General features: G+C 70.2%; 59 protein-coding genes and 1 riboswitch (2 of these 60 cut by a window edge). Of the genes, 41 read left to right on the top strand and 18 right to left on the bottom strand.

Translation table 11 applies throughout. The features are described 5' to 3' along the window. The 4 genes in view from RN607_RS12745 to RN607_RS12730 are tightly spaced (at most 50 nt apart) and all read left to right on the top strand, a layout consistent with a single transcriptional unit that may run on beyond the window. Window positions 1–690: the 3' portion of an ABC transporter permease gene (locus RN607_RS12745; RefSeq protein WP_313543001.1), read on the top strand. The gene continues 180 nt to the left of window position 1, outside the view; 690 of the gene's 870 nt are visible here — the last part of the coding sequence; its start codon lies beyond the left edge, outside the window; it ends in the stop codon at window positions 688–690. Beyond that, the gene (locus RN607_RS12740; RefSeq protein WP_313542999.1) at window positions 687–1,493 is read left to right on the top strand and encodes an ABC transporter ATP-binding protein; all 807 of its coding nucleotides are present in this window, start codon (window positions 687–689) and stop codon (window positions 1,491–1,493) included. The genes RN607_RS12745 and RN607_RS12740 overlap by 4 nt, the downstream gene beginning before the upstream one ends. Continuing rightward, a complete protein-coding gene (locus RN607_RS12735) occupies window positions 1,490–2,257 on the top strand; it encodes an ABC transporter permease (RefSeq protein WP_313497750.1) in 768 nt (255 codons plus the stop codon). The genes RN607_RS12740 and RN607_RS12735 overlap by 4 nt, the downstream gene beginning before the upstream one ends. Before the next feature lie 50 nt (window positions 2,258–2,307). Next, complete coding sequence (locus RN607_RS12730; protein ID WP_313542997.1) at window positions 2,308–3,492, top strand: ABC transporter substrate-binding protein; 1,185 nt, start codon at window positions 2,308–2,310, stop codon at window positions 3,490–3,492. Window positions 3,493–3,740: 248 nt separating this feature from the next. Here the strand turns inward: RN607_RS12730 and RN607_RS12725 are convergent, their stop codons facing one another. From RN607_RS12725 to RN607_RS12705, 5 genes are all read right to left on the bottom strand, one after another. Next, entirely contained in the window at window positions 3,741–4,421 is a 681-nt protein-coding gene (locus tag RN607_RS12725) for a GNAT family N-acetyltransferase (protein ID WP_313542994.1), read from the bottom strand. Window positions 4,422–4,485: 64 nt separating this feature from the next. Next, on the bottom strand, window positions 4,486–5,172 hold the full coding sequence (locus RN607_RS12720) for an ABC transporter ATP-binding protein (RefSeq protein WP_313542992.1): 687 nt from the start codon (window positions 5,170–5,172) through the stop codon (window positions 4,486–4,488). 16 nt (window positions 5,173–5,188) lie between these two features. Next, window positions 5,189–6,823 (bottom strand): ABC transporter permease, encoded by a 1,635-nt coding sequence (locus RN607_RS12715; RefSeq protein WP_313542990.1) that lies wholly within the window; start codon window positions 6,821–6,823, stop codon window positions 5,189–5,191. A gap of 27 nt (window positions 6,824–6,850) precedes the next feature. After that, window positions 6,851–7,942, bottom strand: coding sequence for a thiamine ABC transporter substrate-binding protein (locus tag RN607_RS12710; protein ID WP_313542988.1), 1,092 nt, complete (start codon window positions 7,940–7,942; stop codon window positions 6,851–6,853). A 27-nt stretch (window positions 7,943–7,969) separates the two neighbouring features. Continuing rightward, a riboswitch (TPP riboswitch) is annotated at window positions 7,970–8,093 on the bottom strand. A gap of 70 nt (window positions 8,094–8,163) precedes the next feature. Further along, a complete protein-coding gene (locus tag RN607_RS12705; protein ID WP_313497741.1) occupies window positions 8,164–8,481 on the bottom strand; it encodes a DUF2510 domain-containing protein in 318 nt (105 codons plus the stop codon). A 261-nt stretch (window positions 8,482–8,742) separates the two neighbouring features. Between RN607_RS12705 and RN607_RS12700 the strand changes: the two genes are divergently transcribed. Beyond that, entirely contained in the window at window positions 8,743–9,039 is a 297-nt protein-coding gene (locus RN607_RS12700) for a hypothetical protein (protein ID WP_313497739.1), read from the top strand. A 38-nt stretch (window positions 9,040–9,077) separates the two neighbouring features. Here the strand turns inward: RN607_RS12700 and dcd are convergent, their stop codons facing one another. Beyond that, the gene (dcd, locus tag RN607_RS12695; RefSeq protein ID WP_313497737.1) at window positions 9,078–9,653 is read right to left on the bottom strand and encodes a dCTP deaminase; all 576 of its coding nucleotides are present in this window, start codon (window positions 9,651–9,653) and stop codon (window positions 9,078–9,080) included. Between the two features lie 253 nt (window positions 9,654–9,906). Between dcd and RN607_RS12690 the strand changes: the two genes are divergently transcribed. Further along, window positions 9,907–12,330 carry a glycoside hydrolase family 94 protein gene (locus tag RN607_RS12690; RefSeq protein ID WP_313542986.1) on the top strand — a complete coding sequence of 808 codons (2,424 nt, stop codon included), beginning with the start codon at window positions 9,907–9,909 and terminating at the stop codon, window positions 12,328–12,330. Here RN607_RS12690 and RN607_RS12685 read toward each other — a convergent pair. Beyond that, window positions 12,327–13,319: an IS481 family transposase gene (locus tag RN607_RS12685; protein WP_313542984.1), complete on the bottom strand. Its 993-nt coding sequence runs from the start codon at window positions 13,317–13,319 to the stop codon at window positions 12,327–12,329. The genes RN607_RS12690 and RN607_RS12685 overlap by 4 nt on opposite strands. Window positions 13,320–13,526: 207 nt before the next feature. Then, entirely contained in the window at window positions 13,527–14,183 is a 657-nt protein-coding gene (locus RN607_RS12680; RefSeq protein WP_313542982.1) for a hypothetical protein, read from the bottom strand. A gap of 93 nt (window positions 14,184–14,276) precedes the next feature. Between RN607_RS12680 and RN607_RS12675 the strand changes: the two genes are divergently transcribed. Beyond that, complete coding sequence (locus RN607_RS12675) at window positions 14,277–14,915, top strand: phosphoribosyltransferase (RefSeq protein ID WP_313542979.1); 639 nt, start codon at window positions 14,277–14,279, stop codon at window positions 14,913–14,915. On the opposite strand, the gene RN607_RS12670 is transcribed toward RN607_RS12675, so the two are convergent. From RN607_RS12670 to RN607_RS12655, 4 genes are all read right to left on the bottom strand, one after another. Then, window positions 14,867–15,820, bottom strand: coding sequence for a DUF4349 domain-containing protein (locus RN607_RS12670; RefSeq protein WP_313542977.1), 954 nt, complete (start codon window positions 15,818–15,820; stop codon window positions 14,867–14,869). The two genes, RN607_RS12675 and RN607_RS12670, sit on opposite strands and share 49 nt — an antisense overlap. 75 nt (window positions 15,821–15,895) lie before the next feature. Further along, a complete protein-coding gene (locus RN607_RS12665) occupies window positions 15,896–16,477 on the bottom strand; it encodes a hypothetical protein (protein ID WP_313542975.1) in 582 nt (193 codons plus the stop codon). A gap of 35 nt (window positions 16,478–16,512) precedes the next feature. Next, window positions 16,513–17,178, bottom strand: coding sequence for a potassium channel family protein (locus RN607_RS12660; protein ID WP_313497728.1), 666 nt, complete (start codon window positions 17,176–17,178; stop codon window positions 16,513–16,515). Beyond that, window positions 17,171–18,562 carry a TrkH family potassium uptake protein gene (locus RN607_RS12655; RefSeq protein WP_313542973.1) on the bottom strand — a complete coding sequence of 464 codons (1,392 nt, stop codon included), beginning with the start codon at window positions 18,560–18,562 and terminating at the stop codon, window positions 17,171–17,173. The genes RN607_RS12660 and RN607_RS12655 overlap by 8 nt, the downstream gene beginning before the upstream one ends. Window positions 18,563–18,762: 200 nt before the next feature. On the opposite strand from RN607_RS12655, the gene RN607_RS12650 reads away from it, so the two are divergent. Both RN607_RS12650 and RN607_RS12645 read left to right on the top strand, forming a co-directional pair. After that, window positions 18,763–19,002, top strand: a complete 240-nt coding sequence (locus RN607_RS12650; RefSeq protein WP_313497724.1) for a helix-turn-helix domain-containing protein — start codon at window positions 18,763–18,765, stop codon at window positions 19,000–19,002. 65 nt (window positions 19,003–19,067) lie between these two features. Further along, the gene (locus RN607_RS12645) at window positions 19,068–19,166 is read left to right on the top strand and encodes a 30S ribosomal protein bS22 (protein WP_005504750.1); all 99 of its coding nucleotides are present in this window, start codon (window positions 19,068–19,070) and stop codon (window positions 19,164–19,166) included. A 122-nt stretch (window positions 19,167–19,288) separates the two neighbouring features. Here RN607_RS12645 and RN607_RS12640 read toward each other — a convergent pair whose 3' ends face one another. After that, window positions 19,289–20,149, bottom strand: a complete 861-nt coding sequence (locus tag RN607_RS12640; RefSeq protein WP_313542971.1) for an HAD family hydrolase — start codon at window positions 20,147–20,149, stop codon at window positions 19,289–19,291. 166 nt (window positions 20,150–20,315) lie between these two features. Here RN607_RS12640 and RN607_RS12635 point away from each other — a divergent pair, with 166 nt between their 5' ends. From RN607_RS12635 to RN607_RS12575, 13 genes are all read left to right on the top strand, one after another. Further along, window positions 20,316–20,567 carry a glutaredoxin family protein gene (locus RN607_RS12635; RefSeq protein ID WP_313497721.1) on the top strand — a complete coding sequence of 84 codons (252 nt, stop codon included), beginning with the start codon at window positions 20,316–20,318 and terminating at the stop codon, window positions 20,565–20,567. A gap of 90 nt (window positions 20,568–20,657) precedes the next feature. Beyond that, on the top strand, window positions 20,658–21,278 hold the full coding sequence (locus RN607_RS12630) for a histidine phosphatase family protein (RefSeq protein WP_313497719.1): 621 nt from the start codon (window positions 20,658–20,660) through the stop codon (window positions 21,276–21,278). Continuing rightward, window positions 21,275–21,946 carry a TlpA family protein disulfide reductase gene (locus tag RN607_RS12625; protein ID WP_313542969.1) on the top strand — a complete coding sequence of 224 codons (672 nt, stop codon included), beginning with the start codon at window positions 21,275–21,277 and terminating at the stop codon, window positions 21,944–21,946. Before RN607_RS12630 ends, RN607_RS12625 begins: the two co-directional genes overlap by 4 nt. Beyond that, window positions 21,943–22,722 carry a cytochrome c biogenesis CcdA family protein gene (locus tag RN607_RS12620; protein WP_313542967.1) on the top strand — a complete coding sequence of 260 codons (780 nt, stop codon included), beginning with the start codon at window positions 21,943–21,945 and terminating at the stop codon, window positions 22,720–22,722. Before RN607_RS12625 ends, RN607_RS12620 begins: the two co-directional genes overlap by 4 nt. After that, window positions 22,722–24,398, top strand: a complete 1,677-nt coding sequence (gene resB, locus RN607_RS12615) for a cytochrome c biogenesis protein ResB (RefSeq protein ID WP_313542964.1) — start codon at window positions 22,722–22,724, stop codon at window positions 24,396–24,398. Before RN607_RS12620 ends, resB begins: the two co-directional genes overlap by 1 nt. A gap of 1 nt (window position 24,399) precedes the next feature. Further along, window positions 24,400–25,500, top strand: coding sequence for a c-type cytochrome biogenesis protein CcsB (gene ccsB / locus RN607_RS12610; protein ID WP_313542962.1), 1,101 nt, complete (start codon window positions 24,400–24,402; stop codon window positions 25,498–25,500). Window positions 25,501–25,576: 76 nt separating this feature from the next. After that, window positions 25,577–26,701, top strand: a complete 1,125-nt coding sequence (locus RN607_RS12605) for a glycosyltransferase family 4 protein (protein WP_313542961.1) — start codon at window positions 25,577–25,579, stop codon at window positions 26,699–26,701. 401 nt (window positions 26,702–27,102) lie between these two features. Then, window positions 27,103–27,738 (top strand): hypothetical protein, encoded by a 636-nt coding sequence (locus tag RN607_RS12600; protein WP_313542959.1) that lies wholly within the window; start codon window positions 27,103–27,105, stop codon window positions 27,736–27,738. Beyond that, on the top strand, window positions 27,739–28,821 hold the full coding sequence (locus RN607_RS12595) for a peptidoglycan-binding domain-containing protein (protein ID WP_313542958.1): 1,083 nt from the start codon (window positions 27,739–27,741) through the stop codon (window positions 28,819–28,821). Continuing rightward, complete coding sequence (locus tag RN607_RS12590) at window positions 28,812–29,435, top strand: ATP-binding cassette domain-containing protein (protein ID WP_313542957.1); 624 nt, start codon at window positions 28,812–28,814, stop codon at window positions 29,433–29,435. The genes RN607_RS12595 and RN607_RS12590 overlap by 10 nt, the downstream gene beginning before the upstream one ends. Beyond that, a complete protein-coding gene (locus tag RN607_RS12585) occupies window positions 29,432–30,532 on the top strand; it encodes a hypothetical protein (RefSeq protein ID WP_313542955.1) in 1,101 nt (366 codons plus the stop codon). Before RN607_RS12590 ends, RN607_RS12585 begins: the two co-directional genes overlap by 4 nt. Window positions 30,533–30,573: 41 nt before the next feature. Beyond that, window positions 30,574–31,263 (top strand): ABC transporter ATP-binding protein, encoded by a 690-nt coding sequence (locus tag RN607_RS12580; RefSeq protein WP_313497701.1) that lies wholly within the window; start codon window positions 30,574–30,576, stop codon window positions 31,261–31,263. Continuing rightward, on the top strand, window positions 31,253–32,770 hold the full coding sequence (locus RN607_RS12575; protein WP_313542953.1) for a hypothetical protein: 1,518 nt from the start codon (window positions 31,253–31,255) through the stop codon (window positions 32,768–32,770). The genes RN607_RS12580 and RN607_RS12575 overlap by 11 nt, the downstream gene beginning before the upstream one ends. Here the strand turns inward: RN607_RS12575 and RN607_RS12570 are convergent. Then, the gene (locus RN607_RS12570) at window positions 32,767–33,090 is read right to left on the bottom strand and encodes a PLD nuclease N-terminal domain-containing protein (RefSeq protein WP_313497698.1); all 324 of its coding nucleotides are present in this window, start codon (window positions 33,088–33,090) and stop codon (window positions 32,767–32,769) included. The genes RN607_RS12575 and RN607_RS12570 overlap by 4 nt on opposite strands. Window positions 33,091–33,126: 36 nt before the next feature. On the opposite strand from RN607_RS12570, the gene RN607_RS12565 reads away from it, so the two are divergent. From RN607_RS12565 to RN607_RS12535, 7 genes are all read left to right on the top strand, one after another. Beyond that, complete coding sequence (locus RN607_RS12565) at window positions 33,127–33,411, top strand: DUF4229 domain-containing protein (RefSeq protein WP_313497696.1); 285 nt, start codon at window positions 33,127–33,129, stop codon at window positions 33,409–33,411. A gap of 55 nt (window positions 33,412–33,466) precedes the next feature. After that, window positions 33,467–34,036 carry a TetR-like C-terminal domain-containing protein gene (locus tag RN607_RS12560; RefSeq protein ID WP_313542950.1) on the top strand — a complete coding sequence of 190 codons (570 nt, stop codon included), beginning with the start codon at window positions 33,467–33,469 and terminating at the stop codon, window positions 34,034–34,036. A 32-nt stretch (window positions 34,037–34,068) separates the two neighbouring features. Then, window positions 34,069–35,238, top strand: coding sequence for an SGNH/GDSL hydrolase family protein (locus RN607_RS12555; RefSeq protein WP_313542948.1), 1,170 nt, complete (start codon window positions 34,069–34,071; stop codon window positions 35,236–35,238). Between the two features lie 153 nt (window positions 35,239–35,391). After that, entirely contained in the window at window positions 35,392–36,111 is a 720-nt protein-coding gene (locus tag RN607_RS12550; RefSeq protein WP_313542946.1) for a DUF2202 domain-containing protein, read from the top strand. 219 nt (window positions 36,112–36,330) lie between these two features. Beyond that, entirely contained in the window at window positions 36,331–36,732 is a 402-nt protein-coding gene (locus RN607_RS12545; protein ID WP_313497689.1) for a hypothetical protein, read from the top strand. Between the two features lie 14 nt (window positions 36,733–36,746). Beyond that, complete coding sequence (locus RN607_RS12540; protein WP_313542944.1) at window positions 36,747–37,430, top strand: ABC transporter ATP-binding protein; 684 nt, start codon at window positions 36,747–36,749, stop codon at window positions 37,428–37,430. A 230-nt stretch (window positions 37,431–37,660) separates the two neighbouring features. Continuing rightward, complete coding sequence (locus RN607_RS12535; protein ID WP_313542942.1) at window positions 37,661–39,727, top strand: ABC transporter permease family protein; 2,067 nt, start codon at window positions 37,661–37,663, stop codon at window positions 39,725–39,727. On the opposite strand, the gene RN607_RS12530 is transcribed toward RN607_RS12535, so the two are convergent. Beyond that, window positions 39,724–40,593 (bottom strand): 1,4-dihydroxy-2-naphthoate polyprenyltransferase, encoded by an 870-nt coding sequence (locus RN607_RS12530; protein ID WP_313497683.1) that lies wholly within the window; start codon window positions 40,591–40,593, stop codon window positions 39,724–39,726. The genes RN607_RS12535 and RN607_RS12530 overlap by 4 nt on opposite strands. Then, window positions 40,590–41,672: an AMP-binding enzyme gene (locus tag RN607_RS12525; protein WP_313497681.1), complete on the bottom strand. Its 1,083-nt coding sequence runs from the start codon at window positions 41,670–41,672 to the stop codon at window positions 40,590–40,592. The genes RN607_RS12530 and RN607_RS12525 overlap by 4 nt, the downstream gene beginning before the upstream one ends. 79 nt (window positions 41,673–41,751) lie before the next feature. Between RN607_RS12525 and RN607_RS12520 the strand changes: the two genes are divergently transcribed. After that, window positions 41,752–42,777, top strand: a complete 1,026-nt coding sequence (locus RN607_RS12520; protein ID WP_313542940.1) for a DUF3048 domain-containing protein — start codon at window positions 41,752–41,754, stop codon at window positions 42,775–42,777. Between the two features lie 35 nt (window positions 42,778–42,812). Here RN607_RS12520 and RN607_RS12515 read toward each other — a convergent pair whose 3' ends face one another. Then, a complete protein-coding gene (locus tag RN607_RS12515) occupies window positions 42,813–43,742 on the bottom strand; it encodes a 1,4-dihydroxy-2-naphthoyl-CoA synthase (RefSeq protein WP_313542938.1) in 930 nt (309 codons plus the stop codon). Between the two features lie 80 nt (window positions 43,743–43,822). Here RN607_RS12515 and RN607_RS12510 point away from each other — a divergent pair, with 80 nt between their 5' ends. From RN607_RS12510 to RN607_RS12500, 3 genes are read left to right on the top strand one after another with little or no spacing between them, the layout of a single operon-like run. Further along, the gene (locus RN607_RS12510; RefSeq protein ID WP_313542935.1) at window positions 43,823–44,710 is read left to right on the top strand and encodes an o-succinylbenzoate synthase; all 888 of its coding nucleotides are present in this window, start codon (window positions 43,823–43,825) and stop codon (window positions 44,708–44,710) included. Further along, entirely contained in the window at window positions 44,707–46,422 is a 1,716-nt protein-coding gene (menD, locus tag RN607_RS12505; protein WP_313542933.1) for a 2-succinyl-5-enolpyruvyl-6-hydroxy-3-cyclohexene-1-carboxylic-acid synthase, read from the top strand. Before RN607_RS12510 ends, menD begins: the two co-directional genes overlap by 4 nt. Beyond that, complete coding sequence (locus RN607_RS12500; protein ID WP_313542932.1) at window positions 46,422–47,540, top strand: hypothetical protein; 1,119 nt, start codon at window positions 46,422–46,424, stop codon at window positions 47,538–47,540. The genes menD and RN607_RS12500 overlap by 1 nt, the downstream gene beginning before the upstream one ends. Window positions 47,541–47,546: 6 nt before the next feature. On the opposite strand, the gene RN607_RS12495 is transcribed toward RN607_RS12500, so the two are convergent. Then, entirely contained in the window at window positions 47,547–48,812 is a 1,266-nt protein-coding gene (locus RN607_RS12495; RefSeq protein WP_313542929.1) for an isochorismate synthase, read from the bottom strand. Window positions 48,813–48,931: 119 nt separating this feature from the next. Between RN607_RS12495 and RN607_RS12490 the strand changes: the two genes are divergently transcribed. From RN607_RS12490 to RN607_RS12455, 8 genes are all read left to right on the top strand, one after another. Beyond that, window positions 48,932–50,275: a geranylgeranyl reductase family protein gene (locus RN607_RS12490; RefSeq protein WP_313542927.1), complete on the top strand. Its 1,344-nt coding sequence runs from the start codon at window positions 48,932–48,934 to the stop codon at window positions 50,273–50,275. 67 nt (window positions 50,276–50,342) lie between these two features. Continuing rightward, on the top strand, window positions 50,343–50,675 hold the full coding sequence (gene ndhC, locus RN607_RS12485) for an NADH-quinone oxidoreductase subunit A (protein WP_313501754.1): 333 nt from the start codon (window positions 50,343–50,345) through the stop codon (window positions 50,673–50,675). A gap of 3 nt (window positions 50,676–50,678) precedes the next feature. Further along, window positions 50,679–51,230, top strand: a complete 552-nt coding sequence (locus tag RN607_RS12480) for an NADH-quinone oxidoreductase subunit B (RefSeq protein WP_313497667.1) — start codon at window positions 50,679–50,681, stop codon at window positions 51,228–51,230. Then, a complete protein-coding gene (locus tag RN607_RS12475) occupies window positions 51,227–51,928 on the top strand; it encodes an NADH-quinone oxidoreductase subunit C (RefSeq protein ID WP_376784172.1) in 702 nt (233 codons plus the stop codon). Before RN607_RS12480 ends, RN607_RS12475 begins: the two co-directional genes overlap by 4 nt. Continuing rightward, window positions 51,925–53,274 carry an NADH-quinone oxidoreductase subunit D gene (locus tag RN607_RS12470; RefSeq protein WP_313497665.1) on the top strand — a complete coding sequence of 450 codons (1,350 nt, stop codon included), beginning with the start codon at window positions 51,925–51,927 and terminating at the stop codon, window positions 53,272–53,274. Before RN607_RS12475 ends, RN607_RS12470 begins: the two co-directional genes overlap by 4 nt. Beyond that, entirely contained in the window at window positions 53,271–53,936 is a 666-nt protein-coding gene (nuoE, locus tag RN607_RS12465) for an NADH-quinone oxidoreductase subunit NuoE (protein WP_313542925.1), read from the top strand. The genes RN607_RS12470 and nuoE overlap by 4 nt, the downstream gene beginning before the upstream one ends. Beyond that, entirely contained in the window at window positions 53,933–55,261 is a 1,329-nt protein-coding gene (nuoF, locus tag RN607_RS12460; RefSeq protein WP_313542922.1) for an NADH-quinone oxidoreductase subunit NuoF, read from the top strand. The genes nuoE and nuoF overlap by 4 nt, the downstream gene beginning before the upstream one ends. Further along, window positions 55,258–55,449 carry the 5' end (the start) of an NADH-quinone oxidoreductase subunit G gene (locus RN607_RS12455; RefSeq protein WP_313497659.1) on the top strand. The gene runs 2,268 nt beyond the window's last position, so 192 of the gene's 2,460 nt are visible here — the first part of the coding sequence; the start codon lies at window positions 55,258–55,260; its stop codon lies off the right edge, out of view. Before nuoF ends, RN607_RS12455 begins: the two co-directional genes overlap by 4 nt.

Raw genomic sequence — 55,449 nt, 5'->3', positions numbered from 1 at the left:
GGTGAGCCCGTCACCCGGGCCGCCGACGCCGACGTGCTGTGGTGGGCCGTCCTCCAGGCCGCCACGTTCTCGCTCGACATCGCGGCGCTCGGGTGGCTGCTCGGCGTGGTGTCGGGCCTGCTGCTGGCGCTGCTCATGCAGAGGTGGATCACCGCCGAGTCCGCCGTCCTGCCCTGGGTGGTGCTCAGCCAGACCGTGCCGCTCATCGCCATCGCGCCCCTCGTGAAGCGCTGGGGATCCGAGATCGTCATCGGCTCCTTCCACTGGGAGAACTGGATGTCGGTGGCGGTCATCGCGTCCTACCTCGCGTTCTTCCCCGTCGCGATCAGCGCCCTGCGAGGCCTCAAGTCGCCCGAGTCCGCTGACGTCGACCTCTTCCGCGCCTACGCCGCGCCCTGGTGGACCACCATGCGCAAGCTGCGGCTCCCGTCGTGTGTGCCGTACCTGATCCCCGCCCTGCGCCTGGCCGCCGCCAACGCCGTGGTCGGCACCGTGGTCGCCGAGGTCTCCATCGGCCTGGGCGGAGGCATCGGCCGCATGATCATCGAGTTCGCCGCCACCGCCAGCGGCGACCCCGCCAAGACCTATGCGCCCATCCTGGGCGCCGTCCTGATCGGGCTCGTCTCCGCGGGCCTCGTCGCGCTCATCGGCCTCGGCTTGAGGCGCTTCACGAGAGGAGCCCCGGCATGACCGGCACCCCCGTCGCAGTCAGCATCGCCCACGTCGACAAGACGTTCCGCAGCCGCAAGGGCGGCGAGGTGCACGCGCTGTCCGACGTCAGCCTCGACATCGCCGCCGGAGAGTTCGTCTCCCTGATCGGCCCGTCCGGGTGCGGCAAGTCCACGCTGATGCGCCTGGTCGCCGACCTGGACGGCATGACCTCCGGGCAGATCAGCGTGTTCGGCAAGACCCCCGAGCAGGCCCGCAAGGACCAGGACTACGGCATCGCCTTCCAGCAGGCAGGGCTCCTGCCATGGCGCACGGTGCGCGCCAACATCGAGCTGCCGCTCGAGATCCACGGCTGGGAGCCCCGCGACCGCACCGAGCGGTCCGACGAGCTGCTCGCCCTGATCGGCCTCGAGGAGTTCGCCGACCACCGCCCGGACCAGCTCTCCGGCGGCATGAAGCAGCGCGTGGCCATCGCCCGGTCCCTGGCAGAGCGGCCCCGGCTGCTGCTCATGGACGAGCCGTTCGGCGCACTCGACGAGATCACGCGCGAGCACATGCAGAACGAGCTCGTCGCCCTGTGCGAGGAGACCGGCGCCGCCGTCATCTTCGTCACCCACTCGATCCCCGAGGCCGTCTTCCTGTCGGACCGCGTGGTCGTCATGTCCCCCCGACCAGGGCGCATCACCGAGATCATCGACCTGCACTTCACCGAACGCGACGAGGAGCTCCGCGAGGACAGCGCGTTCTACGACGGGGTCACCGCAGTGCGGGGCGCCCTCCACGGCGGTGCACCCTCCGGCGTCCGAGGGGTGGAGAACCGATGAAGGCAGGCGCGACCGCCCGCACGATCCTGGCCCCCGTGGCCCTGGGGGCTGCCGCGATCGTGCTCTGGCAGGTGCTCGTCGTCGCGTTCGACGTCAAGCCGTTCCTGGTGCCCAGCCCGCTCGGCATCGCCGGCGCATTCGGCGACACCGCCTCCGGCATCGTCAGCGCCAGCCTCGCCACCGGCCTCAACGCGCTCATCGGCCTCCTGATCGGCGCCGTCACGGGCATCCTCGTGGCGATCATCGCGAACGCGCTCGTGGTCCTCGACCAGATGCTCGTGCCGCTCGTCGCAGCGCTCGCGGTCATCCCCATCGTCGCGCTCGCCCCGATCTTCTACTCCATGTTCGGCGCGAACGTCGAGACCGGCCGGCAGCTCGTCGCCGCCGTCGCCGTCTTCGTCCCCATGTACCTCAACACGCTGCACGGCCTGCGCCAGGTGGAGCCCGTGCACCGTGACCTCATGCGCGCCTACGCCGCCACCCCCGAGCAGACCAACCGGATGCTGCTCGTCCCCGGAGCAGTGCCCTACGTGCTCACCGGACTCAAGATCGGATCGTCGCTCGCCGTCATCTCCGCACTCATCGCCGAGTACTTCGGAGGCCCCGCCAAGGGGCTCGGCCGCGCCATCACGTCCTCCGCCGCCGGCAGCAACTACACCGTCGCCTGGGCCTACGTGCTCGGCGCCGTGCTGCTCGGCACGGTCTTCTACGGCGTCACCGCCGCACTTGAGAACTTCTCGCTCCGGCATCGGAGCGGAAGCTAGCCCCTCGGCGCACGACGAGGGACATCACAGGGGAGAACAGGGAGAGAACCATGGTTCACACGGCACGACGCGCACGACGCGTCACCGGTGCGGCGGCGTTCGCGGTCGTCGGCACCCTCGCACTCGCGGCCTGCTCGGGCAGCTCCGAGGCGGGCACCACCAGCTCGGCATCCGGGTCCACGGAGGCCGCTGCGGAGCTCACGCCCGTCTCGGTCCAGCTTCAGTGGCTTACGCAGGCGCAGTTCGCCTGCTACTACTCGGCGCTCGACCAGGGCTACTACGAGGACGAGGGCCTCGACGTCACGATCATCCCGGGCGCCGTCGACATCGTCCCCATCGACGTGCTCACCTCCGGCGGCGCCGACTACGCCGTCTCGTGGGTGCCGAAGGTGCTCGGCTCGATCGAGCAGGGCGCGGCGGTCACCGACGTCGCGCAGATCTTCGAGCGTTCCGGCACGCTGCAGATCGCGTTCAAGGACTCGGGCATCAGCTCGGTCGCGGACTTCGCGGGCAAGAACATCGGCTCGTGGGGCTACGGCAACGAGTGGGAGCTGATCGCCGGGATGCAGAAGAACGGCGTCACGCTCGCGGACCTCGCGGGTGGCTCGACCGTGCAGCAGGCGTTCGACATGAATGCGTTCATCGCGGGCGACATCGACGCCGCACAGGCCATGACGTACAACGAGTACGCACAGGTGCTCGAGACGGTCAACCCCGCCACCGGCGAGCTCTACACGCCCGACGACCTGACGGTCATCAACTGGAACGATGAGGGCACCGCGATGCTCCAGGACGCCATCTGGGCCGATGCCGACCGCCTCGCGTCGGACGCCGACTACCAGGCGACCACCACCAAGTTCATCAAGGGCACCATCGAGGGCTGCATCTACGCGAAGGACGACCCCCAGTCGGCCGCCGACATCGTCACCGCGGCGGGCTCGACCCTCGGCACGTCGCACCAGCTGTGGATGACCAACGAGGTCAACAAGCTGATCTTCCCGTCGACGTCGGGCGTGGGCCACATCAACGAGGACCAGTGGGCGCAGACCGTGGACCTCGCGATGAACACCGTCAACCCCGAGGGCGCGACGATCATCACCACGGAGCCGCCGGCGACTGCGTACACGAACGAGTACGTGGACGCTGCGCTCGCCGAGCTCACGGACGAGGGGGTCGACGTCTACGGCGCCGACTTCACCCCGATCGACGTCACCCTCAACGAGGGCGGCGAGTGATCCTCAGCCGCTGACGGGTGGGTGTCGCGGAGGCGCGGCACCCACCCTTTCGCGTCGGTGGTGCGCTGGCAGGACATGAGGGTCGGAGCTGAGCGATTCTTGACCCCCATGTCCTGCCAGCACGCAGTGGGACGGGCGGGACGATGCGACGGCGTCGTCCCGCCCGTCCGCGCGTCTGCTGCGGATGGCACGTGAGTGCACGGATGCGGCGAGATCTGTGCACTCACGTGCCACCACGGCGTTGGAGGTCAGCGGGCGACGCGGACGCGCTGGACCGCGTTGGCGGTGGTGCGGCGCTCGAACCCCAGGTGCGCGTACAGCCGCTGCGCCGTCACGTTGCCGATCCCGGTGTGCAGGAACGGCCTCCGGCCCGCCTCCCGGATGCCGTCCGCCACGGTCTCGATGAGGCGCGTGGCGAGGCCCCGTCCCCGATGGTCGTGACGGGTGCAGACCGCGCTGATCTCCGTCCACGCGTCGGTGGTGAGCCGCTCGCCGGCCATCGCGACCAGGCGTCCCCCGTCCCTGACACCGTAGTAGGCGCCGAACAGGTGGCTCTCCGCGAAGAACGGACCCGGTCGGGTCGCGGTGGCGAGCTCCAGCATCTCCGCTGAGTCGTCGGCGGTGAGGCGGACCACGTCGTCGTGCGGCCGACCGAACCCGTGCGGCGCGATCATCTGCACCGTCTCGAATCGCGCGAGCTCGTCCCAGCCGTCGGGGACCTCGTGGGGAAGTCCCAGGAAGACGACCTCGTCGGCGCCCGCGATGGTCGCCAGATCGGCCCAGTCCCGCGAGCCAGCGCCGGGGGGAAGCGCGGCGAAGGCGCCGATCGAAGGGCGGTAGCGGGCCGCCGCGCCGTGCCGGATCGCCAGCGGTCGGTGCGCACCGGACAGCGCGTGCCACGCGGGGTGGTCGAGCTCGGAGAGGGACATGTGCGGAATCCTCTCACGCGTCCTGGCATGGCCCGGGTGCCAGGTCGAGGACGCGCGCGGGCCGCTACAGCAGCCGGCCGTCCTTCATGCGCAGCACGCGGTGCGCCATCGTCTCGGCCTCCGCGGGGTCGTGCGTCACCAGCAGCGCGGACACGCCCTGCGAGCGGAGGATGTCCCTGACGTCGACGGCGAGCCGGCGTCGCAGATCGGCATCCAGTGACGACAGCGGCTCGTCGAGCGCGAGCAGCCGCGGGCGTGCGGCGAGAGACCTGGCCAACGCGACCCTCTGCCGCTGACCGCCGGACAGCTCGGTGACCGCGCGCTCGCCTAGGCCCTCCAGGCCCACGACCGCCAGCAGCTCCGCCACGCGGTCGCGTCGGGCGTCGGCAGCCATGCCTGCCATGAGCGGACCGAAGCCGATGTTGCCTGCGACGTCGAGGTGCGGGAACAGCTGCCCGTCCTGGAACACCATCCCGAACCGGCGCCTGTGCACCCGCGTGGTCGTGAGGTCCTCGTCGTTCCAGGAGACAGAGCCGGATGCGGGCTCGACGATGCCCACCACGGCCCCGAGCAGGGACGACTTGCCGCAGCCGGACGGTCCCAGCAGGGCGACGGTCTCGCCGGGGCCGACGTGCAGCGACGCCCCGCGCACTGCCTCCACCGGCGGGCGCCCCGGGTAGGTCACGACGAGGTCGGTGACGGTCAGCCCGCCTGGCATCCCGCGCCCTCCTGTGGGTGCTCCGTACGTCACAGCTCTCCTCCCGTGCTCACAGCCCGCTCCCGGCTCGCGCACGCCAGCGCTCGGACAGCATCATGACCGCCCCCACCATGATGGCCAGCATCACGGCCGACGCGTATGCCAGGCCCACGTTGTCCGCACCCGGGCGGCTGAGCAGCCGGGCGATGGCGGTGGTCAGCGTGGGTCGGTCCGGTCGGGCCACGAACGCCGTCGCGCCGAACTCGCCCATCGCGATCGCGAAGGCGAAGGCCAGTCCCGCCGCGACCGCGGGGCGCAGCAGCACCGCGTCCACGCGGGTGAGCACGCGCCACGGGCTGGCGCCCAGGCTGGCAGCGGCCGCCCGCAGGCGCGGGTCGATCGCGCGCGCCGCGGGCACGAGCGCTCGCACCAGAAGCGGCAGCGCCACCACGGCCTGTGCGATCGGCACCAGCCACCACGACGCCCGCAGGTCCACGCCGAGCACGTTCCTGTTGAGCGTGAGGAGCAGGCCGAGGCCCACGACGACGGCGCTCACGCCCAGCGCGAGCATCGTGACGGCCTCGAGCGCACCGCCGCGCCGCGTCCGTGCAGCCACGAGCATCGCGATCGTCACGCCGACCAGGCCTGCGAGCGTCATCGCGATCACGGCCGTGACCAGGGAGTTCGCGGCGGCCCGCCAGATCGGCACCGGCAGGGCGGCGTGCGCGGGGACGCGGAGGATCGCGGCATAGTGGTCCAGCCCGTAGCCGTCGCCCACGCGAAGCGACCGCTCCACGAGCGCCGCCAGCGGCACGATCAGCAGGATCACGGCGGGTGCCAGCGCCCCGGCGACCGCCAGACGTTCGGATCGGCGAGGGCCGCGTCGTCCCGCGACGGTGTGCGTGAAGCCGCGCGCGCGGCCCGCCCTGGAGCTGAGCCACAGTGCCAGCGCCACGATCGCCACCTGCACGAGCGCGAGCATCGACGCTGCGCGCAGGTCCAGGAACTGGTTCACCTGCAGGTAGATCTCGGTCTCCACGGTCCGCACCCGCGCTCCGCCCAGGATCAGCACCAATGCGAAGGAGGTGGAGCAGAAGAGGAACACGACCGCGGCGGCTGACGCGATGGAGGGTGCGAGCGCGGGCAGCGTCACCCGCAGATATGCCTGGCTGCGGGTGGCGCCCAACGTGCGGGCGGCGTCGGCCAGGCCCGAGGGCAGCGCCTCCCACGCGCCGCTCACGAAGCGCACCACCACGGACACGTTGAAGAAGACGAGTGCGATCACGATCGACGCAGGCGTCTGGTCGAGGCCCAGGCCGGCAAGCAGTCCGTGCCCGGAGAACAGTGCCGAGAACGCTGCCGCGACGACGATCGTCGGGAGCACGAAGGGCGTGGTCAGCAGGGCGCGGACCGTGTGCCGCCCGCGCCACTCGAAGCGGCCCAGCGCCCATGCGGCGGGCAGCCCCACCGCGAGCGACCCGACCGTGCCCGCGAGGGCCAGGCCGATCGTCGTGACGATCGCGTGCACCGTCCGCGACCGGGTCAGCACGTCCCAGGCAGCCGCGAGGTCCCAGTCCTCGAGAAGGCCTCGCGCCAGCACCGACCCGACGGGCCAGAGGAAGAACAGCGTCAGGAACGCCACGGGCACGGCCGCGACCGCCCACCACGCCAGGTGGCGGCGGACGGTCGCGGAGCGTGCGCTCATGGTGCTCAGTGTGGGCCGGTCAGGGGATCAGTCGAGGACGATCGACGTCCAGTCCTGGATCCACTGGTCGCGGTTCGCGTCGACCTCGGCCGGGTCCATCGTCACAGCGGTGTCGGACAGTGGGGCGTACTGCGCCCAGTCGGAGGGCACCGACACGGACGTCGACACGGGGTAGACGTACATGTTCTCCGGCAGCGAGGCCTGGAAGTCGTCCGACAGCATCCAGTCGACCACCAGCTGGGCGCCCGCCACGTTCTGGGCGCCCTCGAGCACGCCCGCGTACTCGACCTGGCGGAAGCAGCCGTCCGTCATCGACGCGGTGGTCGGCTGACCGTCGATCACCTCGTACGGAGGGGACGATGCGTAGCTGAGCACGATCGGGTAGTCGCCGCCGTAGTTGGGCGCCGAGAAGTCGGTGTAGTACGAGTCCGACCATGAGGCGGTGACCCGCACGTCGTTCGCGCGCATGTCGGCCCACCACTGCTGCCAGCCGTCGCCCTCCTCGGAGATCGTCGCCAGCAGGAAAGCGAGCCCGGGGGAGGAGGTCGCGGGGTTCGTCACCGAGACCAGTCCCTTGTACTCGGGCTTCGTCAGGTCGTCGAGTGTCTGCGGCACCGGCACGTCGTGGTCGGCGAAGTAGGCGAGGTCGTAGTTGAGGCAGACATCCGAGTAGTCGATCGGCGTGAGGAGATCCTCTGCGCCCGGCACCTGGTAGTCGGTGCCGTCCGCGGCGGCCGGTGCGGACGACGTGTAGGGCGCGAGCACTCCGCCTGCGACCGCGCGGGAGGCGAACGTGTTGTCGATGCCGTAGACCACGTCTCCCAGCGGGGCGTCCTTGGTGAGCACGAGCTGGTTGACAAGCGTGCCCGCGTCTCCCGGCTGCACGAAGTCGACCGTCATGCCCGTCTGCTCCTCGAAGGCCTGGAGCACGTCGTCGGGAACGGCGAACGAGTCGTGGGTGACGACCGTGACCGTCGTGCCGGCCACGTCGGCCGTGGACGCCGATTCCGAGGCGGACGACGAGGTGGATGGCGACGTCCCTGCGTCGGTGCCGCCGCTGCAGGCCGCGAGGGCCAGCACGGAGATGGTGACCGCGCTCGCGGCCAGGGTGCGCGTCATGCGCATGGGTTTCCTCCCATGGATAGGAGGGGACGAGACTCGACTCCCTACGCCGGTGCTAGCCGGATCAGGTTCGAGGGTCTGCGGCTCTTCCGCACTCTCAGCGCCCTCATCCCGGCATCTGCCGGGAGGCGCTCCCCTGTCGTGGAACCCAGCGTAGCGTGCGCCGGGGACCGCGAGGAATCGTGTAGCGCGGCCCGCAGCACCGGCGGCGGGTCGGGTCAGAGGGCTATGCCCAGGTGGGCGAGCCAGTATGCGGCACCCCCGACCACGGTGACCGTGAGCACAGCCGCGGCGGCGCCGGTGAGCAGAGGATGCCGCCTGCGGGGCGCGGGGGAGGCGATGGTGGCTGGCGGCGCAACAGGCGTGGGCGGGAAGGCTGCGGCCGCCGTATGGATCGGCGTGCGAGCGCCTCCGGTTTCGGCGGTCCATTCCTCGCCGTCCCACCAGCGCATGCGTGCCGGTCGGATCGGATCCGGATACCAGCCGGCCGGCCGGTGCGGCAGGCTGGCGGCGAAGTCCATCGTGGAGATGCCCATGGTCGCTCCCGTTCGGACGCGAGCCCCCCTCGCGCCGTGGAAGCACGGTAGTGCGGCGGGTGCGGTCGTGGGCTGCGTTGTGGAAAAGGTGCGAATCGGACATCCTTGCCAGCGGATCCGGGTGGGCGGCGCGCACGCCGAACGGATGGCCTCGAGTGCGCGGCTCGCGTGCCGCCCCTCGCTCCAGGCCGGATCGCTCAACGTCGCGTCGCAGCGGCCGATGAATCGGCCGGGTAGCCCCGGACGGAGAGGAACGCTCGCATGGACAAGATCCCGATGCCCGGGAGGCTGGATCAGGCCTCCGACCCGCGCCTTGCGCAGGAGGTGGCGGCCTTCCACGGCTTCCACTGGGGGCCGAACGGCGCCATCTTCGATCACCAGAGGGGCTACCTTGCGGAGAGCCTCGCGGACCTGGGTCGCGTGATGCGCGACCTGGGCTGGTTCACCGGGTACCGCGAGCCTGTCTCGGGAGTGCTCAAGCTGGAGCTTCCGCGGGATGCCGACGGCGTCGTGATCGCGATCGCGACGAAGATGCGTCGCTACCCCGGCTCGATGTAGTCAGGGGTGCGTCCGCGCCTGCAGAGCGGCCGGGGCCGTCAGATCTGGGTGCGGTGGAAGCTCTTCCAGCTGAGCGAGGCGGTGGGGCCGCGCTGCCCGCGGTACCGCGAGCCGTAGCGATCCGATCCGTACGGATGCTCCGCTGGGGACGTGAGCCGGAAGAAGCACAGCTGTCCGATCTTCATGCCCGGCCAGAGCTTGATCGGAAGCGTCGCGGTGTTGGACAGCTCGAGGGTCACGTTGCCTTCGAAGCCCGGGTCGATGAAGCCGGCGGTCGAATGCGTGAGGAGTCCCAGGCGCCCCAGCGAGGACTTGCCCTCGAGGCGTGCCGCGACGTCGTCGGGGAGTGTCACGGACTCGAAGGTGGAGCCCAGCACGAACTCGCCGGGGTGCAGGACGAACGGCGCGTCGCCCTCCACCTCGACGAGCCGCGTGAGGTCCGGCTGCTCCTGCGCGGGGTCGATCACGGCGTAGCGATGGTTCTCGAAGATCCTGAAGAACCGGTCGAGCCTCACGTCGATGGACGACGGCTGGATCATCTCGGGCTCGTACGGGTCGAGGGCGATCCGTCCGGACTCGATCTCGGCGCGGATGTCGCGGTCGGAGAGCAGCATGGGGCCAACCTACCCGCCGCGGGAGGTGGTCGGGGCGCGCGTCAGGGCCCGGGCGTGCGCCGGAGCGCGGCCTGGGGCGTCGTGCGGCGTGGCGACGACGTCGTGGCGGGTGCTCTCGTACCGGTTTCCCGGTCGATTCGACGCGTTTCGACGCCCTGGAGGGGACGTTCGGTTCACGACCATGCCGACGCTCGGGCTACTCTGTGAGAGCGCTCTCCCGGCGCGGTTCCGCAGACTTTGGAAGGCTTGACCCATGCGCTACGGCCACTTCGACGATGAAGCCCGTGAATACGTCATCGAGACCCCCCACACGCCGTACCCGTGGATCAACTACCTCGGGTCGCAGGACTTCTTCGGCCTCGTGTCGCACACCGGCGGCGGCTACAGCTTCTACCGCGACGCCAAGCTGCGCCGCCTGACGCGCTACCGCTACAACAACGTCCCCGTGGACGACGGCGGCCGCTACTTCTCGATCAACGACGGCGGGGACGTGTGGAGCCCCTCGTACCGGCCGTACAAGAAGGAGCTCGACTCGTTCGAGACCCGGCACGGCATGGGATACACCCGCATCACCGGCTCGCGCGGCGGGGTCACCGCGTCCGTGCTGCTGTTCGTGCCCGTCGGCGTGAACGCGGAGGTCCACCGGGTCGAGCTGCGCAACGACACCGAGGCGGTCAAGGAGCTGGCGCTGTTCAGCTTCCTCGAGTTCAACCTGTGGAACGCGGAGGACGACCAAACCAACTACCAGCGCAACCTCTCCATCGGCGAGGTGGAGGTGGTCGACGGCGCGATCTATCACAAGACGGAGTACCGCGAGCGTCGCAACCACTATGCGGTCTACGGCGTCAACGCCCCCATCGACGGCTTCGACACCGACCGCGACACGTTCCTCGGGTTCGGCAACGGCTTCCACGAGGCCGCGGTGCCGCATGCGGGCGTCTCGGGCGACTCGATGGCCTCGGGCTGGTACCCGATCGCGTCGCACCACCTCAAGGTGACGCTCGAGCCCGGCGAGAGCAAGGCCTTCACCTTCGTGCTCGGCTACCTGGAGAACGACCAGGACGCCAAGTGGGAGCAGCCCGGCATCATCAACAAGGTGGGCGCCCACGAGCTGCTCGCCTCGTTCGCCACCGACGAGGACACGCTCGCGTCCTTCGCCGAGCTCAACGCCTACTGGGACGGCCTGCTCGGTTCCTACACCGTCGAGTCCGGTGACGAGCGGCTCGACCGCTCCGTCAACATCTGGAACCAGTACCAGTGCATGGTCACCTACAACATGTCCCGCTCCGCGTCGTTCTTCGAGACCGGCATGGGACGCGGCATGGGGTTCCGCGACTCGTCCCAGGACCTGCTGGGCTTCGTGCACCTGGTGCCCGAACGTGCCCGGGAGCGCATCCTCGACATCGCCGCCACCCAGTTCGAGGACGGCAGCGCCTACCACCAGTACCAGCCGCTCACGAAGCGCGGCAACCACGTGCTCGGATCGGGCTTCAACGACGACCCGCTGTGGCTCATCCTGGGCGTCGCCGCCTACATCAAAGAGACCGGCGACTTCGCGATCCTCGACGAGATGGTCCCTTTCGACAACGACGAGTCGAAGGCGCGGTCCTTGATGGAGCACCTGCGCCGCTCGTTCGACCATCCGCTCGAGAAGGCCGGCCCCCACGGCCTGCCCCTCATCGGTCGCGCCGACTGGAACGACTGCCTCAACCTCAACTGCTTCTCCACCGAGCCGGGCGAGTCGTTCCAGACCACCGGCAACAAGACCGGGGGAGTGGCCGAGTCGGTGCTGATCGCGGGCATGTTCGCCTCGATCGGCCCCGAGTACGCGGCACTGGCGCGGCATCGAGGCGACCTCGCCGAGGCGGAGCGTGCAGAGGCCGCGATCGCCGGCATGAAGGCGGCCGTGCTCGAGCATGGCTGGGACGGCGACTGGTTCACGCGTGCGTTCGACTACTACGGCAACCCGGTCGGCAGCCACCTCAACGAGGAGGGCAAGATCTGGATCGAGCCTCAGGGCTTCTGCGTCATGGGCGGCATCGGCGTCGAGACGGGCCAGGCCGCGCGCGCGCTCGACTCCGTCCGCGAGCGTCTCAACACCCCGCACGGCATCGTCCTGCTGAACCCGGCCTACACCGAGTACCGCGTGGAGCTGGGCGAGGTCTCCACGTACCCGCCGGGCTACAAGGAGAATGCGGGCATCTTCTGCCACAACAACCCGTGGATCATCATCGGTGAGACCGTCCTTGGCCGTGCCGAGATCGCGTGGGAGTACTGGAAGCAGATCGCCCCTGCCTACCGCGAGGAGCAGTCCGAGGTGCACCGCCTCGAGCCGTACGTCTACGCGCAGATGATCGCCGGCAAGGACGCGTCCCGCCACGGCGAGGCGAAGAACTCGTGGCTCACCGGCACCGCGTCATGGAACTTCGTGGCGGTCTCGCAGCACCTGCTGGGCGTCCGCCCCGACTACGACGGCCTGATCGTCGACCCCTGCATCGGCGCGGAGATCGGCGAGTTCACCGTGCGCCGCGTGGTCCGTGGTGCGACCTACGTGATCCACGTGGTCAACTCGGGCGGCAAGGGCGCGAGCCTGACCGTGGACGGCGAGCCCGTGGACGGGATGCACGTCCCCTACGCGGCGCCCGGAAGCGTCGTCCAGGTCGAGGCGGTCGTCTAGATGTAGTGCCCAGGGAGGTTGTTCAACCTGGTGATGGGTGGAACCTTGCCGATGGCGGAGTGTTGCCGGTGGTGGTTGTAGAAGTGCAGCCAGGCCGGTAGGGCGGCTCGGCGGGCTTTCTCGGAGTTGTAGTGCTTCGAGTATGCCCAGCCGTCCGCCAGGGTGCGGTGGAAGCGTTCGATCTTGCCGTTGGTCTGGGGCCGGTACGGCCGGGTACGGCGGTGCTTGATGCCCAGGTCGCGGCAGGTATCGCGCCAGGCATTCGAGCGGTAGCAGCTGCCGTTGTCGGACAGCACGGCTTCGACGTGGACGCCGCGGGCGGCGAACCACGCGACTGCACGGACCAGGACTCCGATCGCGGTGGCGGCGGTCTCATCGTTGTGGATCTCGGCGTACGCGACGCGGGAGTGGTCGTCGATGACCGTGTGGACGTACGCGTGACGCATCAGCACGCCTCGGTGCTTAGAGCGGTCCTTGCCTGGCGTGCCGGCCCGGTTGCGCCATCCTTGCTGCCGTCCGACGGTGCGCCACCCGCCGCCATCAGGGATGTTGCCCAGCTTCTTCACATCGACGTGGATCAGCGAGCCAGGATGGTCGTGCTCGTAGCGCCGGGCAGGCTCACCCGTGGCGACGTCGACGTGGGACAGGCGGTTCAGGCGGCAGCGTTTCAGCACGGCGTACACGGTCGACGCGGGCACGCCCGTGAGGGAAGCGATCTCCACTGGCCCGCGTCTGGTCTTGATGCGCTTGTGCACGATCTTGCGCACCAATGGTTGCGCCGTCTTGTTTGGTGAGCGGTGTGGGCGTGAGGAGCGGTCGTCCATGCCGACCCGACCCATCTCGAGGTAGCGCTGCACCCACTTCGCCGCCGTGGGCCAGGAGACACGGAAGTAGCGGGCCGCTTCAGCGATGCTCCAGCCGTCATCGACGACCATCCGACCGATCCGGGCGCGTTGGACAGGAGTGAGCGCGGCATTAGCGTGGGACACGAGAACCTCCAGGTTCAGAGCGAAGTGGTAGCAACTCCACTCTGCCTGGAGGTTCTCTTCATCGCCCAAGATTCAAACAACGTCCCTGGGCACTACATCTAGAAGGCCCCCCTTCTCCGACGTATCGCCAAGGGACGACGCCCTCGGGGAGCCTCAGGCCCCGGGGGCGTCTGCCTGTGCGGGCAGGGGGCGGCGGGCCGGGCGGCCTCAGGCAGGACCGGCTACCGACTCCGTGGTGCGGGCGATCAGCTCGCGCAGCGCGCGAGAGGAGAAGAACAGCGACACCGCCGAGCCCGCGAACCCGATCATCGCGAGCGCGGCACCGCCGAGCAGGTACACCTGGAACCACAGGAAGCCCGCGATGATGAAGCTGCCCCACCAGCGGCTCCGCACAGGAGCGATGCCCTCGACGCCCGCGGTCAGGAGCCTCATCGCCTGGAAGGGACCGAACCACGCGTACACCGGGATGAGCCAGCTCAGCCAGATCTGCCACGGCGGCGGCACCTGCGCGCCACGCGCGGCCAAAGCCGTGCGCACCTGACCCATCCACGCGGCCAGCCGCATCCAGCCCATCACCGCGCCGACGCCGATCGCGGCGTAGATCGTGAGGAGGGTGTCCGGAGTCAGCGGCACCACCCCGAAGAGGTAGGCGACCAGCAGCGCCGCGCTCGCGGCCACGACGGCGGTGTAGACGCCGGTCCACGTCCGCGCCTGGCGCGCGGCGACCGCGAGCGGCGCGGCGGCGGGCGACTGAGCGCCTGCGCTCGTGGCGTCGTTGGTCTCGTCGTGCTGTGGTGCCTCGTCAGGGTCGGCCATCGTGTCCTCCTGGGTCCACACGGCCTCCGCCATGCTCGGTCCGGCCACGATAGCGAAGGATGGTCCCGGGTCGCGAGGATCGTGCGGCCACGGTGAGCGCGGTGCCGCGCGTCGCCAGGTGTGCGCGCCTAGGCTGAAGGCATGAACCGCCTGCGCGACCGCGTGGAGGCGGGGGCGGCCGTGGCGCGACTCCTGGAGCCCCTGCTGGAAGGCGATGACGCGCTCGTGCTGGGGCTTCCGCGAGGCGGCGTGATCGTGGCCAGGGCGGTGGCGGACACGCTTCACCTGGACCTGGACGTGCTGGTGGTCCGCAAGCTTGGCGTCCCTGGACATGAGGAGTTCGGCTTCGGCGCGCTGGGTGAGGACGACGTGCAGGTGACGGACCTGGCGACGCTCGCGATGGCCGGTCTGAGCGACGCCGCCGTGGACGTGGTCGTCTCCCGGGAGCGCGCGGAGCTGGATCGGCGCGTCGTCCTGTACCGCGGTGACATGCCGCCCGCACGGGTGGCGGGGCGCACGGTCGTGATCGTGGACGACGGGATCGCGACCGGCGGGACCGTGCGTGCTGCCATCGCCGTGTGCAGGGCCAGGGGCGCGGGTCGCATCATCGTGGCCGTGGGCGTCGCGCCCGGCGACGTCATCGACTCGCTGTCGCACGAGGCGGACGCCGCGATCGCGGTGCTGATCCCGCAGCCGATGGACGCGGTGGGGCAGTGGTACGAGGACTTCCGTCAGTCCACGGACGACGAGGTGGTCGCCGCGCTCGCAGGCGCCGGCTGATCGTCGTCGACAGCCGACGCGGTGCGCCTCGACCTGACGAGCCGGACCACGGCGAGCCCCGCGACCGTCACGAGCCCTGCGGCGAGCGCCCACGGCAGCAGCACCCCGAGCACGACGAGCGCGGCGGACACGACGGTCACGAGGCCGTTCCAGCCCGAGACGATCCCGTCCCAGAAGTTCGAGGGGCTGTCGTCGATGATGATCGCGTCCACAGGCTCGGTCGTGAGCGACAGCTCGATCGTGGACAGCGCCACCTGATCGCTGAGGCCGCGCTGCTGCGCCTCGAGGCTCTGGAGCTCGGCTTGACGGCTCGCGAGCTCGTCCTCGAGCGCGATGATGTCGTCGATGTCCTTGGCGGAGTCCAACAGGCCCTCGATGCGGGTGGTCGAGGCCCGCAACGTCGAGATCCTCGCGTCGAGGTCGGTGACCTCGTCGCCGACGTTCCGGCTCTGCGTGCTGAGCTCGTCGATCGTGCCGAGCGTCCGCAGCTGGGCCACGACGGCGTCCACCTGGTCGGCGGGGATCCGCAGGGTGAGCATCGCGGCGCCGCCGTAGCCCTCGGATGGAGCGGTCTCGCTGCGGCCGTCGATGCGTCCTCCGCTCGACTCGACGAGCGTGACGACGGTGTCGGCGGTGCCGATCGGGTCATCGACCGTCATGTACACCGAGCCGGTCACGATCACGGCGTCGTCCTGCGACGAGGTGGACGTGGTGTCGGTGGTGTCGGTCACCGCCGCCGAATCGCCGTCGTAGGCGGCCTCCGTGTCGCCGCCCGCGTATGACCCGGCGCTGTCCGAGGCTCCCGAGCCCGAGCAAGCGGTGAGCATGCCTGCCATCGCGAGCAAGCCGATGATGACGCCCGCGCGACGCGCCTGACGTCCGTACCCCCCGAGCTGTGTCCCCATAGTCCTCATGCTAGGAGGACGAACATCTGCGCAGAAGCGTGGGGTGGTCACGATCCAGGCACGTGAAGGACACGATCAGGCCACGGCGGTCGAGACCCGCCGGATGATCCGTTGAAGCGCGAGCCTGGACACGACGATCGCTGTCGCGGCGACGAGCGCGGGCTGCGTCGGGTCCGCAGCCGAGTCCCGGGCCGTGACCAGGCCGGTCGCGACCAGCCAAGGAAGCCACCACGCGAGCAGGAGCCAGGTGCTCACCGCCCCCTGGCCGAGCCGTCGCATCGTCCTCGCGGGGGAGAACAGCTCGGCGACGGGGATCCACCACGAGAAGTAGATCCACGCATTGCTCGGCATGGTGAGCCCCTGGCTGCGACGCACGTACGCGATGCCGCACATCCACTCGGACAGCAGCATCCAGGAGATGAAGCCGGTCAGCACCATGACGATGCCGAGCATGCCGCCCGAGGTGGTCGACGGAGGCTCGCCCGTGACGGCGTAGGCGACGTTGAACGTGGTCCAGGCGGCTGCGTGGACCCCGGTGGACCAGAGCGCGTTCCTGGCCTTCCAGGTCGCGAAGGAGACGTCCCGACGGCGGCTGCGTTCGTCCAGCTCGGCGATCGCGGCGTCGAACGTCGCGCGCTGCGGATCCCCCTCGATCATGGTCCCCTCCGTCCACGCCGCCCCCGCGGCGCCGCTTACGGTCGCTGTGAGAAGCGCTCCAGCACGTCCGAGTCTCCTCCGACCACCAGGATGCAGTCAGGAGTGATGAGCGTGTCGCGGCCGCCGTACTCGAAGTCCTCGCCAGGCACCTTGACGCCGATGACCTGCAGGTCCCACTTGTTGCGAAGGTCCAGCTCCTCGAGCCGGAAGTTGTGGGTCTCCTTGGGGGCGCGCATCTTGACGATCGCGAACCCGTCCTCGACCTCGATGTAGTCGAGCATCTTGCCGCCGACGGAGTGGGCGACGCGCGTGCCCGACTCGGTCTCGGGAAGGACGATGTTGTGGGCGCCGATGCGCTGGAGGATGCGCTTGTGCTCCACGGAGATCGCCTTGGCCCAGATCTCCGGGATGCCCACGTCGACCAGGTTTCCCGTGATGAGCACGGAGGCCTCGAGGGAGGTGCCGACGCCGACGACGGCCGCGCCGAAGTCGGAGGCGCCGATCTGCTCCATGGCGCGCGGGTCCGTGGCGTCGGCCTCGACGACGGGCAGGCGCTTGGACCACCGCTCGACGAGCGCGGCGTCCCGCTCGACGGCGAGCACCTCGACGTCCATGCTGTCCAGCTCGTCCGCGAGCGCGGACCCGAAGCGGCCCAGGCCGATGACCAGGACGCCCGAGGAGGTGGTCTCGTTGCTAGCCAATGAGGGGCCTTTCTGACGGGTACCGGATCACCCGACGCTGCTTGTTCAGCGCGAGCGACGCGGCCACGGTGACGGACCCGAGGCGGCCGACGAACATGAGCGCCGAGGTGATGTGCTTGACGATCTCCGGCATCTGGGCCACCTGCTCGGACGACAGGACGGACAGCCCACATGTCGCATACGCCGAGACTACTTGGAAGAGCACCTTGTCGAGGCTCCAGTGCAGGTTGGAAGTGAACATCAGGATGGCGCCGGTGCCGATGATCACGAAGAAGAGGCTGATGAGGGTGACCGCGACGGCCAGGCGGAGCGATTCGGTGCCGATGCGCTTGCCGAAGGCCTCGATGTCCCTCCGACCGCGCGCCTCCGCCGCGACCGCGAGCAGCAGCACGGCGAGCGTCGTCACGCGGATGCCGCCCGCGGTGCCTCCCGAGCCGCCGCCGATGAACATGAGGACGTCCTCGAGCAGCCACGTGTGCTCATGGAAGCCCTCGTGGCTGATCGCAGCGAATCCACCGGAGCGTTGATCGACGCTCGCGAAGAACAGGGTGATGAGCCGGGTCCCGACCGGCTCCGCGCCGAGCGACGTGGGGTTGTTCCACTCGAACAGAGCGAGCATGCCGGCGGAGAAGACGCTGAGAAGCGCGACCATCACGAGCGTGATCTTGGTGTGGAGGCTCCACGTGCGCGGCTTGCGCCAGGCGCGGATGAGGTTGAGGTAGACAGGGAACCCGAGCGCGCCGATGAAGACGCCCATCGCGACGGGAAGCGCGACCCACGGGTCGCCCGCGTACTCGACGAGGCCGGTGTCGTTCGGGACGAATCCGGCGTTGTTGAAGGCGGACACCGCGTAGAACAGCGCGTGCCACGCGGCTGTCAGGGGTGGCAGGCCGTCCCGCCAGAGGCTGGGGAACAGGATCAGCGTGATCGTCAGCTCCACGCCGGTGGACACGATGAGGATGGTGCGCAGCAGGTGCTTCACGTCGCCCAGCCCGCCCGCGCGCGCCTCGTCGGCCGCGAGCATGCGCTGGGTGAGGCCCAGGCGACGCGACACCGCCAGGCCCAGGAACGAGGCGAGGGTCATGATCCCCAGGCCACCGATCTTGATGCCCACCAGGATCACTGCGCGGCCGAAGTCCGACCAGTAGAGCCCGGTATCGACCGTGGTGAGGCCCGTGACGCAGACGGCCGAGGTGGCGGTGAACAGGGCGTCGGCGAAGGGTGCGCGCTGGCCCGACGCCGTGGCGAACGGCAGCGACAGCAGGCCTGTGATGAGCAGGATGATGGTGGCGAACCCGCCGACGGCGAGCCGGGCCGGCGTCTGAAGGGCGATCTGGTCGAACCATTCGCCGACGGCGTCACGCCAACCGTGCAGCCTGTCCATCCACGTCCCCTCGCGCGCCCGCGGGCGTGCAGATCGGTATGTCGAACCCCGTCCGCACGGGGCTGGGGGCCATCGTAGTGACGCTCCTCACCCCACTATCGACACTTTCGTTGTTCTTCACAACTGTCACATCAGCCCCTACAGTGGAGGGAGCATTCAGCCGATATCTGCGCTGGATGAGCTGAAGGAGACACCTGGACATGGCCGAGGACAACGCGCCGCGCACCACCTTCCTGACCGTCGCGGAGGTGGCGGACATGCTGAGGGTGTCCCGCATGACCGTGTATCGCTGGGTGCACGCGGGCGACATGCCTGCGGTGCGCTTCGGCAGGTCCTTCCGGGTCCCGCAGGCCGCGGTCGACGAGTTCATGCGCCAGGCTGAGCTGAACGGCGGCCTTATCACCGAAGATGACGACAGGTCCGCAGGCGCGGTAGGCTAGTCCACTGTCTGTCGCGTCCTGCGCGCAGGACGCCCACAAGTTCGTCGATCTCGAGGTAGGTACCCATGGGTTCCGTCATCAAGAAGCGCCGCAAGCGCATGTCGAAGAAGAAGCACCGCAAGCTCCTTCGCAAGACGCGCCACCAGCGCCGCAACAAGAAGTAGTCGCCCGCGCCGCTCGCGGCGTGACGACATCACAGGCCCGTGCCACCCAGGTGGCGCGGGCCTCGTGCGTTCCGGCGCCTCGAGGTGCGACTCCTGCGGGAGCTGGCGGGTGCGGCGTGGCGCTACAGCTTGCGTGCCTGAGGGTTGTCCGCGGCAAGGTCGTCGCCGCGCCCCCGCCTGAACGGAGCCAGCAACGCGCGCTTGATGCCGCGCAGCACCTGCATGAGCGCCCACACCGATCCGGTCATGGATGCGCGGGCGATGCTGCGGCGACCTTGGGAGTTGCGGCCGCGGAAGTCCTTCACGGGCCAGCCGCACCGCCTGGCGTGGGCGCGCAGCCGTCGGTCCGGGTTGATCGCGCACGGATGGCCGACCGTCTCGAGCATGTGCGCGTCGTTCATGGAGTCGCCGTAGGCGAAGCTGGATCGGAGCGCGAGGTCACGCTCCTCGGCGAGCACGGTGACGGCGTCGGCCTTGTGCGAACCGTGCAGCATCGAGCCGACCAGGACGCCCGTGTAGTAGCCGCCCTTCTGCTCGGCGACGGTGCCCAGCGCTCCGGTCGCGCCCAGGCGGCGGGCGATCAGCCGGCCGATCTCCACGGGAGAGGCGGTGACCAGCCAAACCTCGTGGCCCTGGGCTCGGTGCTCGTCGATGATCGCCTTGGTGCCAGGGAAGATGCGCAACGCGAGGACCTCGTCGTACACCTCCTCGCCGATCGCGTTCATCTCTGCGACGGACCAGCCCTTGACGATCGACAGCGCCTCCGAGCGGAGCGACGCCATCTGCTCCTTGGACTCGCCGAAGATGTTGTACTTGAACTGCTCCCACGCGAAGTGGAACAGGTCCCGGTTGGTGAAGAAGCCACGCTGCTTGAGGCCCCTGGCGATATGGAAAGCACTGGCGCCGCGAATGATCGTGTTGTCGACGTCGAAGAACGCCGCGATCCGCGTGCCAGGCTCGGGGGCGGGCTGACGGGCAGTCACCCGACCCACTCTAGCGAGCGGCCGTGATGTTCCCGTGACCTTCGAGGCGCTTGTGGGGAGCACCACAGTTGACATCCGGGCGCGTCGCGCGTGGACGAGGGCTCGGCCGCGGCTCCTCGCGCCCGAGCCTGCGGCGGCCCCGCGGCGAGCGACCTATCCTGATCGCATGACGGAGCGAGTGGTGCTGTACAGCCGCCAGGGCTGTCATCTGTGCGACGAAGGGCGCGGCGTGGTCCAGGCCGTCTGCGCGGACCGGGGCGTCCTGTGGACGGAGGTCGACATCGACGCCGACCCGGCGCTGAAGGAGCGCTACGGCGAGGAGGTCCCCGTGGTCACCGTGGACGGCGAGACCGTCGCGTTCTGGAGGATCGAGCCCACGCTGCTCGCTGCCGCGCTCGCCAGGCACGACGCCGTCTGACGCGCTCTCAGCGATCTCTGCGCGTTCCGTGTCCCGCCCTTTACCCCGGCGGGTACCGCGGGGACCTAAGTCCGGGTGACAATGGGGCCCATGCCCGTCGTCCATCTGCTGCGCCACGGCCACGTCCATAATCCAGACAAGGTCCTGTACGGCCGCCTGCCAGGCTTCCGCCTGTCCGAGGCCGGCCGTGCCATGGCCGACGCGGTCGCCGCGGACCTGGTCGAGCGGGCCGTGGACATCCGACGCGTCGTCGCCTCCCCGCTGCAGCGCGCGCAGGAGACCGCCGCCCCCATCGCCGCCGCGTTCGCGGTCGAGATCGACACGGAGCCGCGCATCATCGAGGCAGGCAACATCTGGGAGGGCGACCCGCTGCCGTCCGGCCCCAAGGACTTCCTCAATCCGCGCGCGCTGTGGCGGCTCCGCAACCCCTGGAAGCCGTCGTGGGGCGAGCCGTACAAGGAGCAGTCCGCGCGCATGTGGTCGGCGTTGCGGGACGCGGCCGCCGCGACCCCGGAGGGCGAGACCCTGATGGTGAGCCACCAGCTGCCCATCTGGGTGGCGCGCTCCACCTACGAGCATCGTTCCCTGCTCCATGACCCTCGCAGCCGCGAGTGCGGTCTCGCGTCGCTCACGTCGTTCACGTTCGAAGGTGGCGAGCCGGTGGCGATGGAGTACCGCGAGCCAGCCGCGCACATCGAGGTACCGCGATGAAGCGTGGCTCCCGGCTGATCATCTTCGCGGCCATCGTCGTGGCCGTGGTGCTGGCGCTCGCCGCGTGCTCGCCGCCCGACGCCGCGCAGTCGCCTGGCTACGTGAGCGGCGATGGCACCGTCACCATCTTCAGCGACTCCGACAGGCAGGAGCTGGACCTCACCGGCACGGCCTTCGACGGCACCGCCGTGGACACCGCGGACTGGCGCGGCCAGGTGGTCGTCATCAACGCCTGGTACGCGGCCTGCCCGCCGTGCCGTGCGGAGGCCGCCGACCTCGCCGCGCTCGACGCGGAGGACGGTGTCCAGCTGGTCGGCGTGAACTCGCGCGACGGAGCCGAGACCGCGGCCGCATTCGAGCGGACCTTCGGCATCGCCTACCCCAGCATCGACGACAAGGACGGCGGCGCCACCTCGCAGCTGCAGGGCGTGATCGCCATGAACGCCGTCCCGACCTCGCTGGTGCTGGATCCCGAGGGCAGGCTCTACGCCCGCGTCGTCGGCCGCGTGGAGCCCTCGACGCTCCGTTCGCTCGTGCTCGACGCTGCCGCGTCGACCGGGCTCACGCTCGACCTCGCCGACCTCGAAGGGACCGGTGCGGCCTCCGTCGACCCGACCGCGTCCGACGCGACCGCTTCGGCCACTGCCGACGCCGGGACCGCCGAGTGACCGTCATCGCCTCGCTGGGCGGCGACCTCGCCCAGCAGGTGCTCACCGGCTCGCTGCTCATCGGCATCCCCGTGGCCATGCTGGCGGGACTGGTGAGCTTCGCCTCGCCCTGCGTCGTCCCGCTGGTGCCCGGCTACCTGGGCTACGTGTCCGGCATGGCCGGCGCGGGCGTCGGAGTCAGCACCCGTGACCGGGCCAGCCGACCGCGCCTGGTGCTGGGCGCGCTGCTGTTCGTGCTGGGCTTCTCAGCGGTGTTCGTCGCGCTCGGCTTCCTCGCGTCCTCGGCGGGCGCGCAGCTCCAGGCGCAGATGGACGTCGTCACCAGGGTGCTCGGCGTGCTGATCATCGTGCTCGGCTTCGGGTTCATGGGCGCCATGCCGTTCCTCCAGGCCGAGCGTCGCGTGCATGTGAGCCCCCGCGCGGGCCTCCTGGGGGCGCCGCTCCTGGGCGCAGCGTTCGGGCTCGGCTGGACGCCCTGCATCGGCCCCACGCTGTCCGCGGTGCTCACGCTGGGGCTCAACGAGGGCTCCCAGGCGCAGGGCGCGATCCTCGCGTTCGCCTACTGCCTCGGGCTCGGCCTGCCCTTCCTCGCGCTCGCGTTCTGGTTCGAGCGCTCAGGCAGGGTCCTCGGCTGGCTGCGGCGGCATCGGCTTGCGCTCATGCGGGTGGGCGGCGCCCTGCTCATCGTCCTGGGCGTGGCGCTCGTGACCGGCCTGTGGGACCGTTTCACCGCGGTGCTGCAGGGCTGGATCGACGGCTACTGGGTGGCGATCTGATGGCCCGCCTCAAGATCGACAACTACGCGATCGCCGACGCGCCACGGCTGGGATTCCGCGGGTGGATGCGGTGGATCTGGCGTCAGGTCACGTCGATGCGTGTGGCGCTGATCCTCCTGCTGCTGCTCGCCCTCGCGTCCGTCCCCGGCTCGATCCTGCCGCAGACCCCGCTCAACCCGGCGGATGTGAAGGCCTTCATCGCCGAGTACGGATGGTGGGGGCGCGCGCTCGACGCGATGGGCTTCTTCGACGTGTTCGGGTCGGCGTGGTTCACGGCCATCTACGTGCTGCTGTTCCTGTCGCTGATCGGCTGCATCCTGCCGCGCGTCCGCGTGTACTGGCGCAACCTCCGCGCGGAGGTGCCCATGGCGCCCGCACGGCTCGACCGCTACGAGAACCGCGACCAGGTCGAGGTGCGGTCGGAGGCGCGCGACGTGCTCTCCGCGGCGGAGCGGCACCTCCGACCGATGTTCTTCAGGGCGCAGGCCACCGCAGGAACCCGCACGTTCGCGCTGCGCCGTCCCGCCTGGTTCGCCTCGCTGACGGGCTGGCGCGTGCGCATCGACGAGCGTCCCAGCCGCGGAGGCGACGCCGAGACCGAGCTGGTGCTGTCCGCCAGCCGCGAGAGCCTGCGTGAGGCAGGCAACCTGCTGTTCCACGTGTCGCTCGTGTGCATCCTCGCGGCGGTGGGCGTCGGCTCGCTGCTGACCTACCGCGGCCAGGCGATCATCGTGGAGGGCGGCTCCTTCACGAACGCCGTGGTGGACTACGACTCGTTCAGCTCCGGCAACCTGTTCCAGGAGTCCAGCCTGGATCCGTTCCGCCTGACGCTCGACAAGCTGGACGCGACGTTCGCCGCCTCCGGCATGCCTGAGGACTTCACGGCCCACGTGACCTTCCAGGAGCCCGACGGCGACCCGTACTCGACCACCATCCAGGTGAACAGGCCGTTGCAGGTGGACGGAGGCAAGATCTACCTGCAGGGCAACGGCTACGCGCCGCAGATCACCGTCACCGACTCCGACGGCAACGTCGCGTTCTCCGACGCGGTGCCGTTCCTGCCGCAGGACGCGTCCTACACATCGACCGGCGTCATCAAGGTGCCGGACGTCACGTCGGGCGAACAGCTCGGGTTCGTCGCGACGCTGCTGCCCACCGCCGCGCAGAGCGGTGACAGCCTGGTGTCCATCTATCCCGACCTCGAGAACCCCGTGCTGCTGCTGCAGGGCTACACCGGGAACCTGGGGCTCGACACCGGCATCCCGCAGAACGTGTACATCCTGGACCAGTCGCAGCTGAGCCCCCTCAGGGACGATGCGGGCGACGTGTGGTCCGTGGTGGTATCTCCCGGTGAGACGGTCACGCTTCCCGACGGCTTGGGCACCTTCGCGTGGACCGGCACCCTGCGCTACGCGGCCTTCGACCTGCGCGCCGACCCGTCGCTCCCGTGGCTGCTCGCCGCGGCGATCGGCGCGCTCGTCGGCCTCGCCTTCAGCCTGTTCTCCCCCCGGCGCAGGCTCTGGATCATCGCTCCCCTGGGCTCCCATCCGGGCGAGCAGACTACAGTGGTGCGCGCGGCCATGATGGCGCCCGCCCATGACGCCGGGGCCGCAGACGAGATGCGTCGAGTCCTCGATGCGGCCACCGGCCGCTTGCGGCGCGTCGAGGAGGAATGAGATGTCCCCGCAGCTCCTTTCGATCATCACCTTGTGGGCCGCGGCGGCGCTGTACGCCGTCGCCATGGTCGCCTGGTCCATCCGGCTGTCCCGCGTGGCCGACGAGCGCATCCGCGCGCGCGAAGGCGGCGTCGACGCCCCTTCGGAGGTGAAGGCGGAGGCCCCGGTCCGTGAGAGGGTCGCGGTCGGCGCCCGCGACGGGGACGATGCCGCGGTCGCCGCCATGGCATCGGGAGCGACGTCGTTCGTCGTGGACGACGGCGACGACTCCGACCAGCCACGCCGGTCCGCCGCCGACCGCGCGCTCGGCGCGGCGCGCTCGGCCATGTACATGGGCCTGGTGCTCCACGTGATCGGCCTGATCGCGCGCTTCTTCGAGGCCGACCACGTGCCGTGGTCCAACATGTACGGCTACACGATCACCGGGTCGCTGACCGCGGTGGCCGTGTTCGCGTTCGTCCAGTCGCGCAAGGACATCACGTACCTGGGCGCCGGCGTCATGGGCTTCGCGACGCTGACGCTCGGGCTCGGCCTGACCGTCCTGTACTCCGCCGCGGACGGCCTGCGCCCCGCGCTGCAGAGCTTCTGGCTGGTCATCCACGTGTCCATCGCGATCATCTCCACCGGCGTGTTCGTCGTCGCGTTCGCCGCGACCGTCCTGCAGCTGCTCCAGTACGAGCGCGCGGACGGACAGCGCGAGGTCAGCGGCGGTGCCATGAGCCGTCTGGGGACCAGGGGGCGCAACGTCATCGTCAGGTGGACGCAGCGCACCAGGTGGTTCGAGGCCGTCCCCAGCGCGCAGAAGCTGGAGGGCGTCGCGTTCCGGCTCAACGCCGTCGGCTTCGTGCTGTGGACCTTCACCGTGATGGCCGGCGCCATCTGGGCGGAGCACGCCTGGGGCCGGTACTGGGGCTGGGACCCCAAGGAGATCTGGTCGTTCGTCATCTGGGTGCTGTACGCGGCATATCTTCACGCGCGCACCACCACGGGCTGGCTGGGCCGCAAGTCCGCCTGGGTGTCGGTGGGAGCGTTCGTGGCTCTCATCATGAACTTCACCATCGTCAACCTGTACTTCCAGGGGCTCCACACCTACGCATCCTGACCCTGCGATGCGTGGGGGCAGGCCCTCACGGAATGGCCCGAAGGGTGGCGGCTGGCGCGCCCGTTAGGCTCGTCGCGTGAAGATTGCGATGCTCCTGGACGACAGCATGGACCGGCCCGACGGCGTGCAGCAGGTGGTCTCGAGCATGGGACGGATACTTGTCGCGGACGGCCACGAGGTCGTCATCGTGTGCTCGGGCGGCACGGGCGAACCGGGCCCGATCCCGGTGGTCTCGCTGGCCCGCAACATCGGGGTGTCCTTCAACAGCAACCGTCTGCGCACACCTAGGCCCGCGCGCCGGGCGGACCTGCGCAGCTGGCTTCTGGCGGAGCGCCCCGACGTGATCCATGTGCAGATGCCGTACTCGCCGTTCTTCGCCGGTCGGCTGGTCCGCGAGGCTCGACGCCTGCTCGGTGACAAGGTGAGGATCGTCGGCACGTTCGTCATCCTGCCGGACAGCGCCTTCAGCGCGTTCGCCACCCGCATGCTCGGCCTGGTGCTACGGCCCACGCTGCGGCTCTTCGACGGCTTCTCCGCGCTCACCGAGCCGGCGGTGGAGTTCTCCCGGGTCTCGTTCCACGCGGGAGGCACGGTCACGCCCAGCCCGATCGACGTGGGCGCCTTCCGGGCCCATGTGCACACTCCGCGGCCCGACGCCGACGGACGCCCGCTGACCTTGTCCTTCCTGGGCCGCTTCGTGGAGCGCAAGGGGGCCATGGAGCTGATCGAGGCGATCGCCGCGCTGCCTGACGACGTGCGTGCGCAGCTGAGGGTGCGGATGGGCGGGCGCGGTCCGCTGCTGGGAGACGCGGAGGCGCTCACCGCCGAGCGGGGCCTGTCCGAGCTGGTGTCCTTCGAAGGCTTCGTGGCTGAGGAGGACAAGCCCCAGTTCCTGGCCGACGCCGACATCGCCTGCTTCCCGGCGACCGGCGGCGAGAGCTTCGGCATCGTCCTCATCGAGGCGATGGCCGCGGGTGCGGGCGTGGTCATCGGGGGTGACAACCCCGGCTACACGTCGACGCTCGGCGACCCCGACGCGATGATCGACGCACGCGACACTGAGGCGTTCGCGGCGCTGATCACCTCGCTCGTCCGCGACCCGGTCAGGCGCGCCGAGCTCCACGCCCGGCAGCAGGAGCGGGTCAAGGACTTCGACTCCGCCACAGTGCTCAAGGGCGTCCTCGAGCTCTACGGGGTCTGATCTGGGGCTCGCCGGGTACGTCGAGACTCGATGCGACCCTATCTGTCCTATTTGAGACCAAAGGCCCAATTAGTTGGGATGACGACGGCTAGGTTCGGTGTGCGGCACGCAGTGATGGACTGAGGGGGTCAGGGATCCGGTGCCGCAAACAAGCAAGGGGGAGAGCCGTTGAGCGTCAACCTTGGCGCGCAACCTCGAGGCCATCCCCTCAAGCCTCGCCCTGTCTGTCTGGGCGAATGCGAGCGTGTGGGCAGTGGTCGGGCAGTCCGACAGCGCCTACTACGACTACATCAAGTGATCGCGTAGTCAGCCAGTTGGATTCGCCGTCACCGCCGCATGGTTCGGGGTCGTATGCCGTGCGGCGGTGACGCATCCACTCCCAAGATCACCTGGAGGATCACATGTCTCGTTGGTTGCCCGCTGTCCACACGTCGGCACTTGTGTTGACAGTAGCGGCGTCGTTGTGCGCCTGCTCGTCAGGTTCGCCTCAGAGCTCGCCGGACGAGTCGTCCTCGGCTTCTTCGAGTGCCGTCGAAGCGCCTGACTTCGAGGGCCCTTACGCTGCCGAGTTTGCCTCGGCGTATGCGGCCGCAAGTTCGGTGGCCGTCAGGGACGCCCTCGAGGACGGTGAGATCACTGATGCCGAATACGCCGAGATGACGGATCAGTTCTCCTCGTGCCTAGGCGACCAAGGGATTGAGTTTGGTGGCTTCAACGCGGACGGCGGTTTCCAGACGACTGGCGGCGCTCCCGGGGCTGATGTCGAGTCCATCGTGTCGGAGTGTTCCCACCAGGTGGGAGAGGACTCGATCGGCGCGCTCTACACGCTGATGGCGGGCAATCCGGAGAACCAGGACACTGCGACCATCATGGCGGCATGCCTGGTGGAAAGGGGCGTCGAGCCGGCGGGGTACGGTGCCGACGACTATGCGGCCGATGTTTCGACGTGGGGCGATCCGACGACGATGACAGATGACTTTGCGGCGGCGCTCCAGGCGTGCAACAGCGATCCGCTTGGTCTGCTCCGGGAGCAGTAGATGATGCGATCGGCTGAGCGCGCCGCTGAGCCGTGGCGTCGGTACCTTGCCTTCGGGGCGCTGAGTGCCGTGCTCTTGGTCGCTGCGGGCGTGACAGTGGGTTTCGTCGTGGCGCCCGAGTCGGCACCTCAGTCGCTGCAGGCCGCGGCCGAGGTGACCTCTGCGGTGGTGACCTACGAGCAGTTCGACGACTCCAGGCAGCTTGCTTTCAGCGTCGTCCAGGGCGAGAGCCAGGAGATCGCTCTGCCTCGTGGCGGCACTGTCACGAGCGTCACATGTCAGCTCGGCGGAACCCTCGCGTCCGGCGACGTTCCGATGAGCATCGACTCCACGCCCGTCGTCGCCCTCCATACCGACTATCCGCTGTGGCGCACCCTCGCCGCGGGCGACAAGGGTGACGACGTCAAGGCCGTCCAAGCCGAACTGGCGAGGCTCGGCTACAGCCCTGGCACCACCGGCACCATGGATACCGCCACGGTCAAGGCGGTCAAGAAACTCCTCACCGATCGCGGTTTCGTCAAGCCCGATGGCTCGCTGTCCCTCGAATCCGTGATGTGGCTGCCCGCCACCGAGCTGACCGTCTCGGACTGCCCGCTCACGATCGCCCAGGTGGTCGCTCAGGGCGACACCGCCGTCACGACTGGCGGCGGGATTGCCGCGCTCAACCCCGCAGCCGAGTTCGACGACCTCGCGCCCGGCGCGCGCACCGTCACCTTCGACGACGTGACCGCCGCTGTGAACGACGACGGCACAGTCACCGACCCCGCCCTCCTCGCTACGCTCGCGGGTTCCCCGGACTACGCCTTCGCGATGCTGCAGGCTGCGGCGGGATCGGCTCCGCAGATGACGCTGACCTCCACGCTCGCCACCACCCTCGACGTCGCGGTGGTCCCCGCAGGCGCCCTCTACGGCGTCCAAGGCGCCGCCGGCTGCGTTGCCACCGATGGCACAGGACTGCCCGTCACGATCGTCTCGTCACGACTCGGCTCCACGTACGTCGTCATCGACGACGGCTCCGCGCCCGCCACCGTCGACTTGCAGGACGCCTCGGACCGCACCGGCGGGGTCGCGTCATGCTCCTGAAGGTGGACTCGCTGAGCCACCGTTTCCCTGGCATGCCGCCACTGTTCGAGCGCCTGACCTTCGAGGTTCCGCCCGGCGTGCCGACGGCCGTCGTCGGTCCCTCTGGCTCGGGCAAGTCCACGCTGATGTCGATCGTCGCGGGTTGGCACGAGCCCACCTCCGGAACAGTCGAACTGCAGGACATCTCCACGACCTGCTGGGTGTTCCAGAACCCGTACGGCGTCGCGCGCCGGACGGCGCTGGATCACGTGGTGCTGCCACTGCTCTCGCAAGGCCTCCGACGCCGCGACGCCGAAAGGCAGGCGCTCGACATGATGGACCTTTTCCGCCTCCGCGACCTCAGCGACCGTCTGTTCCGGCACCTCTCGGGTGGCGAGGCGCAGCGGCTCATGCTCGCGCGTGCGGTCGCCACACGGCCCGACCTGCTCCTCGTCGACGAGCCCACGGCGCAGCTGGACCTCGCCACCGCCCATACGGTGAACGAGGTGCTGGCGGGGATCGCCGAGTCAGGAGCAGTCGTCCTCGTCGCCACCCACGACCCCAGCACGCGGGACGCCTGCGCGGAGGTCGTGGACCTCGCGCACGCCCAAGCCTCGGCGCACGTCGCCGCATGACCCCGCAGCACCGCGTGCCCCGGAGGACGAGGGCCGTCTCCGTCGCCTCGGAGGCGTGGCGCAACCTCACGTCGGGCACCTCGCGACCTCTCTCCGTGGTCCTGCTGCTCGTGGTGGTCCTAGGCGGCGTCGCCTGCGCGGACATCCGCACGATCGTCGGGCTGTCCCAGGACGCGCTCGCCTACCGAGAGTCCGGAGCTGCAGTCGAGGTGTTCGCCGCGGAGGGTGCGGTCAGCGGCCAGCGGTGCGACGCGCTCGGATCGCTGCCAGGGGTGATGGGAGCGGGCGCTACACGTCAGGCGGATCTCCAGGCGACGTTCCTTACAGCCCCCCGCGCCGGCATCGTCACGATCGAGGCCACGCCAGGCCTCGCAGGTGTGCTCGGAATCGACGAGGTCACCGGCGCGGGCGAGTGGCTGTCCGACCAGGCGGTGGACACGCTTGGCGCTGACGCAGGCACGGTGGTCCCCACGGGTCAAGGATCGGTCACGATCGCAGCGACCTACGCCTATCCCGACGACGCCGGCGACCGGACCCTCGCGTATGCGGCGATATCGCCGGTGCCAGCCGACGGCGACTTCGATGCGTGCTGGGTGCTCACCTGGCCGCCGTCCCAGACGATCGACGCGCTCGTGCGCGCGACGTACTCCGGTGACCCGGCGGACGCCGGCTCGTCGTCATTCGGGCAGCTCAACACCCGGCTCGGTGCCACATTCGACGGAGTCGAACTCTTCGAAGGGCGGGCGACTGCGACGGCGCCGATCCTGGCAGCCCTGTTCGGACTCGTGCTCGGCGCCCTGGTGGTGTGGGTGCGACGGCTCGAGATCGCAGGCGCGCTCCATGCGCGGGTCTCCAAGGCGGCGCTCATCAGTCAGATCTTGCTGGAGCTCGTCGTGCTCACCGTGGCGAGCATCGTGATCCTGCTTCCTGCGACCTACGTGCTCGCGGTGCAGGGCAACCCTGACCCGTGGTGGCCTGCCTGGATCGCGGGGTTCAGGGCCGTGCTCACCGGCTCGCTCGCCGTGCTCATGGGCGCAGTCCTGACGGCGGCGACCATGAGCGAGAGACGGCTGTTCAGGTACTTCAAGGATCGCTGACCTGACGGTCGTGCGCAGACATGCGCCTAGAGTGGACGCTCGTGGCCAAGAAGAAGCCGGCGTCCACGCCGGAACCAGATGACGCGGTGATCCAGGTGCGGGGCGTGACCGCCGTGATCGGGGAGACGCCGGTGCTGGCGAAGGTGTCGTTCAAGGCGCGCGAGGGCCAGGCGGTGAAGCTGCTCGGCGCGAACGGCGCGGGCAAGACCACCTTGCTGCGCGTGCTCGCGGGCACTCTCAAGCCTGCGACGGGCACTGCGCTCGTGGGCGGCTACCCGGCCGACGAGAAGGACCCGTCCTTCCGCGCGCTCGTGACCGCGTTGATCGGGCCGCCGCCCTTGGCGCACAACCTCACGCTCTCCGAGCACTTCGCCCTCATGGGGCTCTCGTGGGGCCTCAGCACCGAGGAGGCGATCGGCAGGGGAGGGCGCGTGCTCGACGCGTTCGGCGTCGGCGCGCTCGCCAGCCGGTTCCCGCACGAGCTCTCGTCCGGTCAGCAGCAGATGGCGGCGCTGGCGCTCACGCTGACCAGGCCGGCCGACATCATCCTGCTCGACGAGCCGGAGCAGCGCCTCGACGCCGATCGCGTGGGAGTTCTCGCCGCGCTGCTCGAGGAGGAGCGCGACGACGGCGCGACGCTGGTGGTCGCCAGCCACAGCGTCGCCCTCCGCGAAGCCCTCACCGGACCGACTGTGACCCTGACCGAGGTGCGCACCTCCCATGCGGACTGACCCGCTCTCCGCGTTCTGGCGCCAGTACCGCCACCGCCAGTCCGGCAAGGGCGCCGCGGGCATGGCGTACGCCATCTACGTCACCGTGCTGGTCCTGTTCATCTACGGCGGGCCCGCCTTCATGAAGCTCGCGAAGACGCTGCACAGCCCCGACGTGGTGGCCGCTGTCGCTACCCCCGGGGTCGCGTCGGCCCTCAGCGGCGTGCTGGGCCTGGCGCTGGTGGTGGCGTTCGTCGTCGGCACCACACGAGGACCGGCGGTGCTGCGACCCTTCGTCGCGTTCGCCCTGGTCACGGCCGACGTCTCCCGACGCCGAGCCTTCGGGCGCGCGATGATGCGGTCGACGATCGTGCTCGCCCTCGTGGGGGGCGCCGTCTCCGCGATCCTCCTAGGTCCGCTCACCGGTTCCGGAGCCGTGACGGTGTCCGACCTGGTGCTTGGCATCGTCGCGTCCGTGCTGTTCGGGGCGCTCGCCGCCGTCGCATGGCTGGGTGGACAGGCCGCGACGGGCGCCGCGGTATGGGCCGTGCCCGGTGCGCTCATGCTCGCCACGGGCGCGGGCCTGATCGCGCCCGCGGTGAGGCTGACGCCGTGGCAGTGGGCCGCCGCGACGTGGCCGACGGGCGGGGACGCGGGCAGCGCGCTTCCCGTCGTGCTGCTCGCCATCGTCGCCGTCCTGGGCCTGGCGTTCACTCCGCTGCTGCTCGGCGCCCTCGCGGGTCCCGAGCTGATCGAGCAGGCCCGCCGGTGGGAGGGTGCGACCATCGCCGCCACCACGGGCGACCTGTCCACGGCGATGGGAGGCTTCCGCGCCGCTCCGACCGCAGGCCGTCGCTGGCGCGTGGTGCGTGGAAGGTCGTTCGCGCTCGCCGCGCTCAGGGCTGATCTGGTCGCGACGCTGCGCATGCCTTTGCGCGCGCTGATCTCCGCCGTGGCGCTCGGTGCCGGCGGCTGGGCGATCGTGATCGCGCTCGACGCCCCTGGTCTGCTCCGCCCCGCGATGGGGATCGTGGCCGCGCTCGCGCTGTTCGCAGGCCTGGGCCCGCTGTCAGACGGGCTGCGTCACGCGGTGCTCGCGGTGAGCACCCCGCGGCTGTTCGGCGTGAGCGACGACGCGATGGTCCTGGCGCGCGCCTGGGCACCGCTCGTGGGAGGTCTGATCCTCGCCGCCGTCGGGGTCGTGGCGGGAGCGTCGTCCCGCGGGGTTCTGCCCTGGCAGCCCCTGATCGTGGTGTTGCTCCTGGTCGCGACGCTCACCGTCATCAGGCTTGATGCAGCCGCCAAGGGGACGCCCCCGCTGTGGTTGACTCAGCCCATCGTCACGCCCATGGGAGACCTGTCCGTCGTGGGGACCATGATCTGGCAGGTGGACGCAGTGCTCGCGTCCGCGATCGCGGGAATCGCGATGCTGGGTCTCGTCAACGGTTCGACGATCGCGATGTGGGTGGTGGTGGCGGTCGCCGGGATCTCGCTGATCCAATGGCGCTCGCGGATGCGGAGCCTCTAGCCCTTGCCCTCCTGGCGGCGGCGTCGTTCCTGATCTCGCAGCCAGCGCAGGTAGTCGGGGTCGTCGTCCGGCGCGACCGGGCCTGACGTGCCGCGACCGCCGGGACCGTGCCCGTCGCGACGCGCACCGTCGCCCTGGCCGCCGTCGTAGGTGAACTTGAGCAGCAGCCAGGCGCCGGCGCCCACCAGTGGGAAGACCAGGATGATGACGATCCACGCCCACTTGGGAAGCCGGTACGGGTGCGAGTCCGGATGCTGGATCGCGTCCGCGAGGCAGTACACCACGAGGCCGATGTACGCGAGATAGATGAGGGCGCGCATGATGGGGCCACTGTATCGCCCGGTAACTTTGACCGCATGAGAGTCCTCGCCTACTGGGCCGCACGCACCGGCATCTTCCTCGTCGTCGTCGGCGTCCTGTGGCTGCTGAACCTGCTCGACATCGTGACCCTGGTGATGGCGATCCTCATCGCCTGGGCGATCGGCTATGTGGCGCTGCCCGGGATGCGTGCGTCCGCCGCCGCGCAGATGGAGGGCTGGGTCACGCGGTCCGAGAAGGGTCTGAAGGAGCTGGACGCCGAGGAGGACGCGGAGGCGGAGGGCGGCACGGAGGGCGGCACGGACGAGGGTCGGCTCGCATAGGTCGCCGTTTCCTATAGACTGTAGGTGATCAGCTACAGGATGTAGGGAGAATGGCGTGCCTCGACAGGGTCTCACCGCCGCCGCAGTGACGGTCGCCGCAGCCGACCTCGCCGACCGCATCGGCTTCGCGCAGCTGTCCCTGTCCGAGCTTGCCCGCACGGTGGGGGTTCGCACGGCCAGTCTCTACTCGCACGTGCGCGACCTCGACGACCTGCGCTGCCGCGTCGCGCTGCTCGCGCTCGACGAGCTCGCCACCGCCACCGCCGACGGCATGGTCGGCCGCAGCGGGAAGGACGCGCTCGCAGCGTTGGCCGACACGTACCGGTCCTACGCCGCGGCGTGCCCCGGCCGGTACGCCGCGACCCGCATGCGGCTCGACGTCGACACGGCCTCCGTGAGCGCGGGTCCACGGCACGCGGGCATGCTCCGCGCGATCGTCGTCTCGTACGGCGTGCCCGATGCCGAGCAGGTCCATGCGATCCGCTTCATCGGCGGCGCCATCCACGGATACATCGAGCTTGAGGCCGCAGGCGGCTTCGATCACAGCAGCCCCGACTCCCAGGTCTCGTGGACACGCGCGCTCGACGCCATCGACGCCGCGCTTCGCGCCTGGCCGCACCCCTGACCGCACCCGCCCCGTTCTCGAAGGACCACCGCATGACACCCCCGACGCTGCCCCTGACCACTCCGCTCCGAGCCGACCTGCTCCGCGGCGCGCTCGAGCTCGAAGCCACCGAGATCGGCATCCGTCCGCATCGCCTGCCGGCCTGGGCGCGCGCCCAAGCGGCCGATCCGCAGATCCTGATGGCTGAGGCACAGCCGTCGGGCGTGAGGATCGTCGCAGCCACGGAAGCGACCGCGATCGAACTGGTCGTGCTCGCCACGCGGTACGGATATCGAGGGGCGCCTGCCAGACCGGACGGGGTCTTCGACCTGCTGGTCGACGGAGCCCTCCACAGCCAGGCGTCGCTGCGCACCGCGACCACCGTCGTGACCGACATGGCCACAGGGGAGACCGTCGTCGAGGCCGCCCAGCCGGAGGCGTTGCGCTTCGACAACCTGCCCGTGGGCCCCAAGACGCTTGAGATCTGGCTGCCCACGCATGAAGCGCTGGAACTGGTCGAGCTGCGCAGCGACGCGCCCGTCGTACCCGTGCCGGCCGAGGCCCCGGCGTGGCTGCACCACGGCAGCTCCATCAGCCACGGGTCCAACGCCACGCACCCCACAGGCACCTGGCCCGCGATCGCCGCCCGCACGGCGGGCGTGGAGCTGACCAACCTGGGCTTCGGAGGCGGCGCGCTGCTCGACCCGTTCACCGCGCGCACCATGCGCGACACTCCCGCCGACCTCCTCAGCATCAAGATGGGCATCAACCTGGTGAACGCGGACCTGATGCGGCTGCGCGCGTTCGGGCCCGCGGTCCATGGCTTCCTGGACACCGTCCGCGACGGCCACCCCGACACCCCGTTGCTGGTGATCACGCCGATCCTGTGCCCCATCCATGAGGACGCCCCTGGCCCTGGCGCCTTCGACATGGAGGCGCTCGCGCGTGGCGAGCTGAGGTTCATCGCCACCGGCGACCCCGCCGAGGTCGCGCACGGCCGTCTGACGCTCGCGGTCATCAGGCGCGAGCTGGAGCGGATCGTCCGCGAGCGCCAGGCGACCGACCCTCACCTTCACCTGGTCGATGGGCTGTCGTTGTACGGGCTTGCCGACGTTGACGCGCATCCGCTGCCAGACGCGCTCCACCCCGACGCCGCCACGCATCGGCTCATGGCAGAGAGGTTCGTCGCGCTGGCGTTCGGCGAGGGCAGGCCGTTCGCCTGACCGGGGACGGAGGCGGGGTGTCGCCTGTCAGGAGGGAGCTGCACCGCCGGGTGATGCCCCGGTCCGCTCTTCATCGAATCTTCACCGGACCGTCCACGTCGCTGCCGGGCGGTGCTGATGTCCTGAGGCCAGAGGCAACTCAGGGAGGCCATCATGGACAAGAAGATCCTCGCGGCGGCCATCGTGGGCGGCGTCAGCCTGGCGCTGGTCCCCGCGGTCGCGGCCCTCGGCGGGGGAGCCGGGGCGACATACACGACGACGGTGAGCGCCGGCGGCACGACGACGGAGAACGGACCAGGCGCCCGGAACGGCGCGACAGACCGCGACCGTCACAGCACGGCGGTCGGCACGACGGCGGCGCTCGCGCTCGTCGACGGTGACATCAGCGACGCGGACGCGCAGGCGCTTGCGGCCATGGTCGAGGAGGAGAAGCTCGCGCACGACCTGTACCTGACTCTAGGAGACCAGTACGACCTTGGGGCATTCCAGGCGATCGCCGTCGCGGAGTCCCGGCATGAGGCGTCGGTCAGCGCCCTGCTCGACGCATATGGCCTGTCCGACCCGACCGACGGTCAGGCGGTCGGCGAGTTCGCCGACCCCAGCCTGCAGAGCCTCTACGACGCGCTGCTCGCCCAGGGCCTCACGTCTCAGGAGCAGGCGCTCACCGTGGGCGGCCTGGTCGAGGAGACCGACATCTCGGATCTCCGGGAACTCGCGACGGACGAGGCGTCGGTGAACCTGGTGTTCGACCACCTCGAGTCGGCCAGCGAGAACCACCTTCAGGCCTTCGTGGTCAGCCTCGACCGCTTGGGCGTGACCTACGACGCGCAGGTCCTCACGGACGCGCAGCTCGCCGAGATCGTCGGCGGGTGACCCGATCCGCTCGGTGCGGCGCCGTCGCTGGACGCACAGGGGCGGCGTTCCTGCGCGTGCTGCACGCGTGCCCGGCGTCCGACTGATGAACACAAGCCGGTGATCACTCGAGTTCTCCACAGGCGGTCTACCAGCAGCGTTGATCGTTGCTACCGTCCGTCGTGCACTGGGTGCCGGGAGGCGCAGTGGTCTCCGCCCGGTGCGGAGAACGGAGGAACGATGAAGACGAAGCGAATCGTCACGACTGTGGCGCTTGCCCTGGGCCTCGTTGCGGTAGGTGTGGGCTCCGCGAGCGCAGGGGGCTTCTACCAGTCGACGACTGGTGTGACGATGAACGGCACGTACCGCTTCGAATCGGCTTCCGTCCAGCACGGTGCGTTCCACTTCTGGGGCACGCTGAATGACACTGTCAACGACGGGAACGCCGTCAAGCAGCAGGTCCGGGTCGAAGGCTACGGCTACAACACCTGGTACACCGGAGTCGACGCTGACCGGTATCTCAATCAGTACGTGTACGACGGCGCAGCGGTCCATACCGACCTCGCACGCGCCAAGGTGTGCCGCGACCGGGGATCACTGCTGCCGGACAACTGCTCGTCCGAGAAGACCTACACGCGTTGAGCGCGTCCGCGGCGGTGATTGAAGCTCGGGGGCTCACCTTCGGTTTCCCGCGCGAGGTCGACGTCCTTCGCGACGTCCACCTGGCTGTGGCCGACGAGGTCGTGGCGCTCACGGGGCCGAGTGGATCCGGCAAGTCGACCCTTCTCCTCTGCCTCGCAGGAATCCTGGTGCCTTCCTCGGGTACGGTCACCGTCGCGGGCCACTCCTTCGAGGGCTTGGATCTCGAGGGCCGAAGCCGCGTCCGCCGAGAGCACCTCGGCCTCGTCTTCCAGTTCTCGGAGCTGATCGCCGAACTGACCCTCGCCCAGAACGTCGCGCTCCCGTTGGAGCTCCTCGGCGCGTCGTCGCGGGAAGCCTCGCGGCGCGCCATCGCCCTCATGGAGGAGCTGGGCATCGCCGAGCTCTCCAGCCGCTATCCGGCGCAGGTGTCCGGCGGGCAGGCGCAGCGGGCCGCAGTGGCGCGCGGTCTGGTGCACGAGCCCGCGGTGATCCTCGCCGATGAGCCGACCGGAGCGCTCGACTCGACGACTGGGGCGGTGGTGCTCGACCTCCTTCTCGGGGCGGCGCGGCGGCGCGGCGCGGCGGTGGTCATGGCGACGCATGACCGCGCGCTCGCTGCGAGCGCGGACCGCATCGTCGACCTGGGTTCGCTGTCGATGCCTGTGCACGGCGCGTCCGAGGCGTCGGCCACGAGGTGAGCGCACCTCTGTGCTGGCGCCTCGGTCTCCGTCTGCTCCGTGCGGGCGGGAGACGCGTATGGATGTCTCGTGCCATGGTCGCGGTCGGGGTCTGTCTCGCGGTCGTGGCCGCGCTCGTCTGCGCTGCGGCGTCACATGTCGCATCGGCGCAGGCTCATCGCTCCGAGGCCCGCGCCTTCTCCATCACGAGTGACGATGCGTCCGCGAAGGCCTTCGTGAGCATCAGTCAGATGCCGTTCGAGAATCGGCTCCTCCTACGTATCGACGTCGATCCGCTCGACGGAGAGCTTCCGCTGCCGCCGGGGCTCGACCGCTGGCCTGCGCCGGGAGAGGTCCTGCTCTCCCCGGCCGCCATGGATCTCCTTGATGAGGACCCTGCGTTTCGTGCATACGTGCCCGGCACCGCCGTCGGAACCGTGGGCGAGGCCGGGCTCCGTGGTCCCGACGAGCTGGTCGCGTACCGAGGAGTACGGAGCGACGACCAGCCGCGGGGAGGGTTGGCGGCGACCGACGCGTCGAACGGCGCGATGGACCTCGACACTGCGCCGCCGTCTGCCGGTCAGATCGCTGCGCTGACACTGCTGATGGCCGGGCTGGTCGGCTTGCCGGTGGTCGCGTTCCTCGTCGTCGCTGCGAGGCTTTCTGCAGCGGCGCGCCGGAGCAGGTGGACAGTGCTTCGTTTTCTCGGCGCCCCGGAGAAGCTTGTGCGGAGGATCAATGGAGTCGAGAACGTGGTGCTCGCGGCCGTCGGGTGGGTTGCGGCGCTCGCTGTCTACCCGGTGGTCAACACCTGGTCGGCGGGATCGCACGTGCTCGGTACCACCTGGTTCGCGAAGGACACTGCGCTCACGCCGGCCCTCGCGGGCATCTCGGGGATCGTCGTCCTGACGCTCGCTGTGCTCGCAGGAGCGCGGACATCCCTCCCCGTTGGCGCCACCCGAGCAGCCGCGAGGCAGCACGAAGGGGCGCCCAGGAGAGCGTCGTGGCGGTTGCTGCCGCTCGCGACAGGCATCGTGTCGCTCGGTGGTCAAGTGCTGGCTGGTGTCGCAAGGGAACCAGGCTCCATGCCTGTCAAGCTGGACCTGGTGATGAGCGGCGCCATCCTCGTCACGGCGGTCGGTCTCATCATCGCGCTTCCGGAGCTCGTGCGGTGGACGGGAGTGTTCGTCGCCCGGCGCAGCACCAATCTCGCGGCCCGTATCGGTGGCGCGCGCGCCGCATTCGAACCCCGGGCGAGCTCGGGCCTCGTCATCGGTCTCGCGCTCCTTGTCATGGCCGTTGGGGTCACCATCGGACAGACTCGCGACGCGCGTGCCGTGAGCGAGCCGGCCGCGGACTACGTTCCTGTCTCGGTGTCCGTCTCGGAGCTGCCCGATGGAGCCCGCGCTCAGCTGCGAAAGAGCGTGGCTGCGCCGGTTCTGGTGCTCGTCGCGGGTGACGGTGCGACTGGGTCCACAGCCACGATCGCCGTCGCGACCTGTGGGTCCGTGGAGGAGATGCTGCGGACGATCACGTCCGCTCAACGTCTCGACTGTGAGCCTGGGGAGACGCTGACGCCGGGAGGACGCATCGACGCGGCGACGGCTGCCGTGCTCGACTCGTCTGCTTTCGCGGCGCTCGATCTTGCGTCGCTCGCCACCGGGGCATTGCCCGACGAGGTCGCCTCGTTCCTTGTCGAGGGTGGCGTCTCGGCGCTCATCACCGTTGACCCGCAGCCAGTCCTCGACAGTGTGCGCTATGGGCCCACCACCGAGACGGACGGCTCCACGCTGTACTCAGAAGACGCCCTGATGGTGTTGACGGTGCCACGGGCCGAGGTCACCGCGACGCTCGCCAGCATCTACCGCGTCGCGCCCTACAGTCAGCCGTCGGCGGTAGGGCTGGACCCGGCGAGCGGCCAGAACATCGCCATGATCGACGGCTTCATCCAGTTGGGGCTCATCCTCGCGACCGCCATGACCGCCCTCGCGCTTGCGACGGCGTTGGCCGACCGTTCAGTCGGCCGCCTCCGGCCTGATCACGAGCTGCTGATCATGGGCATGCCGCTCGCGATGATCCGCCGCGCGCATCGCTGGGAGGTCGCGTCGACCCTCGTCTCGGGCACCGCCGTCGCGCTCGTTGCGGGGATCTTCGGCGGTCTCGCATGGCAGTATGCGGGCGGCCTGGTCCGTACCCCGGACTGGAGCGCCACCGCGATGCTCGTCGCGGCCTCCACGGGAGCGGCTGCGCTTCTCACATGCACGTCGTCCGTCGGGGTGCCGAGGGAGATCGACTCGGAGCTGTTGCGGACTCCCTAGAGCGCGATGCCGACGGCCAGCAGCACGCCGTAGCCGAGGCCGACACCGCTGGTGGCCATGAAGATCGGCGCGAGCGCGCGACCCTCGAAGGGGCCCCGGACCGCGAGACCGATCAGCAGCGACGGCAGCGCCATGATGGTCGCGAGCAGTGCCCACGGGTGCGCGAACGAGACGAGCAGAGCGCACGCGACCGGCGCCATCATGACGCCCAGGAACGCATGCCTCGCACGCTGCGGGCCCAGCTTCACGGCGAGCGTGCGCTTGCCGGTGAGCGCATCCGTCTCGATGTCCCGGATGTTGTTGACCATGAGCATCGCCACGGACGTGAACCCCACGCCGGCGGCAGCGACCACCGCCCACCACGTGATCTGCGCAGCCTGCGCGACCATGGTGCCGAGCACCGCGACCAGCCCGAAGAATACGAAGACTGACACCTCGCCCCAGCCGTCGTACCCGTAGGGGCGCGACGACCCCGTGTACGTCCAGGCCGCGGCGATGGCGAGCGCACCCACGATCAGCCACCACCACTGGCCGGCCACGATCACGAGCCACAGGCCCAGCAGCGCGCCCACGCCGAACATGAGGAACGCCGCACGCTTGACGGACGACGGCAAGGCCTTGCCCGAGGCGACCAGCCGGTCCGGGCCCACCCGGTCCATGTCGGTGCCGCGCACGCCGTCCGAGTAGTCGTTGGCGTAGTTGGATGCGATCTGCAGCGACAGCGCGACCCCCAGGGCGAGGAGGGCGATCAGCAGATGGAAGCCGTCCACGGCGATCGCGCAGGCCGTGCCGACCGCGACAGGGGTCACCGCTGTCCAGAGGGTGCGGGGTCGAGCGCCGGCGACCCAGTCCTGCATGGTGGTCATGCGTCTCCGTTCGGGGATTCGAGGAGGCGTCGTGCCTGCCTGCGGTCGATCTTGCCACTGTCGAGCCGGGGCAGGGCGTGCACGACGAGCAGCTGACGGGGGAGCTCGGCGCGCGTGAGCACCGTGGTGAGAGCCGACCTCACGTCGTCGAGCACCGGTGGGGTCGCGTCCGGGTCGACGGTGACGACGGCTCCGACGCGCTCGCCCCACTCGGCGTCGCTCACGCCGACGACGACCGCCTCGGCGATCGCGGGCATCGCCGTCAGCGCACGCTCCACACGCAGCGGATGCACGTTGACCCCGCCGCTGATGATCACGTCGTCGGCCCTGCCCAGCAGGCGCAGCCGGCCGTCGTCCATGACGCCCAGGTCACGGGTGCGATGCCAGGTCTCGCCGTCGATCACCGGCCAGTCGTCAGGATCCCGTTCGGGCTGTCCCGACGCGGACGCGTACCCGTCGGCCAGCATCGGCCCCTTGAGGAGGACCCGGCCGTCGGCGTCGATCGCGACGCGCGCGACGTCGAGCGGGACTCCGTCGTACACGCACCCGCCTGACGTCTCCGTCATGCCGTAGGTGGTCACGATGTTCGCCGGGGCGTCGTCCCTGTGCAGGGCGGCGCCTCCGATCAGGACCGCATCGAACGCCTGGAGCGCCGTACGGCCGACGGGGGAGTCGAGCAGCCGGCCCAGCTGGGTGGGCACGAGCGAGACGTAGCGCCGCCCCAGCGCCGTTCCGTCGGCGCCACCTGCGGAGACGAGCGCGTCGACCGACCGCGCGAAGCGCTCCGGCGAGAAGGACCCCTGCGGCATCCGTTCCACATGCGATCCGGACAGCAGCGCACGCGCCAGCACCATCGCGCCGGCGATGCGGTCCGCGGGCATGGCCAGCAGCCAGTCGCCTGGCCCGCCGAGCCGACGGTCGGTCGCCTGGGCCGCCGCGCGCATGGCGGCGCCGGACACGAGCACCTGCCGCGGCGACGCCGTGGAGCCTGACGTGGGTGCGCCGATCCCCGCAGCGGCGCCGCTCAATGCGGCGGCGACGGCCCTGTCCGGACCTGGGGCGAGCGGCGCGTAGTTCATCGGATCAAGCCTAGGTCCCACCTATGCTGGCGAGGTGACCAGCATGCGGGTTCGGGGTGGGGCCGCCATGGCGACGGCCGTGGCACTGCTCTTGGCGGCGTGCGCGCCGGCGGTGGAGACGTCCCCGCCGGTGAGTCTCAGCTACTCGGCTGAGGGCGTCCGCGGGGACGTCCCGTCGCCGCCCGCCGACCCGAGGCCGGCCGTCGTGTGGCCGCTCACCGGTCTCGACGCCACATCGGCTTCCGAGGAGGACCTGTCCAGGCCCGCGCTCTCGGTGAAGATCGAGAACTCGAGCGAGGGCCGGCCGCAGGAGAACCTCCAGTACGCGGACATCGTCTACGAGGAGTACGTCGAGGGAGGCATCGCCCGCCTGGTCGCGGTGTACCACTCGACGATCCCTGACTCGGTCGGCCCGGTCCGCTCCATGCGGCCCATGGACAAGAACATCGTGGGCCCCCTGCTCGGCCCGCTCGTCTTCTCGGGCGCCCAGCCCGGCTTCATCAGCCAGAACTCCGCCGCCGGGATCGAGCAGATCACGCAGGACCTGGGCGACTACGGCTTCTACCGGACCCAGGACAAGCCCGCGCCGCACAATCTTCACGCGCACCTGGACAAGATCTACGAGCAGACCTCGTCCGACGACCCCGCGCCGCCGGCGCAGTGGGACTTCGCATACCCGGACGCGTATGCGACGGCGCAGAAGTCGGGCTCGACGGCGAGCCAGATCGACCTGGTGCTGTCGGGATACTCGCACCCCAGCTGGACGTGGGACCCGACCACCAGCCTGTGGAAGCGCTACGAGTGGGGCGACGCCCACCGGACCACCGACGGCACGCAGATCTCCGCGACGAACGTGGTGGTGCTGCGCGTCAAGATCACCTACAACTCGTCGGGCGGCGGCGCCGAGGTGCCTGAGACCCTGCTCGCGGGCGAGAGCGGCAGCGGCTGGCTCGTCTCCGGTGACAAGGCGATCGAGATCACGTGGTCCAAGAACGGCATGCGCGACCCGATCGTGATGCAGGCGGACGGCCAGGACGTGTCGCTGATGCCGGGCCAGACGTGGGTGGAGCTGGTGCCGGAGTCCGGAACCGTCGGCATCTCCTGACATCCCGCACGCGGCGACCGCGCACCGCGGCGGGGTCAGTACGCGTAGGGGAAGCGCGTCCAGTCCGGCTGGCGGTGCTGCAGGAACGCGTCGCGTCCCTCCTGCGCCTCATCCGTCATGTACGCCATGCGTGTCGCCTCGCCGGCGAACACCTGCTGACCTGCCAGTCCGTCATCCGCCAGGTTGAACGCGAACTTCAGCATCCTGATCGCCTGCGGGGACTTGGTGGCGACCATCGCCGCGTACTCGAGCGCCTTCGACTCGAGCTCCGCGTGCGGGACGGCCTCGTTGACCGCGCCCCACGCCTCGGCGTCCGCAGCCGAGTACTCGCGCGCCAGGAAGAAGATCTCGCGCGCCCGCTTGTCGCCCACCTGGCGGGCGAGCAGCGCGGAACCGTAGCCGGCGTCGAAGCTGCCGACGTTCGCGTCGGTCTGCTTGAAGCGCGCGTGCTCCTTCGACGCGAGGGACAGGTCCGCGACCACGTGAAGCGAGTGCCCGCCGCCGGCCGCCCAGCCGTTGACGGCCGCGATGGTGACCTTCGGCGAGTTCCGCATGAGCCGCTGCACCTCGAGGATGTGCAGACGTCCGCCGTAGGCGGGGGCGTCGGTGGCCGATCCTTCGTAGAGGTAGCCGTCGCGTCCGCGGATGCGCTGGTCGCCGCCTGAGCAGAAGGCGTGCACGCCGTCGGCCGCCGGGCCGTTGCCGGTGAGGATGATCGCGGCGACGTCCACGGTCTGCCGGGCATGGTCGATCGTCCGGTAGAGCTCGTCCACCGTCTGCGGGCGGAAGGCGTTGCGCACCTCCGGCCGGTTGAATGCGATGCGCACGGCCGGAAGGTCCCGCTCGCCGTCCTCGGTCCGCGCCACCCAGCGGTGGTAGGTGATGTCCGCATCAGGGAAGCCGTCGATCGCACGCCACTGCGTGGGATCCATCAGGTCCGACACCTGGGTGGGGATCTCGCTCATGCCGCCAGGGTAGTCGGCTGCCAGTCCGCAGGCTGGTCCGTCGGCATCGCGCCACCGACCGTCCCGCCTAGGCTGTGCTCATGGAGTTCCGCCCCTTCCGCGTGCCGCTGTCCACTCGCTTTCGAGGGGTGACGGAACGCTCGGGAGTCCTCGTGAGGGGTACGGCACCCGACGGATCCGACGCGTGGGGCGAGTACTCGCCGTTCGCCGACTACACACCCGGCCGGGCGTCGAGGTGGTGGGCGGCCGCCATGGAGGCCGCGAACGGCCTGTGGCCAGCCGCGGTGCGGGACAGCGTTCCCGTCAACAGCATCGTCCCGGAGCTTCCCGCCGGACGCGCCGCCCAGCTGGCCGTGGCGAACGGCTGCACGACCGCCAAGGTCAAGGTCGCAGGCACCGTGTCGCTGAAGGACGACGTGCGGCGCGTCGAAGCGGTCGCGCGTGCGCTCGGGCCGGCAGGCAGGGTGCGGGTGGACGCGAACGGCGCCTGGGACGTCGACACGGCGGTGAGGTCGCTGAAGGAGCTGGACGCGGCGGCGCGCGCAGGGGGCGGGGGCGGACTGGAGTACGTGGAGCAGCCGTGCCGCACGGCCGCGGAGCTGGCGGAGGTGCGACGCCACACGCACGTGCTGGTGGCCGCCGACGAGTCGGTACGGATCCCCGGCGACGCCGACGAGGTGATGCGCCTGGGCGCTGCGGACATCCTGGTCCTCAAGGCGGCCCCGATGGGCGGCGTACGCGTATGCCTGGACGTGGTGGACCGCTACGACGTGCCGATCGTCGTCTCGAGCGCCATGGAGTCGTCGGTGGGGCTCGCTGCGGGCCTGGCGCTCGCGCTCGCGGTCGATCGCCTTCCGTATGCCTGCGGTCTGGGCACGAGCGCGCTGCTGGCAGCGGACACGGTGTCCGAACCGTTGGTCCCTGTGGATGGCGAGATGCGCCTGCGGCCGCTGGAGGTGATCGTGTGACCGGCACGTTCCCGTCGGCCGCGTTCTCGCGCGAGCTGATCGCCGGGCTGGCCCTGCACGGCGTGCGTGACTATGTGCTGTGCCCGGGCTCCCGCTCGGGACCGCTGGCGCATGCGCTCGCGGCCGCTGCCAGGCCCGACCGCCCCGAGAACGCTCCGGAGATCGAGCTGCATGTGCGCATCGACGAACGTGCCGCGGGCTTCCTGGCGCTCGGCATCGCGAAGGCGCGCGCGGCTGCAGGCGAGGCCGCGCCTGTCGCGATCGTCACCACGTCGGGCACCGCGGTCGGCAACCTGATGCCGGCGGTCATGGAGGCGCACCACTCGGGGGTGCCGCTGCTGCTCCTGACGGCCGACCGCCCCGGCGAGCTCAAGGGCGTGGGCGCCAACCAGACCACCGATCAGGTGGGCCTGTTCGACTCCTTCGTGCGCTGGTCGGTCGAGTCTGCGGCTCCCACGGAGCGGGAGGGCGACGGTCGCGCCGCCCGCATGGCCGCGCGCGCGGTGGACGCGGCGATGGGCACGGAGAGCGAGCATGACACCTTGCCCGGCAAGGGTCCCGTGCACCTCAACCTCGACTTCCGGGCGCCGCTGCAGGACGACGGCGGTCCGTGGCCCGTGCTGATCTCGCACCGTGAGCCTGAGCCGCGAGGCAGGTGGAGGGCATCGGGCATCTTCGACGCTTTCGTCGGCGGACCTGCGCCTCTGCCCGCCAAGAGGCGCGGCATCGTCATCGCGGGCGACGGCGCGGGCGACGACGCCCGGCGGCTGGCGGAGACGCATCGGTGGCCGCTGCTCGCCGAGCCGACCTCCGGCGCGCGCGCGGGCGAATGCTGCATCCCGGGCTATCTGGCGTTCCTCCGTTCCGACCGCGGACGCACCGTGGCAGGCGAGGCGACGATCGTCGTGGTGGTGGGACGGCCCACCTTGACGCGTGAGGTGCAGGAGCTGATCGGCAAGGCGAAGGATCTCCGGATCGCGGCGCACGGGGCCCGTTGGAAGGAGGCGCCGCGTCACGCGACGAGGGTCGAGGAGACCGTGCCGGACGAGTGGTTCCAGCTCGCGAAGGACGCCCCGGCGCCGGACGACGTGTGGCTGGGCTACTGGCAGGCCGCTCCGGCCCCGCGGCCCGACCCGTGGGGCGCCGACGCCGTCGCCGTGGAGCTCGCCGCATCGCTCGCTGCAGGCGACCTGTGCGTGGTCGGCTCGTCGGGCAGCATCCGCGCGCTCGACCGCGTGGCGCCCGCGTGGGACCCGGCCTCCGCGCCGGTCCTGATCGCGAACCGCGGCCTGGCCGGCATCGACGGCACGGTGTCCACCGCGATGGGCGCTGCGCTGGCCTCCGATCGTCCCGTGACGGCGGTGATGGGCGACGTGACGTTCCTGCACGACGTGGGTGGCCTGCTGGTCGGCCCGCGTGAGCGCCGACCGGATCTGCGGATCGTCGTGGTGAACGACGGCGGCGGGCGGATCTTCGGCATGCTCGAGCATTCGGGTGCCGATCCTGCGAACGTGGAGCGGGTCTTCACCACCCCGCACGGGGTGAACCTCGCGCCGATCGCGGCCGCGTACGGCGCGTCCTACGCCGAGGTGTCGGATGCGGAGTCGCTGCGTGCCGCGCTCGCTCCGGCCCCTGCCGGCGTGGAGATCGTCGAGGTGCTGCTCCCGGGAGCCGGCGCCGGAGCCGACGGTGATGAGCGGCGGGGCGCCTGATGCGTCCCTTGCGCGGGCCCCGATTCTGGATCGCCTGGACGGTCGTGCTGGGCCTCGTCGTGATCGGCAGCCTGTGGGCCCTCACGTATCCGTGGGGCGATGCCGGCGGATCCGGTGTGCCGTCGGCGTCGGCCACGGCGCCGAGCGTCTCCAGCTCGGACACGTCGTCGCCCTCGCCCACTGCGACGGCGCTCCCGGGACTGGACGACTCCGTGGTCGCCGCGATGGGCGAGGGCTGGGTGGTGACCACGCTCGTGGACGGGTCCGGTGCGGTCACGCTCGCCGCGGTCGACCCGTCGGGCGGGCTGTACCTGGGGCCCGTCCTGCCGGCAGGCTCGCGGCTGCTCGCGATGCTCGCCGACGGACGTGCCGTGGTGCTCGACCCGTCGGACGGGACGCTGCGGACGGTCGCGCTCGCCACGGGTGACGCGGCCTCGCTGGGCGCCGGCTGGCAGGATCCGGTGGTCGCCGTGCCGGCAGGAGCGGACGCGACACAGATCCTCGTGGAGTCCGGACCGGCAGGCAGCCGCACGGTCGACGCCGTGTCGACGGTCGACGGCACCGCCACCAGGCTGGGCGACGCTGCGGATCGGCACGGCCTGGTGTCCAGCGCGGACGGCACGACGGCGCTCACCGCGATCGGCAGCGCGCCGTCGTCGATCGTCGCCTCGACCGCCGGCGCGGACGACGTGTCCTCGGGCGCGCCGCTCGGGGGCTCCGCGTGCGAGCCCGAGGCGTGGGACGCGGACAGGCAGGCGATCGTCGTGTGCGCCGACGACCAGACCACGGTGTGGGCCCTGGAACCGACCACCGCGACCTACGCGTCCGCCGCGACCGTGCCTGCGGCGGGCGGCCTGGCGTTCGCGGTGTCGGGCTCGCGGATCCTGGTCGCGGGCAGCGTCTACGGGATCGACGGCACGCTCAAGTGGGCGCTCCCCGAGGGGGCCGCCAAGGCGACCGCTGGGATCTTCACCGGCACGGCCCTCGCCCTGTGGTCCCCCGGGGACGACGGCACCGCCGCGCAGGTGGTGCTCGTCCGCCCCACGGGGCGGCTCTCAGGCGTGGTCAACGTGCCCGACGGGTACTCGGGCTTCGTGCAGGTGGTCGCGGCAGGCTAAGCAGGGTCAGCCGAGGCGGAGCGCGTGGCGCATCGGCTCCAGCTTCGCCTCGGATTCGGCCCACTCCGAGGCGGGCTCCGACGCGGCGACGATCCCGCAGCCGGCGAACATCCTCACCTGGCGCGGGTCGTCCGCGTCGATCTCCGCTGACCGCAGGCCGATGCACCACTCGCCGTCGCCTGCACCGTCGATCCACCCCACCGGGCCGGCGTAGCGACCGCGGTCCAAGCCCTCGAGCGAGTCGATGAGGCGCGCGGCCGCAAGCGTGGGCGTGCCGCAGACCGCCGCGCTGGGGTGCAGCTCGCGCACGAGCTCCAGCACGGTCGCCGCATGGTCCAGCGAGCCGGTGATGTCGGTGGCCAGGTGCATCACGTTCGGCAGGTGCAGCACGAACGGCTCGTCCGGCACGTTCACCGACGCGCAATGCGAGGCGAGCACCTGGGTGACCGAGCGCACCGCGAACGCGTGCTCCTCCCGGTCCTTCGACGAGTGCGCGAGCGAGGCGGCGCGCGCCAGGTCCGCTGTCGCGTCGCCGGTGCGCCGGATCGTCCCCGCGAGCACCCGCGAGGTGACCAACCCATGGTCCACGCGGGCGAGCAGCTCGGGCGTGGCGCCCACGAGGCCGTCCACGTGGAAGGTCCAGCAGCCGTCGTACTCCCTGGCGAGGTACGGCATCAGCGAGCGCGGGTCCACGGGAGAGTCCGCGTGGGCGCCGACCGCGCGGGCCAGCACCACCTTGTCCACCTCGCCCGCCCGGATGCGTGCCACGGCGGACTCGACGGCGGCGTTCCACGCGTCGCGGTCGCCGTCCTCCTCGGTGAGCCGAGGAAGAGGGGCCGCAGGGGTGGTCGTGCCGAGCGCGGAGGCGAGGTTGGGCGCATGGCCGTGAGCGCCGTCGTCTGAGATCTCGGTGAGGAAGCCGCGTCCCTCGCGCACGCCCAGGATGAAGCGGGGAACGATCAGGGTGCCGCCGTGCACGGAGGCGTCGGCGAAGGAGAACGAGCCGAAGGCGACGAGGCCGGACCCGCGCACGTGCACGTCGTCCCTCACCACCGCATGACGGGTGAGGCGCCGCCACCAGGTCGCAGCGTCATCGATCCGAGAGGAGCCGCGCGAGTCGAACCGCGCCACCTCGCCCCACGCGATCATCCCGTCGCCGCGACGCACCCACGCCATGCCCCCGTCAGGGATCAGCGCGAGCAGATCCTCAGGCGCGTCGACCGCGATGGTGCGCGCAGCCAACGTCGGCATGGCGGGGAGCTGAAGGGTCACGTCCTCAGCCTAGGACCGGCGCGCGGCACGACTGCACGGCGGCCGTCATGCCCCTTTCGTATACAGGTGTTGCATTGACATGTCATCGAGCACTTGTGCGGGGCGTCTAACCTAGGCGGGTGAGGACTGAGGCGGATGTGATCGTCGTCGGCGCCGGACCGGGCGGCGCCGCCGCCGCCCGCTACCTGGCGGTCGAAGGTTTCGACGTCATCGCGCTCGAGAAGTCGCACTACCCGCGTGAGAAGGTCTGCGGCGACGGCCTGACGCCCCGCGCGGTCAAGGAGCTGCAGCTCATCGGGCTGGAGACCCCGCGCGACGAGGGCTGGATCCCCAACCGCGGGCTGCGCATGGTCGGCGGCGGGCATCGACTCGAGTTCCCATGGCACGACCTGGAGTCGTTCCCGGACTACGGGCTCAGCCTTCCCCGCGCCCAGTTCGACCACCGGCTCGCCCAGCACGCGCGCGCCGCCGGCGCCGACGTCCGCGAGGGCTGGCACGTCGACTCCCTGATCGTCCGCGATGGCGACGGCGAGTTCGTCGTCGACAAGGACACGGCCGAGCGCGCCGCCGCCGTCCGGCCCGGGGGAGAGGCGCGCGTCGTCGGCGTCATCGCCCGCGAGACCGACGAGAAGGGCCGCAAGGTGGGTGACCCCGTCGAGCACCGGGCGCCCCTCATCATCTCCGCCGACGGCGTGAGCGCACGCCTCGCGCTCGGGCTCGGCATCGAGCGCAAGGTCAACCGCCCCATGGGCGTCGCCGTCCGCACCTACATCGAGACCCCCCGCCATGAGGAGGAGTGGATGGAGGGCCACCTCGAGATCTGGTCGGGCGAGCGAGGCAGCTCGAACCTGCTTCCCGGATACGGTTGGATCTTCCCGCTCGGCGACGGCACCGCCAACGTCGGCCTGGGCACGCTCAGCGCCAAGGGCACCCCGTCCGGGCTGGATCACCGTGCGCTCATGCGCGACTGGCTGGACCACTCCGCCGCCGACTGGGAGCTCGGCGAGCAGGTGGGTCAGATCAAGGGCGCGGCCATCCCCATGGCCTTCAACCGGCAGCCGCACTATGTGCCAGGCATGATGCTCGTCGGCGACTCCGGCGGCATGGTCAACCCCTTCAACGGCGAGGGCATCGCGTACGCCATGCAGGCAGCGCGCCGTGCCACCGAGGCGGCCGTCGCCGCCCGCGCCGCCGGCAACGACGACCGTGCGTACCAGGCCGCTCTGGCGTCGTACGCCCGGATGATGAAGGACGACCTGGGCGGCTACTACTCGCTGGGCCGTGTCTTCGCGACCCTGATCGAGTACCCGACGGTGATGAGCATCTGCGTGAAGTACGGGTTGCCTCGTCCACTAGTCATGGAATTTGTCTCTAGACTGCTGGCAGACGTCTACGAGCCCCGGGGCGGAAACTGGTCCGACAAGCTGTTGTCGGCCCTCGTACGCATCGCGCCGGCGGCCTGACCTCGACAATGACAGTCGCAAACAGGGAGGGAGAGCGCGCGTGAACCCCTACGTGCCGATCCTGGTGATGGTCGCGATCGCCGCACTGATGGCGCTCGGCGGCCTCGGAGCTAGCCGCATCCTCGGACCCCACCGCGACAACGCGGCGAAGCTCGACAGATACGAGTCGGGCCTGGAGCCCACCCCGCTCGCCAAGGGCGGCGGACGCATCCCCGTGAAGTACTACCTCACGGCCATGACGTTCATCATCTTCGACATCGAGGTCGTGTTCCTGTACCCGTGGGCCATCGCCCACCAGGCGCTCGGCTGGTTCGGCCTGATCGCCATCATGACCTTCCTCGCCCTCATCACGATCCCGTTCGTGTACGAGTGGCGCCGCGGCGGATTCGACTGGGAGTGACCCATGGGACTTGAAGAGAGCGCACCTCCGTTCATGCTCGGCACCGTCGAGTCCTTCGTGGGCTGGGCACGCGCGGGCTCCATGTGGCCAGCCACCTTCGGCCTGGCCTGCTGCGCCATCGAGATGATGGGCACCGGCACCTCGCGTTTCGACATCGCGCGCATCGGCTCCGAGGTCTTCCGCGGCTCCCCGCGCCAGGCCGACGTCATGATCGTCGCCGGCCGTGTGTCCAACAAGATGGCCCCGATCGTCCGCCAGGTGTACGACCAGATGGCCGACCCCAAGTGGGTGCTGTCCATGGGCGTCTGCGCCTCCTCCGGCGGCATGTTCAACAACTACGCGATCGTCCAGGGCGTGGACCACATCGTCCCTGTGGACATCTACCTGCCGGGCTGCCCGCCACGTCCCGAGATGCTCATCAACGCCCTGCTCGAGCTGCAGGAGCAGGTGAAGAGCACGCCCATGGGCCGCAACCGCCGCGAGATCGCCGCCGCCGCCGAGGCCGCCGCGCTCCAGGCCACCCCCACCTCCGACATGAAGGGACTGCTCCGTTGAGCGAGACCCAGGACCTGTCCGGCGCCGGGGACGCCCCGGTCGCGCCTGAGGGCCGCACCCTCATCAACGTCCGCCAGGGCATGTTCGGCGCCGGGGGCGACACCTCCGGCTACGGCGGCCTCAAGCGCGTCATCGAGATGCCAGGCGCCACCGAGCGTCCCTACGGCGAATGGTTCGACGGCGTGGTCGACGTGCTCGAGGAGCTGCTGGGAGACAAGGCCTCCGAGGCGATCCAGTACGTGGTGGTGGACCGTGGCGAGCTCACGCTCCACATCGCGCGCGAGCACCTGCTCGAGGTCGCGCAGCACCTCCGTGACGACCAGGACCTCCGGTTCGAGATGTGCCTGGGCGTCAACGGCGTGCACTACCCGGCCGACGAGGGCCGCGAGCTCCACGCCTGCTACCCGATGCAGTCGATCACCCACGGCCGTCGCATCCGCGTGGAGGTGTCGGTCTCCGAGGACGACCCGCACCTCCCGTCCCTCACCGGGATCTACCCGATGAACAACTGGCACGAGCGCGAGACCTACGACTTCTTCGGCATCATCTTCGACGGCCACCCCTCGCTCGCCCGCATCGAGATGCCGGACGACTGGGTGGGCCACCCGCAGCGCAAGGACTATCCGCTCGGCGGCATCCCGGTCGAGTACAAGGGCGCCGAGGTCCCCTCGCCCGACACGCGGAGGCAGTACCGATGACCACGGATCAGACCACCCCGCACGCGACCGGCCCCCTCTTCGAGGACCCGGACGCACCCGAGTTCACCGCGTACGGCGGCGACTGGAGCGAGATCGCAGACGAGGCCTCGCGCCTGGGTCAGCAGCGCGTCGTCATCAACATGGGCCCCCAGCATCCGTCCACCCACGGCGTGCTGCGCGTGATGCTCGAGATCGAGGGCGAGACCGTCACCGAGGCCCGTGCGGGCATCGGCTACCTGCACACCGGCATCGAGAAGAACATGGAGTTCCGGACGTGGACGCAGGGCGTCACGTTCGCGACCCGCATGGACTACGTCGCGTCGATGTTCAACGAGGCCGTGTACTGCCTGGGCGTCGAGAAGCTGCTGGGCATCACCGACGACATCCCTGAGCGCGCCAGCGTGCTGCGCGTGCTCATGATGGAGCTCACCCGCATCGGCTCGCACCTGGTCGCGATCGGCACCGGCGGCAACGAGATGGGCGCCACCACCGTCATGACGACGGCGTTCATCGGCCGTGAGGACACGTTCCGTGTGATCGAGATGCTCTCCGGCCTGCGCACGAACAACGCGTACATCCGTCCGGGCGGCGTGGCTCAGGACACTCCTGAGGGCTTCGTCGAGTACGTGCGCGAGATGATCCCCAAGGTGAAGCAGCGCCTGGACGAGCTCGCTGACATCCAGCTGAAGAACCCCATCTTCATCGGCCGCCTCAAGGACGTCGCCGTGCTGGACCTGGCTCCCGCGATGTCGCTCGGCATCACCGGCCCCATGCTGCGGTCCACGGGCATCCCCTACGACATCCGCAAGGCCGACCCGTACTGCGGCTACGAGACGTACGACTTCCAGGTACCCACCTCCACCGAGGCCGACGCCTACTCCCGCGTGGTCCTGCGCCTCGAGGAGTGCTACGAGTCGCTCAAGATCGTGGCCCAGTGCGCCGACCGCCTCGAGGCGACCGAGGGGCAGCCCGTCATGGTGGCCGACAAGAAGATCGCGTGGCCCGCGCAGCTGTCGCTCGGCACCGACGGCCAGGGCAACTCGCCCGAGCACATCAAGCACATCATGGGCGACTCGATGGAGGCGCTCATCCACCACTTCAAGCTGGTGACCGAGGGCTTCAAGGTGCCGGCCGGCCAGGCGTACGTCGCGATCGAGAACCCCAAGGGTGCGCTCGGCTGCCACGTCGTCTCCGACGGAGGCACCAAGCCGTGGCGCGCGCACTTCCGCGATCCTGGCTTCAACAACCTGCAGGCGCTGTCGATCCTCACCGAAGGCGGCCAGGTCGCCGACGTGGTGGTCGCCATCGCCACCATCGACATGGTGCTGGGAGGCGTCGACCGATGACCTACGACGAGTCCACCCTGACGCAGCTCGCCGCCGATGCGGCTGAGATCCGCGGCCGCTACCCGGTGGAGCGCTCCGCTCTGCTGCCGATGCTGCACCTCGTGCAGTCCGTGGACGGCTACGTGTCGCCCGACGGCATCCAGTTCTGCGCGGAGCAGCTGGGCCTCACCGCGGCCGAGGTCAGCGCGGTCGCCACGTTCTACACCCAGTACAAGCGCCGCCCGAGCGGCGAGTACCAGGTGGGCGTCTGCACCAACACGCTGTGCGCCGTCATGGGCAGCGACGAGATCTGGAAGCGCGTCAGCGAGCGCGTGGGCGTCGGGCACGACGAGACCACGGCCGACGGCAAGATCTCGCTCGAGCGGCTCGAGTGCAACGCGGCATGCGACTTCGCGCCGGTGATGATGGTCAACTGGGAGTTCTTCGACAACATGACGCCGGAGACGGCGCTGCAGCTGGTCGATGACATCTTGGACGGCAAGCCCGTCACGCCGACCCGCGGCCCCGACCACGTCCCGCCGTTCAAGGAGGTCTCGCGCGTGCTCGCGGGCTTCGAGGACGGCCGCGCCGACCAGGGCGTCGGGGCGGGCGAACCCACGCTCGCCGGACTCAAGGCCGCCAAGGATCACGGCTGGACTGGACCGAAGGGGGCGTCCAAGTGACCACCGAGCTCGTCCCCGTCCTCAGCGACATCTGGGACCAGGAGAAGTCCTGGAAGCGCGACACCTACGTGGCGAACGGCGGTTACACCGCGCTCAAGAAGGCGCTGGGCATGCAGCCCACCGACCTGGTGCAGATGGTCAAGGACTCGGGGCTCCGCGGACGCGGCGGCGCAGGCTTCCCCACCGGCATGAAGTGGGGCTTCCTGCCCCCGGACGACGGCAAGCCGCGCTACCTGGTGGTCAACGCGGACGAATCCGAGCCGGGCACGTGCAAGGACATCCCGCTCATGCTGGCGAACCCGAACGTGCTCGTCGAGGGCGTCGCGATCACGTCGTTCGCGATCGGCTGCAACCACGCGTTCATCTACCTGCGCGGCGAGGTGGTGCACGTGTACCGCCGCCTGCTGCAGGCGGTGCGCGAGGCGTACGAGGCCGGCGACCTGGGCAAGAACATCCATGGCTCGGGCTTCGACCTGGACGTCACCGTGCACGCAGGGGCCGGCGCCTACATCTGCGGCGAGGAGACGGCGCTGCTCGACTCCCTCGAGGGACGTCGCGGCCAGCCGCGTCTCAAGCCGCCGTTCCCGGCCGTCGCGGGCCTCTACGCCCGCCCCACGGTGGTCAACAACGTCGAGTCCGTCGCGTCGGTCCCCGCGATCGTCAACAACGGCGTCGAGTGGTTCACCGCGATGGGCACGGAGCGCTCGAAGGGTCACGGCATCTTCTCGCTGTCCGGCCACGTGGAGCGCCCCGGCCAGTACGAGGCCCCGCTCGGCATCACTCTGCGTGAGCTGCTCGACATGGCGGGCGGCATGCGCGGCGGCAAGAAGCTGAAGTTCTGGACGCCTGGCGGGTCCTCGACGCCGATCTTCACGGATGCGCAGCTGGACACCCCGCTCGACTACGAGTCCGTCGGTGCCGCCGGGTCCATGCTCGGCACCCGCGCCCTGCAGATCTTCGACGAGACCACCTGCGTGGTGCGCGCCGTCACCCGCTGGACCGAGTTCTACAAGCACGAGTCCTGCGGCAAGTGCACGCCGTGCCGCGAGGGCACCTTCTGGCTCACCCAGATCCTCAAGCGCCTCGAGGCCGGCAAGGGCACCGAGGCCGACATCCAGCAGCTGCTCGACACGTGCGACTCGATCGCGGGGCGCTCGTTCTGCGCGCTCGGCGACGGCGCCACGTCGTCCATCATCAGCTCCGTCAAGCTTTTCCGCGAGGAGTACGAGCGGCACGTGAGCGAGGGGGCCTGCCCCTTCGACCACGCCGCCTCGGCGCTGTTCGAGTACTCCTCCGAGCCGACCACCGAGGAGGCGCACGCATGACCGCGACCGCGGACAAGGCCGCCGTGCAGACCGTCACGCTCACCATCGACGGCCAGGAGGTGACGGTCCCCAAGGGCACGCTCATCATCCGTGCAGCCGAGGAGCTGGGCATCGAGATCCCCCGCTTCTGCGACCACCCCGCGCTCGAGCCTGCCGGCGCATGTCGCCAGTGCCTGGTCGACGTGGCC

This window comes from Demequina capsici (assembly GCF_032102965.1).
In the GTDB taxonomy this organism is placed as follows: Bacteria; Actinomycetota; Actinomycetes; order Actinomycetales; family Demequinaceae; genus Demequina; species Demequina capsici.
This window is presented reverse-complemented; position numbering and strand designations above follow the sequence as displayed.

Bases quoted from the DNA above. Each gene is read 5' to 3' on its own strand.
- RN607_RS12590 (WP_313542957.1), top strand. From the start codon at position 28,812: ATGCTCCTGAAGGTGGACTCGCTGAGCCACCGTTTCCCTGGCATGCCG.
- RN607_RS12510 (WP_313542935.1), top strand. From the start codon at position 43,823: ATGGAGTTCCGCCCCTTCCGCGTGCCGCTGTCCACTCGCTTTCGAGGG.
- RN607_RS12565 (WP_313497696.1), top strand. From the start codon at position 33,127: ATGAGAGTCCTCGCCTACTGGGCCGCACGCACCGGCATCTTCCTCGTC.
- RN607_RS12650 (WP_313497724.1), top strand. From the start codon at position 18,763: ATGGCCGAGGACAACGCGCCGCGCACCACCTTCCTGACCGTCGCGGAG.
- RN607_RS12530 (WP_313497683.1), bottom strand. From the start codon at position 40,593: ATGACCACCATGCAGGACTGGGTCGCCGGCGCTCGACCCCGCACCCTC.
- RN607_RS12730 (WP_313542997.1), top strand. From the start codon at position 2,308: ATGGTTCACACGGCACGACGCGCACGACGCGTCACCGGTGCGGCGGCG.
- RN607_RS12645 (WP_005504750.1), top strand. From the start codon at position 19,068: ATGGGTTCCGTCATCAAGAAGCGCCGCAAGCGCATGTCGAAGAAGAAG.
- RN607_RS12600 (WP_313542959.1), top strand. From the start codon at position 27,103: ATGTCTCGTTGGTTGCCCGCTGTCCACACGTCGGCACTTGTGTTGACA.
- RN607_RS12735 (WP_313497750.1), top strand. From the start codon at position 1,490: ATGAAGGCAGGCGCGACCGCCCGCACGATCCTGGCCCCCGTGGCCCTG.
- RN607_RS12515 (WP_313542938.1), bottom strand. From the start codon at position 43,742: ATGAGCGAGATCCCCACCCAGGTGTCGGACCTGATGGATCCCACGCAG.
- RN607_RS12655 (WP_313542973.1), bottom strand. From the start codon at position 18,562: ATGGACAGGCTGCACGGTTGGCGTGACGCCGTCGGCGAATGGTTCGAC.
- RN607_RS12595 (WP_313542958.1), top strand. From the start codon at position 27,739: ATGATGCGATCGGCTGAGCGCGCCGCTGAGCCGTGGCGTCGGTACCTT.
- RN607_RS12665 (WP_313542975.1), bottom strand. From the start codon at position 16,477: ATGATCGAGGGGGATCCGCAGCGCGCGACGTTCGACGCCGCGATCGCC.
- RN607_RS12700 (WP_313497739.1), top strand. From the start codon at position 8,743: ATGGACAAGATCCCGATGCCCGGGAGGCTGGATCAGGCCTCCGACCCG.
- RN607_RS12625 (WP_313542969.1), top strand. From the start codon at position 21,275: ATGAAGCGTGGCTCCCGGCTGATCATCTTCGCGGCCATCGTCGTGGCC.
- RN607_RS12690 (WP_313542986.1), top strand. From the start codon at position 9,907: ATGCGCTACGGCCACTTCGACGATGAAGCCCGTGAATACGTCATCGAG.
- RN607_RS12575 (WP_313542953.1), top strand. From the start codon at position 31,253: ATGCGGACTGACCCGCTCTCCGCGTTCTGGCGCCAGTACCGCCACCGC.
- RN607_RS12535 (WP_313542942.1), top strand. From the start codon at position 37,661: ATGCCGTTCGAGAATCGGCTCCTCCTACGTATCGACGTCGATCCGCTC.
- RN607_RS12545 (WP_313497689.1), top strand. From the start codon at position 36,331: ATGAAGACGAAGCGAATCGTCACGACTGTGGCGCTTGCCCTGGGCCTC.
- RN607_RS12550 (WP_313542946.1), top strand. From the start codon at position 35,392: ATGGACAAGAAGATCCTCGCGGCGGCCATCGTGGGCGGCGTCAGCCTG.
- resB (WP_313542964.1), top strand. From the start codon at position 22,722: ATGGCCCGCCTCAAGATCGACAACTACGCGATCGCCGACGCGCCACGG.
- RN607_RS12715 (WP_313542990.1), bottom strand. From the start codon at position 6,823: ATGAGCGCACGCTCCGCGACCGTCCGCCGCCACCTGGCGTGGTGGGCG.
- RN607_RS12740 (WP_313542999.1), top strand. From the start codon at position 687: ATGACCGGCACCCCCGTCGCAGTCAGCATCGCCCACGTCGACAAGACG.
- RN607_RS12670 (WP_313542977.1), bottom strand. From the start codon at position 15,820: ATGGGGACACAGCTCGGGGGGTACGGACGTCAGGCGCGTCGCGCGGGC.
- RN607_RS12470 (WP_313497665.1), top strand. From the start codon at position 51,925: ATGACCACGGATCAGACCACCCCGCACGCGACCGGCCCCCTCTTCGAG.
- RN607_RS12525 (WP_313497681.1), bottom strand. From the start codon at position 41,672: ATGAACTACGCGCCGCTCGCCCCAGGTCCGGACAGGGCCGTCGCCGCC.
- RN607_RS12480 (WP_313497667.1), top strand. From the start codon at position 50,679: ATGGGACTTGAAGAGAGCGCACCTCCGTTCATGCTCGGCACCGTCGAG.
- RN607_RS12635 (WP_313497721.1), top strand. From the start codon at position 20,316: ATGACGGAGCGAGTGGTGCTGTACAGCCGCCAGGGCTGTCATCTGTGC.
- ccsB (WP_313542962.1), top strand. From the start codon at position 24,400: ATGTCCCCGCAGCTCCTTTCGATCATCACCTTGTGGGCCGCGGCGGCG.
- RN607_RS12570 (WP_313497698.1), bottom strand. From the start codon at position 33,090: ATGCGCGCCCTCATCTATCTCGCGTACATCGGCCTCGTGGTGTACTGC.
- RN607_RS12500 (WP_313542932.1), top strand. From the start codon at position 46,422: ATGCGTCCCTTGCGCGGGCCCCGATTCTGGATCGCCTGGACGGTCGTG.
- dcd (WP_313497737.1), bottom strand. From the start codon at position 9,653: ATGCTGCTCTCCGACCGCGACATCCGCGCCGAGATCGAGTCCGGACGG.
- RN607_RS12585 (WP_313542955.1), top strand. From the start codon at position 29,432: ATGACCCCGCAGCACCGCGTGCCCCGGAGGACGAGGGCCGTCTCCGTC.
- ndhC (WP_313501754.1), top strand. From the start codon at position 50,343: ATGGTCGCGATCGCCGCACTGATGGCGCTCGGCGGCCTCGGAGCTAGC.
- RN607_RS12705 (WP_313497741.1), bottom strand. From the start codon at position 8,481: ATGGGCATCTCCACGATGGACTTCGCCGCCAGCCTGCCGCACCGGCCG.
- RN607_RS12710 (WP_313542988.1), bottom strand. From the start codon at position 7,942: ATGACGCGCACCCTGGCCGCGAGCGCGGTCACCATCTCCGTGCTGGCC.
- RN607_RS12630 (WP_313497719.1), top strand. From the start codon at position 20,658: ATGCCCGTCGTCCATCTGCTGCGCCACGGCCACGTCCATAATCCAGAC.
- nuoE (WP_313542925.1), top strand. From the start codon at position 53,271: ATGACCTACGACGAGTCCACCCTGACGCAGCTCGCCGCCGATGCGGCT.
- RN607_RS12555 (WP_313542948.1), top strand. From the start codon at position 34,069: ATGACACCCCCGACGCTGCCCCTGACCACTCCGCTCCGAGCCGACCTG.
- RN607_RS12725 (WP_313542994.1), bottom strand. From the start codon at position 4,421: ATGTCCCTCTCCGAGCTCGACCACCCCGCGTGGCACGCGCTGTCCGGT.
- RN607_RS12675 (WP_313542979.1), top strand. From the start codon at position 14,277: ATGAACCGCCTGCGCGACCGCGTGGAGGCGGGGGCGGCCGTGGCGCGA.